At 54.4% G+C, this 57,671-nt stretch carries 48 protein-coding genes, 1 tRNA gene and 2 pseudogenes (2 of these 51 running past the window's edge); 30 read left to right on the top strand and 21 right to left on the bottom strand.

Going from position 1 to position 57,671, the window contains the following annotated elements:
* The 26 genes from ACQ4W0_RS02125 to ACQ4W0_RS02000 all read left to right on the top strand — a co-directional run.
* Positions 1-440 carry the 3' portion of a THUMP domain-containing class I SAM-dependent RNA methyltransferase gene (locus ACQ4W0_RS02125; RefSeq protein WP_436575276.1) on the top strand. Its footprint begins 766 nt before the window's first position, so only the last 440 of its 1,206 coding nucleotides appear in the window; its start codon lies off the left edge, out of view; its stop codon occupies positions 438-440.
* A 74-nt stretch (positions 441-514) separates the two neighbouring features.
* The gene (locus ACQ4W0_RS02120) at positions 515-1,795 is read left to right on the top strand and encodes a multidrug effflux MFS transporter (protein WP_436575275.1); all 1,281 of its coding nucleotides are present in this window, start codon (positions 515-517) and stop codon (positions 1,793-1,795) included.
* A 201-nt stretch (positions 1,796-1,996) separates the two neighbouring features.
* Positions 1,997-4,150 carry an HDOD domain-containing protein gene (locus tag ACQ4W0_RS02115; RefSeq protein WP_436575274.1) on the top strand — a complete coding sequence of 718 codons (2,154 nt, stop codon included), beginning with the start codon at positions 1,997-1,999 and terminating at the stop codon, positions 4,148-4,150.
* Between the two features lie 5 nt (positions 4,151-4,155).
* Positions 4,156-6,360, top strand: coding sequence for an EAL domain-containing response regulator (locus tag ACQ4W0_RS02110; RefSeq protein ID WP_436575273.1), 2,205 nt, complete (start codon positions 4,156-4,158; stop codon positions 6,358-6,360).
* A gap of 3 nt (positions 6,361-6,363) precedes the next feature.
* Entirely contained in the window at positions 6,364-7,938 is a 1,575-nt protein-coding gene (locus ACQ4W0_RS02105) for an SEL1-like repeat protein (protein WP_436575272.1), read from the top strand.
* Between the two features lie 181 nt (positions 7,939-8,119).
* A complete protein-coding gene (locus ACQ4W0_RS02100) occupies positions 8,120-8,824 on the top strand; it encodes a DUF4197 domain-containing protein (protein WP_436575271.1) in 705 nt (234 codons plus the stop codon).
* Between the two features lie 425 nt (positions 8,825-9,249).
* A complete protein-coding gene (locus ACQ4W0_RS02095) occupies positions 9,250-12,144 on the top strand; it encodes a YjbH domain-containing protein (RefSeq protein ID WP_436575270.1) in 2,895 nt (964 codons plus the stop codon).
* A 56-nt stretch (positions 12,145-12,200) separates the two neighbouring features.
* Positions 12,201-14,081, top strand: a complete 1,881-nt coding sequence (locus ACQ4W0_RS02090) for an SLBB domain-containing protein (protein WP_436575269.1) — start codon at positions 12,201-12,203, stop codon at positions 14,079-14,081.
* 84 nt (positions 14,082-14,165) lie between these two features.
* Positions 14,166-15,395, top strand: a complete 1,230-nt coding sequence (locus tag ACQ4W0_RS02085) for a GumC family protein (RefSeq protein ID WP_436575268.1) — start codon at positions 14,166-14,168, stop codon at positions 15,393-15,395.
* 41 nt (positions 15,396-15,436) lie between these two features.
* Positions 15,437-16,207: a glucose-1-phosphate cytidylyltransferase gene (rfbF, locus tag ACQ4W0_RS02080; RefSeq protein ID WP_436575267.1), complete on the top strand. Its 771-nt coding sequence runs from the start codon at positions 15,437-15,439 to the stop codon at positions 16,205-16,207.
* Positions 16,207-17,274 (top strand): CDP-glucose 4,6-dehydratase, encoded by a 1,068-nt coding sequence (rfbG, locus tag ACQ4W0_RS02075; protein WP_436575266.1) that lies wholly within the window; start codon positions 16,207-16,209, stop codon positions 17,272-17,274. Before rfbF ends, rfbG begins: the two co-directional genes overlap by 1 nt.
* A 30-nt stretch (positions 17,275-17,304) precedes the next feature.
* Positions 17,305-18,630, top strand: coding sequence for a lipopolysaccharide biosynthesis protein RfbH (gene rfbH, locus ACQ4W0_RS02070; protein ID WP_436575265.1), 1,326 nt, complete (start codon positions 17,305-17,307; stop codon positions 18,628-18,630).
* A gap of 45 nt (positions 18,631-18,675) precedes the next feature.
* A complete protein-coding gene (locus tag ACQ4W0_RS02065) occupies positions 18,676-19,728 on the top strand; it encodes an NAD-dependent epimerase/dehydratase family protein (RefSeq protein WP_436575264.1) in 1,053 nt (350 codons plus the stop codon).
* Between the two features lie 11 nt (positions 19,729-19,739).
* Positions 19,740-20,549 (top strand): transketolase, encoded by an 810-nt coding sequence (locus ACQ4W0_RS02060; protein ID WP_436575263.1) that lies wholly within the window; start codon positions 19,740-19,742, stop codon positions 20,547-20,549.
* Positions 20,546-21,463, top strand: a complete 918-nt coding sequence (locus ACQ4W0_RS02055; protein WP_436575262.1) for a transketolase family protein — start codon at positions 20,546-20,548, stop codon at positions 21,461-21,463. The genes ACQ4W0_RS02060 and ACQ4W0_RS02055 overlap by 4 nt, the downstream gene beginning before the upstream one ends.
* 151 nt (positions 21,464-21,614) lie before the next feature.
* Positions 21,615-22,856, top strand: a complete 1,242-nt coding sequence (locus ACQ4W0_RS02050) for a polysaccharide biosynthesis protein (RefSeq protein WP_436575261.1) — start codon at positions 21,615-21,617, stop codon at positions 22,854-22,856.
* Positions 22,857-22,864: 8 nt separating this feature from the next.
* On the top strand, positions 22,865-23,719 hold the full coding sequence (locus tag ACQ4W0_RS02045) for a glycosyltransferase (protein ID WP_436575260.1): 855 nt from the start codon (positions 22,865-22,867) through the stop codon (positions 23,717-23,719).
* On the top strand, positions 23,716-24,366 hold the full coding sequence (locus tag ACQ4W0_RS02040; protein WP_436575259.1) for an acyltransferase: 651 nt from the start codon (positions 23,716-23,718) through the stop codon (positions 24,364-24,366). Before ACQ4W0_RS02045 ends, ACQ4W0_RS02040 begins: the two co-directional genes overlap by 4 nt.
* A gap of 11 nt (positions 24,367-24,377) precedes the next feature.
* Entirely contained in the window at positions 24,378-25,511 is a 1,134-nt protein-coding gene (locus tag ACQ4W0_RS02035; RefSeq protein WP_436575258.1) for an NAD-dependent epimerase/dehydratase family protein, read from the top strand.
* Positions 25,508-26,392, top strand: a complete 885-nt coding sequence (locus ACQ4W0_RS02030) for a glycosyltransferase family 2 protein (RefSeq protein ID WP_436575257.1) — start codon at positions 25,508-25,510, stop codon at positions 26,390-26,392. The genes ACQ4W0_RS02035 and ACQ4W0_RS02030 overlap by 4 nt, the downstream gene beginning before the upstream one ends.
* Before the next feature lie 218 nt (positions 26,393-26,610).
* On the top strand, positions 26,611-27,891 hold the full coding sequence (locus tag ACQ4W0_RS02025; RefSeq protein WP_436575256.1) for an O-antigen polymerase: 1,281 nt from the start codon (positions 26,611-26,613) through the stop codon (positions 27,889-27,891).
* A 119-nt stretch (positions 27,892-28,010) separates the two neighbouring features.
* Positions 28,011-29,507, top strand: a complete 1,497-nt coding sequence (locus ACQ4W0_RS02020; RefSeq protein WP_436575255.1) for an MBOAT family O-acyltransferase — start codon at positions 28,011-28,013, stop codon at positions 29,505-29,507.
* On the top strand, positions 29,507-30,460 hold the full coding sequence (locus ACQ4W0_RS02015; protein WP_436575254.1) for a hypothetical protein: 954 nt from the start codon (positions 29,507-29,509) through the stop codon (positions 30,458-30,460). Before ACQ4W0_RS02020 ends, ACQ4W0_RS02015 begins: the two co-directional genes overlap by 1 nt.
* Complete coding sequence (locus ACQ4W0_RS02010) at positions 30,450-31,487, top strand: WaaS/CpsH family glycosyltransferase (protein ID WP_436575253.1); 1,038 nt, start codon at positions 30,450-30,452, stop codon at positions 31,485-31,487. The genes ACQ4W0_RS02015 and ACQ4W0_RS02010 overlap by 11 nt, the downstream gene beginning before the upstream one ends.
* 74 nt (positions 31,488-31,561) lie before the next feature.
* Positions 31,562-32,623 carry a glycosyltransferase family 4 protein gene (locus ACQ4W0_RS02005; protein ID WP_436575252.1) on the top strand — a complete coding sequence of 354 codons (1,062 nt, stop codon included), beginning with the start codon at positions 31,562-31,564 and terminating at the stop codon, positions 32,621-32,623.
* 296 nt (positions 32,624-32,919) lie between these two features.
* A complete protein-coding gene (locus tag ACQ4W0_RS02000; RefSeq protein ID WP_436575251.1) occupies positions 32,920-33,282 on the top strand; it encodes an acyltransferase in 363 nt (120 codons plus the stop codon).
* A 31-nt stretch (positions 33,283-33,313) separates the two neighbouring features.
* Here ACQ4W0_RS02000 and ACQ4W0_RS01995 read toward each other — a convergent pair.
* A pseudogene (locus tag ACQ4W0_RS01995) lies at positions 33,314-33,592 on the bottom strand (integrase core domain-containing protein); the annotation flags it as partial.
* 81 nt (positions 33,593-33,673) lie between these two features.
* On the opposite strand from ACQ4W0_RS01995, the pseudogene ACQ4W0_RS01990 reads away from it, so the two are divergent.
* Positions 33,674-34,651, top strand: a pseudogene (locus ACQ4W0_RS01990) (IS481 family transposase).
* Positions 34,652-34,663: 12 nt separating this feature from the next.
* Here the strand turns inward: ACQ4W0_RS01990 and ACQ4W0_RS01985 are convergent.
* From ACQ4W0_RS01985 to ACQ4W0_RS01900, 18 genes are all read right to left on the bottom strand, one after another.
* Positions 34,664-36,406, bottom strand: a complete 1,743-nt coding sequence (locus tag ACQ4W0_RS01985; RefSeq protein WP_436575250.1) for a hypothetical protein — start codon at positions 36,404-36,406, stop codon at positions 34,664-34,666.
* Positions 36,407-36,423: 17 nt separating this feature from the next.
* Positions 36,424-37,455 carry a class II aldolase/adducin family protein gene (locus ACQ4W0_RS01980; RefSeq protein WP_436575249.1) on the bottom strand — a complete coding sequence of 344 codons (1,032 nt, stop codon included), beginning with the start codon at positions 37,453-37,455 and terminating at the stop codon, positions 36,424-36,426.
* A complete protein-coding gene (locus ACQ4W0_RS01975; protein ID WP_436575248.1) occupies positions 37,452-38,204 on the bottom strand; it encodes an HAD family hydrolase in 753 nt (250 codons plus the stop codon). The genes ACQ4W0_RS01980 and ACQ4W0_RS01975 overlap by 4 nt, the downstream gene beginning before the upstream one ends.
* Positions 38,198-40,246: a uridine kinase gene (locus ACQ4W0_RS01970; RefSeq protein ID WP_436575247.1), complete on the bottom strand. Its 2,049-nt coding sequence runs from the start codon at positions 40,244-40,246 to the stop codon at positions 38,198-38,200. Before ACQ4W0_RS01970 ends, ACQ4W0_RS01975 begins: the two co-directional genes overlap by 7 nt.
* A complete protein-coding gene (locus ACQ4W0_RS01965; protein ID WP_436575246.1) occupies positions 40,243-40,845 on the bottom strand; it encodes a phosphatidylinositol-specific phospholipase C/glycerophosphodiester phosphodiesterase family protein in 603 nt (200 codons plus the stop codon). Before ACQ4W0_RS01965 ends, ACQ4W0_RS01970 begins: the two co-directional genes overlap by 4 nt.
* Positions 40,845-41,537 (bottom strand): glycosyltransferase family 2 protein, encoded by a 693-nt coding sequence (locus ACQ4W0_RS01960; RefSeq protein WP_436575245.1) that lies wholly within the window; start codon positions 41,535-41,537, stop codon positions 40,845-40,847. The genes ACQ4W0_RS01965 and ACQ4W0_RS01960 overlap by 1 nt, the downstream gene beginning before the upstream one ends.
* Before the next feature lie 11 nt (positions 41,538-41,548).
* Positions 41,549-41,947 (bottom strand): GtrA family protein, encoded by a 399-nt coding sequence (locus ACQ4W0_RS01955; protein ID WP_436575244.1) that lies wholly within the window; start codon positions 41,945-41,947, stop codon positions 41,549-41,551.
* On the bottom strand, positions 41,944-43,614 hold the full coding sequence (locus ACQ4W0_RS01950; protein ID WP_436575243.1) for an NTP transferase domain-containing protein: 1,671 nt from the start codon (positions 43,612-43,614) through the stop codon (positions 41,944-41,946). The genes ACQ4W0_RS01955 and ACQ4W0_RS01950 overlap by 4 nt, the downstream gene beginning before the upstream one ends.
* Before the next feature lie 421 nt (positions 43,615-44,035).
* Positions 44,036-44,908, bottom strand: a complete 873-nt coding sequence (gene rfbD / locus ACQ4W0_RS01945) for a dTDP-4-dehydrorhamnose reductase (protein WP_436575242.1) — start codon at positions 44,906-44,908, stop codon at positions 44,036-44,038.
* Between the two features lie 41 nt (positions 44,909-44,949).
* Entirely contained in the window at positions 44,950-45,495 is a 546-nt protein-coding gene (gene rfbC / locus ACQ4W0_RS01940; protein ID WP_436575241.1) for a dTDP-4-dehydrorhamnose 3,5-epimerase, read from the bottom strand.
* A 25-nt stretch (positions 45,496-45,520) separates the two neighbouring features.
* A complete protein-coding gene (rfbA, locus tag ACQ4W0_RS01935) occupies positions 45,521-46,414 on the bottom strand; it encodes a glucose-1-phosphate thymidylyltransferase RfbA (RefSeq protein WP_436575240.1) in 894 nt (297 codons plus the stop codon).
* Positions 46,414-47,490, bottom strand: a complete 1,077-nt coding sequence (gene rfbB, locus ACQ4W0_RS01930) for a dTDP-glucose 4,6-dehydratase (protein ID WP_436575239.1) — start codon at positions 47,488-47,490, stop codon at positions 46,414-46,416. The genes rfbA and rfbB overlap by 1 nt, the downstream gene beginning before the upstream one ends.
* A 50-nt stretch (positions 47,491-47,540) precedes the next feature.
* Entirely contained in the window at positions 47,541-48,185 is a 645-nt protein-coding gene (tmk, locus tag ACQ4W0_RS01925; RefSeq protein WP_436575238.1) for a dTMP kinase, read from the bottom strand.
* Positions 48,186-48,791: a sugar transferase gene (locus ACQ4W0_RS01920; protein ID WP_436575237.1), complete on the bottom strand. Its 606-nt coding sequence runs from the start codon at positions 48,789-48,791 to the stop codon at positions 48,186-48,188.
* A 58-nt stretch (positions 48,792-48,849) separates the two neighbouring features.
* Positions 48,850-49,779 (bottom strand): NAD-dependent epimerase/dehydratase family protein, encoded by a 930-nt coding sequence (locus ACQ4W0_RS01915; RefSeq protein ID WP_436575236.1) that lies wholly within the window; start codon positions 49,777-49,779, stop codon positions 48,850-48,852.
* Between the two features lie 320 nt (positions 49,780-50,099).
* Entirely contained in the window at positions 50,100-51,518 is a 1,419-nt protein-coding gene (locus ACQ4W0_RS01910) for a mannose-1-phosphate guanylyltransferase/mannose-6-phosphate isomerase (RefSeq protein WP_436575235.1), read from the bottom strand.
* A gap of 270 nt (positions 51,519-51,788) precedes the next feature.
* Entirely contained in the window at positions 51,789-52,145 is a 357-nt protein-coding gene (locus ACQ4W0_RS01905) for a diacylglycerol kinase (RefSeq protein ID WP_436575234.1), read from the bottom strand.
* Positions 52,146-52,446: 301 nt separating this feature from the next.
* Positions 52,447-52,692: a hypothetical protein gene (locus ACQ4W0_RS01900; protein ID WP_436575233.1), complete on the bottom strand. Its 246-nt coding sequence runs from the start codon at positions 52,690-52,692 to the stop codon at positions 52,447-52,449.
* Positions 52,693-52,991: 299 nt separating this feature from the next.
* On the opposite strand from ACQ4W0_RS01900, the gene ACQ4W0_RS01895 reads away from it, so the two are divergent.
* The 3 genes from ACQ4W0_RS01895 (at position 52,992) to galE (ending at position 54,996) form a co-directional block, all read left to right on the top strand.
* Positions 52,992-53,065, top strand: a tRNA-Gly gene (locus ACQ4W0_RS01895).
* Between the two features lie 92 nt (positions 53,066-53,157).
* Positions 53,158-53,838 (top strand): tRNA (guanosine(46)-N7)-methyltransferase TrmB, encoded by a 681-nt coding sequence (trmB, locus tag ACQ4W0_RS01890; RefSeq protein ID WP_436575232.1) that lies wholly within the window; start codon positions 53,158-53,160, stop codon positions 53,836-53,838.
* A gap of 138 nt (positions 53,839-53,976) precedes the next feature.
* Positions 53,977-54,996 (top strand): UDP-glucose 4-epimerase GalE, encoded by a 1,020-nt coding sequence (gene galE, locus ACQ4W0_RS01885; RefSeq protein WP_436575231.1) that lies wholly within the window; start codon positions 53,977-53,979, stop codon positions 54,994-54,996.
* A 194-nt stretch (positions 54,997-55,190) separates the two neighbouring features.
* Here galE and ACQ4W0_RS01880 read toward each other — a convergent pair whose 3' ends face one another.
* On the bottom strand, positions 55,191-56,477 hold the full coding sequence (locus tag ACQ4W0_RS01880; protein WP_436575230.1) for a Glu/Leu/Phe/Val family dehydrogenase: 1,287 nt from the start codon (positions 56,475-56,477) through the stop codon (positions 55,191-55,193).
* Positions 56,478-56,767: 290 nt separating this feature from the next.
* A protein-coding gene (locus tag ACQ4W0_RS01875; protein ID WP_436575229.1) for a LysR family transcriptional regulator crosses the window boundary here: on the bottom strand, positions 56,768-57,671 show its 3' portion. Its footprint extends 74 nt past the window's final position; only the last 904 of its 978 coding nucleotides appear in the window; its start codon lies off the right edge, out of view; its stop codon occupies positions 56,768-56,770.

The following is a 57,671-nucleotide window of genomic DNA, read 5'->3' as shown; positions in this document are numbered from 1 at the left end:
CGACTATTTTCGGCAGCGACATCTCGGGCGACATGGTGGCCATGACGCGTCATAACCTGCGTTGCGCCGGCGTGCGCTTCGACGTACCCTTGAAACAGATCGAGGCACAGGAAGTCAAGCCGCCAAGCGACGTGCCGGGCATCATGCTGACCAATCCGCCGTACGGCGAGCGTATCGGCGTGCGCGGCGACAGCACCATCCCGGAAGATGAATTGTCGACGTCCTTCTATTCGGCCATGGGCACGACCCTGAAGCAGCGCTTCGCCGGCTGGACCGTGTTTCTCTTCACGGCCGACCTGGGCCTGCCCAAGCTGTTGCGCCTGAAAGAAGCGCGCAAGACGCCATTCTTCAACGGCGCGCTGGAATGCCGTTTGTTCCGCTTTGATATGGTCGCAGGCTACAACCGCCGCGAAGAAGCCAAACCAAAGCCACAGCAGTAAGCGTTCACCGCAAGACACCCGCAGTAACCCCGCGCGCGGACCAATGCTGGTCCGCGCGCCACTTTGGATCCGCCATGTTTCCCACCCCTCCGGCCAACGTGCCGCCCGACCCGGTTACGCCCGTTCCGCCTCCCACCCCGAGCCACATGGCGCCGCTGAGCCGCGGTGCGCTGGCCATGATGCTGGCCGGGCTGTCGATGCTGGGTCCCCTGTCGATCGATACGTATCTGCCTGCCTTTGGCGCGATCCAGGGTTCGCTGCAGGCCTCGCCGCTGGAAGTGCAGCAGTCGCTGACGTTTTACATGCTGGCCTTTGCCGGCATGGTGTTGTGGCATGGCGCGATTTCGGACACGTTTGGCCGGCGCAACGTCATCCTCGTGTCGCTGCTGATGTTTGCCATCGGCTCGCTGGGCTGCGCTTCGGCGCACACGGTGCACTATCTGTGGTTCTTCCGCATCATGCAGGGCGTCTCGGCCGGCGCCGGCGTGGTGATCAGCCGCGCCATCATTCGCGACCTGTATGCCGATGCGGCGGCGGCCCGTTTGCTGTCGCTGGTGACGATGATCTTTTCCATCGCCCCGGCCGTGGCACCGATTCTTGGTGGCTGGATCGTCATCTGGTTCGACTGGCGCTCGATTTTCCTGTTCCTCGCCTTTTACACGGTGATCCTGCTGGCCTTCTGCTACTGGCGCCTGCCTGAAACCTTGCCGATGGAAAAACGCCAGCCCTTCAATCCCCGTTTCCTGGCGTCGAGCTATGGCCAGATCCTGCGCTCGCCCCTGTTCCACATCAAGGCCGGCATCGTCGCCCTCAATTTCGCGGGCCTGTTCCTGTTCATCACGGCTGCGCCGGAAATGCTGCCCAAGCAACTGCACCTGGGACCATCGCAGTTCGCCTGGCTGTTCATCCCGTGCGTGAGCGGGATCTTCATGGGGGCCCTGGCGGCCAACCGCATCGCCGGCAAGGTGACGTTCGCGCGCCAGATCGGCATCGGCTTTGCCTTCCTGCTGTGCGCTGCCAGCGTCAATGTCGTGTATCACCTGTTCCTGCCACCGTCGCTGCCCTGGTCGGTGCTGCCCCTGTTTTTCTACACCTTCGGCATGTCGCTGGTGGGACCGGGCGCGACTCTGCTGGCGCTCGATCTGTTCCCGCATATCCGCGGCACTGTCGCCTCGTGCCAGTCGTTCGCCAGCACCTTGCTCGGTGCCGTGGTGGCCGGCGTAATCTCGCCGCTGCTGTCCGGTTCCGTGCTGTGGCTGGCGTCGGGCCAGCTGGCGTTTACGGGCCTGGCGCTGGTTCTGTGGCTGATATCGCGGCGCTTTCGCCACCGTTTGCTGGGTTCCTTCAGGGCATAAGTTTCCATGACAGAACGCTGGGTTTATTTCAACTTAATTTTCTATATTGCAAGTAATATCCGGCGCTTATGATAAGATGACTTTTTTCCCGGCATCCTCTCAGGCGACATTTTTTGGGTTACAGGAGTAGAGGATTCCTCTGACGTGGCCGCGCTTCGCTGCTGAGCGCTCATCCTTTTCGAACCGGCAATGCCTGATACGATGCATCAATCTGATCACGATATTCGCAATCGCCTGCTGATTGCCCGCCTGCCGGCCATGCCGCAGATTCTCATCAAACTGATCGCCCACCTGCAGGCTGACGATGCCGGCATGCCGGAGCTGGCCGCCCTGATCGCCAAGGATGCGGGCATGACCAGCAAGATCCTCGGCGTGGCCAACAGCTCTGCCTACCATCGCCAGGGCAAGGTCGTCAGCCTGGAACAGTCGCTCGTGTCGCTGGGCACGGACATGATCAAAACCCTGGTCATCAGCGAATCCGTGTTCCAGACCTTCAACAGCTTTCCCCATTCCGGCAGCACCGACCTGCGCGCCTTCTGGAAAAGTTCGCTCTCGGCCGCCGTCATGGCGCGCGCGCTGGCCAAGGCCATGGCCTATCCGCACGTCGAGGAAGCGTACCTGGCGGGATTGCTGCACAACGTGGGCCGCCTGGCCTTGCTGGCCACGGCGCCGAAGGAATACGCGTTCAATTTCACGGCGCGCGACGATGCCGCCCTGTGCGCGGTGGAGCAGCGCACCTTGCAGATCACGCATGCCGAAGCGGGCGCCTGGCTGATCGAGCGCTGGCATCTCGATTCCTTCCTGGCCGACAGCGTGCTGTATCACCACGAACCGCTGGCGCGCCTGGAGGCCAGTCATCCTTTGATCCGCATCGTGCGCCTGGCGCACTTGCTGTGCTGCCATGCCGACGATGCGGAATCGATCGCGCAGGCGGCGCAGCTATGCGCGCTGGAGGTGGAGGTACTGGAAAACCTGGCCGGCAGCGTCGCGCGCCAGGTGGAGCAGGCCGCGCAGCACCTGGGCATCGACCTGGCCGGCGCGGATGATATCGTCACCCCGCCCGCATATGCGCCGCCATCCATCGATCCGGTGCAGCAGCGCCTGTCCGACGAAGTGCGCAACATGGTGCTGGTATCCGAAGTGGGCCAGACCTTTGCCCGGCAGCAGGGCGAGAGCAGCCTGCTCGAAGCCATCACGCGCTCGGCGCGCATCCTGTTCGACTTTGAAACCGCCGTCATCCTGCTGCAAAACCCCACCGGTCATGCGTTGACCGGCGTGGCGGCGGGAGAACATCAGCAGCGCCTGGCCGGCTTCTCGATCCCGCTGGCCAAGGGCGGACCCTTGGCCGCCTCGGCGCTGGAGTGCCAGCTGGCGTTCCTGAAACGCGACATGCCGGCGCTGGGCATCGTCGAGGAGCAGCTGTTCCGCATCCTCGGCACGGACAGCCTGGTCTGCGTGCCTTTGGCGTCGGGCCAGCGCAGCCTTGGGGTGCTGATCGGCGGCGTGGCGGCGTGGCAGATTGCCGCTTGCCAGAAGCGCGAGGGTTTCCTGCGCGCGTATGCCAACCAGGCCGCCACGGCGCTGGAAACGGCCATCAGTGCGCGCGGCCTGGCTCGGCGCCAGCTCGATCACGTGGCCGAGGAATACCGTGCCGCGTCGCGCCGCGTCGTGCATGAAGTGAATAATCCGCTGTCCATCATCAAGAACTACCTGAGCGTACTTGATCACAAGCTGGAGAAACAGGAGCCGGTCAGCGGCGAGATGGCTATCCTGAACGAAGAAATCGATCGGGTCGGGCAGTTGATCGGCGGCCTGGCCGATTTGCAGCCCGTGGACGCGGGCGGCGTCACCGATTGCGCGCGCGTGGTCGATGATGTGCTGCGATTGTTCCGCGCCACCGACTTCCTGCCGCCGAAGATCGAGGTCGTCACGCGCATGCAGGACGCGCCATGCGAGGTGGAGGCCGATGCCGACATGCTCAAGCAAATCCTGCTCAACCTGCTGAAAAACGCCGTCGAAGCGCTGCCCGATGGCGGGCGCATCGAAGTGGCGAACCGGGGCCACGTCAACCGCGACCGCCGCTTGTATCTGGAATTGTGCGTCAGCGATAATGGCGCCGGCCTGGCGCCGGAGGTGCTGGCCAATTTGTTTTCTCCCGTGCGCAGCAACAAGGACGGGGCGCATCACGGCCTGGGCTTGTCCATCGTGCATGACCTGGTTACCCGCCTGCATGGGGTGATTGGCTGCCGCAGCAGCAAGTCCGGTACGTCGTTTGAAATTTTACTGCCCATTCCCGTGCCGACGAGCGCTGCAGCCGTGCTGCCCGCACCCGGCAATATCGCCTTGTCTTCGTAACGTCCATGAACTCCTCCGCCATTCCATTTGACCTGGAAAACAGCCCGCGCATCCTGCTCGTCGATGACGAGCCCCGCCTGCTCGCCTCCCTCCACGAATTGCTGAAGGACCGCGGCTACCAGCTGTACACGGCCACCTGTGGCAGCGAGGCGCTGGCGCAGTTGTCAAAACTGCGCTTCGACCTGATCCTGCTCGATTTGCGCTTGCCCGACATGAGCGGCCATGAAATCATGGACCACATCAACCGGCGCGGCATCGAGGGCGACGTGATCGTCATGAGCGGCGACGTCGGCATCGAGGCGGCCATCGGCGCCCTGAAACGTGGCGCCTACGATTATTTGCGCAAGCCCTACAGCCGCGAGGAGCTGCTCAAGACGGTGGAGAACGCGCTGCAAAAGCGCAAGCTGGCGCTGGAGAACGAGCGCATCGCGCTGCAGCTGGAAAACTCGGAAAAGATGTACCGCTACCTGGTCGACAGCTCGCCCGACATCATCTACACCTTGAACCACGAAGGCCGCATCACCTTCATCAACGACCGGGTGCACCAGTTGCTGGGCTTCAGCCGCGAAGAGCTGATCGGCAGTCATTACTCGATCCTCGTGCACGATGAAGACCAGGAGCGTGCGCGCTATGCCTTCAATGAGCGCCGCCTCGACGAGCGCGCTTCGCGCAATGTGGAACTGCGCCTGAAGTGCCATAGCGGCAGCGGCAGCGACCGTACCTTCAACAACACGCTGATGACGATTCCGCTCAATTCGATCAGCATGCACGGCCTCGATCACGACACCAGGAAGCAGGAATACTTCGGCACCTATGGCGTGGCGCGCGACATCACCGACCGCAAGCGCGCCGAGGAAGTCATCTCCTACCAGGCCTATCACGACATCCTGACGGACCTGCCGAACCGCATGCTGTTCAAGGATCGCCTGGGGCTGGCCGTGATCCAGGCGCGACGCAAGCTGACGGAACTGGCCGTGATGTTCATCGATCTCGATCGCTTCAAACTGGTCAACGACACGCTGGGCCACGTCAAGGGTGATGAGTTGCTGCAGCAGGTGGCGCTGCGTCTGAAGGATTGCTTGCGCCGCGGCGATACGCTGGCGCGCCAGGGCGGCGATGAATTCACCATCGTGCTGCCGGAACTGCGCGACCGCCAGGATGCACGCCTGATCGCCGACAAATTCCTCGAATGCCTGCACCAGCCCTTCGACCTCGATGGCAACCAGGTGCATATTTCGGCCTCCATCGGCATCGCCATCTATCCGGGCGACGGCGAGACCATCGACGAGTTGCTGCGCCATGCCGACATCGCCATGTACCAGGTCAAGGCGCTGGGCAAGAACGGCCACAGTTTTTATCACGAGTCCATGCTCGATGTATCGCACCAGAAGATCGCGCTCGAGCAGAGCCTGCGCAAGGCGCTGGAGCTGAACCAGCTGGAGATGTATTACCAGCCGCAGGTGGATGTGATGACGGGGCGCATCGTTGGCGCCGAAGGTCTGATGCGCTGGAACCACCCGCATCGGGGCTTGCTGACGGCCGGCGAATTCCTGCCGTTTGCCGAGGAAAACGGCTTGATGCTGCCGATCTCGGACTGGATGCTGGGCGCCCTGTGCCGCGACCTGGTGCAGTGGGACGCGGCCGGCGGCGAAGCCGTGCGCCTGTCGCTGAATCTGTCACCGCAATACCTGGACCGGGGCGACTTTTTCGAGAAGATGCGCGGCGCGCTGACGCGCTACGGCATCGCGCCGGAAAAGATCGAAGTGGAAATCACGGAAAACATCTGCATCCGCAATCCGCAATATGCGATCGAACAGTTGAACAAGCTGTGCCAGCTGGGCGTGTCGGTCGCCATCGACGATTTCGGCACCGGCTATTCCTCGCTGTCGTATCTGCACCGCTTCCCCATCCACACCATCAAGATCGACCAGTCCTTCGTCAAGGAAATCCACGACGAGCACGGACACTATCCCGTCATCCTGGCCATCATCTCGATCGCGCGCGGACTGGGCCTGCACCTGATTGCCGAAGGCGTGGAGACGGAAGGCCAGGCGCGCTATCTGCAGGACAAGGGCTGCACCACGATGCAGGGCTATCTGTACCACCGGCCCATTTCGCTGGGCAGCTTCATCGGCGTGCTGCAGGAGCAGAATCGCCTGATCGCCGATGCCGCACCGGGCGCACCGCAGCCGCTGGCCATCGAGGCCTGATCCATGCCGCTTGCCGATCCCCGCTACACGGCTGCTCATTACACGGCTGATTACCTGCGCCTGAAAGGACTGGCCGAGAAGGGCAATGCGAATGCCCAGCACAGCCTGGGCTTCATGTATTTCAATGGCCAGGGTATCGAGCAAAGCTATGCGCTGGCATTGCACTGGTATGGCCTGGCTGCCGCGCAGGGACTCGAACACGCGCAATACAACCTGGGAGTCATGTGCCAGAAGGGGCAGGGCGTGGCACAGGATTTTGTGCAAGCCGCGCACTGGTACCAGCAGGCGGCCGAGCAAGGTTACGCGGCGGCGCAGTACAACCTGGGCTGGCTGTATGCCAAGGGCCAGGGACTCGCGCAGGATAGCGGGCTAGCCATGTTGTGGTTCAGCCGGGCGGCGGAGCAGGGCGACGCGGGGGCGCAAAACAATCTGGGCATGATGTATGACAATGGCAAGGGCGTGCCGCAGGATTTCGTGCAAGCTATCGCCTGGTACCGCAAGGCGGCCGAACAGGGCTATGCGCGTGCCCAGTTCAACCTGGGCCTGCGCTACGACAATGGCCAGGGCGTGCGGCAGGACCGCCAACAGGCGACTGCCTGGCTGCGCAAGGCGGCCGAGCAGGGCTATGCGCCGGCCCAGTTCAACCTGGCGCTGCGCTATGAAAACGGCGACGTGCTGCCGCAGGACAGCGGGCAGGCGATCACCTGGTACCGGCGCGCCGCCGAGCAGGGCCACGCCAGTTCGCAGTTCAATCTGGGTCTGATCTATGACAATGGCCAGGGCGTGCCCTGCGATAAGCAGGCGGCACTCGACTGGTATGTCAGGGCGGCAGGGCAGGGGCACGCGGCGGCCCAGCACAACCTGGGTCTGCACCATGAACATGGCGCGCAGGACTATACCCGGGCGCAGTTGTTCTATCGCCAGGCGGCCGGGCAGGGCTTTCCCGCAGCGCAGTATCAGCTGGGACTCCTGCATGAGCATGGACAGGGCACGCCAGTCGATGCACAGGAAGCCATCTTCTGGTTCCGCAAGGCAGCCGACCAGGGGCATGTGCGGGCGCAGTTCGACCTGGGCCTGCGCTACGAACATGGCCAGGGCGTGCCGCACGATCTGTCGCTGGCGCTGGAGTGGTACCGCCGCGCCGCCGAGCAGGATTACGCGCCGGCGCAGTACATGCAGGGCGTCTTGCACGACCGTGATGACGGCCCGGCGCCCGACAGCCAGCTGGCATGCGCCTGTTATTGCCGTGCCGCCGCGCAGGGCCACAGCCTGGCCCAGTTTGCGTTGGGCCTGCGGCATGACAATGGCCAGGATGTGCCGCAGGATTATGCTGCCGCCTGGGACTGGTATGCGCTGGCCGCGCGCCAGGGCCATGCGCGGGCGCAAATGAATCTGGGCTTGATGGCGGCCAGCGGCCAGGGTGGCCCGCTCGATTTGCAGCAGGCGTATATCTGGCTGTCGATGGCCGTCGCGGCCGGCGTGGCCGGCGCGGAAAAATCCTTGCGCCAGACAGCGGCGCGCATGCGCGAGACAGATCTGGCGCGGGTGCGCGAACATCTGGCGGCGATAGCAGGCTAAGCCATGCCGTCGGCGTTAGCGTGTGCGAATACAACAGCAACTGCTGTATAGTCCCTTCCCTTCGCCATCTGTGGCGCCCCTTGTTTCCCCCTGACGCAAAAAATTGCAGCAGTATTTGCGGTTTTGATGTGCTAAGGTTCCAGAAGAAGGTGGTCTGTATATTCTTTAGAAAAGGAAAACCATGCGCCTGAACCCTTTCCCTGGCCGTCCGGCCGCCATCCTGTGTGCGCTGGCATTGCTGTCGTCTGGCGTCAGCGCCGCCAGTCCCCTCGATGCCCTCAGCAACCAGGATGCCAGCAATGGCTTGAAAGCTGCACTGGAGGCCGGTTCCGCTGCCGCCGTAGCGAAATTGGGAGTCGAGAATGGCTTCCTGAACAACGACAAGGTCAAAATCAAGCTGCCAGGCATCCTGGAGCAAGCCAAGCCTTTGTTGAAAATGACGGGGCGCGGCCAGCAATTGGACGATCTGGTGGTGGCGATGAACCGTGCCGCCGAGTCTGCCGTGCCCATGGCCAAGCCTTTGCTGCTCGATGCGGTGAAGTCGATGAGCGTGACCGATGCGAAAAATATCCTGTCCGGTGGCGACACGTCGGTGACAGATTTTTTCCGCCAGAAAACATCCGCGCCGCTGGCCGTCAAATTCCTGCCCATCGTGAAATCCGTGACCGACCGTTCCGGCCTGGCCAGCAAATACAACAGCACCATGAGCCAAATCGGCAAGACGGGACTGGTGCCGCAGCAGCAATCGACGGTGGAAGCTTACGTTACCGACCGGGCGATTGATGGCCTGTACCTGATGATAGGCGAGGAAGAGAAAGCCATCCGCAGTAATCCGCTCGCTTACGGCAGCAAGATTATCGGTAAAGTGTTTGGCAGTTTGAAGTGACGGTTGCAGCGTGCTGCGGCGCCGCAGAAGGCGTTTGCGCCGAACTGACAGGTGTGGCGCAAGGGAAACAAGTTAAGCATTTGCTACAAGAAAACAATGTTAAAATTCAGTGACATACATTCCTGAGGCATGATTAAGCAACGATCAATTGCCCGGAAGTACCGAGTTTTAGTGGCGAACTGATGCGCGGCATTGCGAGATGCCCGTGGGTTGGCCTTTTTTCGTTTTATTCACGTTCCCCCAAGCTCATTGATTTTCTGAAGACATAGTCAGGAATTCCAGGTGCAGGATATTTTAGGTAGCCGGATTTGTTAAGCGTACTCAGAAAATCAATTAAATATACTTGGTGTGGCTGCTTGGTGCTTGGCGCGCCTTCGGCGATTGCCGCGACTCCGAATCATGGCGGTCAATCCGGGTATATCAATATGCCCAGTGCCGTGGTGGAAACAGACGGTACCTTCAGCGTCGGCTATAGCTACGACAGTCCCTATGGCCAGTTGTGGGCCACGGCGAATATTCTGCCTTTCCTGCAAATGACGGGACGTTATGTGTCGATCACGGGCATTCCTGGTTTTACCAGTGTGCCCGGTGAGTATGGCAGTGGCTATGGCCGCTACAAGGATAAAGTCGTCGACGGCAAATTGCGCCTGTGGACGGAAACGGAGTGGATTCCATCTGTCGCCGTCGGCATGACGGATTTGTTCGGTACCGAGCTGTTCAAGGGGCAATATGTGGTTGCCACCAAGACTTTTGGCGCCAGCAAGAATATCGAAGCGAGCCTGGGCTATGCCCATAAACGCCCGGATGGCGCATTTGCTGGCGCGCGCTGGACCCCGACGGCACTGCCGCGCTGGTCGGTGGTGGCTGAGTACGATACCACCAATTATCTGCGTGACTTCCGTGCCAGCGAAACGAATGCCGGCAAGCGCCGCAAGGGCGCCTCTGTGGGCCTGGAATACCGTTGGGGCTGGCTTGCCCTGCAAGCGGCACGCAATCGCGACCAGTTCAGCGTGAACGCCTATGTCAGCATTCCGTTTGGCGAGCGCGAGTTCGTTCCCAAGGTGTATGAACCAGCGTACTTCGTGGACGACAAGAACCCGCCGCCGTTGCCGAGCAAGGAAGAATGGCACCGTGACGCCGTGTATGGCGCCGACCTGGTCAATGCGCTGGTGAAGCAGGACTACAAGAATATCCGTGTCGAGCAAGAGGGCAATGTCCTCAGCCTGAGCCTGACCAACAGCCGTATTTCGAACATGGGCCGTGCCGTTGGCCGTGCCGCGCGCACTGCCGTCGCCTTCACGCCAAAGGGCGTGACGACCCTGCGCATCACGTACACCAAGCTGGACCAGCCAATCGCCACCTACGAATTCTTTGATTTGCCAAAACTGAACGACTATTTGGTAGGCAAGATCGATCGCAAGGCTTTCCTCGACGTCGTGCTGCTGCGCTATCCGGAGAAAAGCGATGTCATCCGGGATGATCAGCAAAGCTGGCTGAAAGAATTCCTCGACAAACCGGCGCCCGTCGTGGCCGCTGCACCTGCACCTGCACCTGCACCTGCAGCCGCACCGGTACCTGCCACCGCATCGGCTCCCGCCATTGCGCCAACTGCGCCTGTCGTGTCCGCGCCTGCTCCCGCCAAGGCTGCCGATGTCCTCAAGGACGATGGCAAGCTGGCCGTCGGTGTCGGCGTCGATGGCGATGTGGTGCAAATCAAATCGCTGGACCGGGAAGCGAACCGCTTCAAGGTCGCGCCCAAGGTGGGCTTCTTCTTCAATGATCCGAGCGGCGCCTTCCGCTATTCGATCTCGGCGGTAGCCAACTATGATCGCCGCCTGGGTGACGGCCTGTACCTGAATACTGCCGCCAGCCTGCAATTGCTGGAAACGGTATCGGGCGTCAAGCAGCCATCGAACAGCAACTTACCGCACGTGCGTACCGATATTGCGGAGTATTTGCGCGGCGGACGTTTCTCGCTGAGCCGCGTCTTGCTGAATAAATATGACAATCCTGCCGAACGCGTGTACACCCGCCTGTCGGCTGGCCTGTATGAAGACATGTTTCGCGGCGTTGGCGGCCAGGTGCTGTATCTGCCGAAGGACAGCCGCTGGGCGGCCGACGTGGCCGTCGATGCCTTGCAGCAGCGTGGCTACAAGGGCTTGCTCGATACACTCGACTACAAGACGGTGACGGCGATCGGCTCGCTGCACTACCGCTTGCCGCACGACATTACCGTCACGGCCCGCGCCGGCCGTTTCCTGGCGAAAGATACGGGCGTACGCGTGGAGTTCAAGCGCCGCTTCCAGTCCGGCATCGAAGTCGGTGCGTGGTATACACATACGAACGGCAACGATATCACCAGCCCTGGCACGCCATCGAAGCCGTACCAGGACCGTGGCGTCTTCCTGTCCGTACCGTTGAACAGTATGTTGCCGATGGACACGCAATCGACGGCCGGTTTCGCCATCGCTCCATGGACGCGCGACGTGGGGCAGATGGTGGCCTCGCCGGGCGACCTGTACGACATGTTCGAGCGTCCGCGCGCCGACATGCAAAGCTACGATGGCTTGGGTAACTTTGCCGAGCGCCAGGACGAACAGCACCTGCCTGCCGTCAATCCGCCAGACCGGCCGTTTGTCAGCCCATGGCCCGCCATGCGCGCGCGCCTGGAGCAATCCGCATCTGCTACGCCTAGCGCCCCTGAATGGCTCAAGGCGACGGCGGTGGTTGGGGGCGTGGTGCTGGCCTCCGCGTTGGCCGACAAACCCGTCGACCGTTTCGTCAAGAAGCACGAGGATTCCAAGGTCTACCGTAATTGGGGCAAGCTGGGCAAGGCCATGCCATACGCGGCAGTGGGAGCGGCGGCGGCTGCCTTCGCCCTGGGCGATGAGCGCATGCAAAATACGGGACTCATCTCCCTCCAATCGATTGCCGCGGCAACGGGCGTGGCGGTGGCTGGTAAATATGCGTTTGGTCGCGCCCGCCCAGAGGAAGACCTCGGAGCGTGGAGCCGTGTCGGCAGCGGCAGTTCCCGTTCGAATTCATCCTTCCCTTCCGCGCATGCCGCCATCGGCTTTGCTGCCGTGACGCCATTTGCCAAGGAATACGATGCGCCCTGGCTGTACAGCGTGGCTGCCGTGGGTTCCGCCGGCCGCGTATTTGGCCGCAAGCACTGGGTATCCGACACGGTCGCGGGCGGCATCGTCGGCTACGCCATGGGCAGCTGGCTGTGGCACGCGCAGCGCGACCAGAGCAAATCGGGCTTGTCGATCAATCCCGGACCGAAAGAAATCAGCGTGACCTGGCAGGGCAAGTATTAAGCGCGCATGGCGCTCCCTTTACTCATACAACATTATTCATCCAGACAAAGACCAGCATGAAAAAGCAACTTCGTACTTCCTCGCCGTTCGTGAAACACATGATTTTCTCGGCCTGCCTGATGGGAATGGGTTCCGCCGTTGCACAAGACCTTGGGGCAAGTGACTCTCCCAAAATGCAATCGATGGAGACGGGTAGCGGCCTGCCGGCCATACGCAGTGGTCGCAGTGAACAGCGGCAGGCACAGAACCCGCCCGCCAGCCGTCCGGCCAAACGCGCCGTTGCTGAAGCCGGTGCATTTGAGGTCTATGCGGAAGGCGTGACCGGACAAAAATTGAACATGTTCGGCAAGGACCTGTTCAGCGACGTACCATCCACCTTCGCGCCCTTCGATGGCGCGCAAGTGAACCAGGATTATGTCATCGGCACGGGTGACGAGTTGCAGGTGCGCGGCTGGGGCATGGTCGATATCGACGTCAGCGCCACGGTCGACCGCAGTGGTGCGATCTTCATTCCCCGCGTCGGCTCTGTCAAGGTCAGCGGCGTGCAGTACAAGGATTTGCAGGGCTACCTGAAGAAAGCCGTCGGCAAGATTTACACCAATTTCGAACTGACGGCAAGCATCGCCCAGACACGCGCCGTTCAAGTGTATGTGGTCGGCCACGCCGTGCGTCCCGGCACCTATACCCTGAGCGCCATGAGCACGCTGTTGAACGCCCTGTTCACCTCGGGCGGCCCGGACGCCACGGGTAGCATGCGCAACATCCAATTGAAGCGTGGCGCACAAACCGTCAGCACCTTCGACTTGTACGACATGCTGGCCAAAGGCGACAAGAGCCGCGATGTGACGCTGCGGGACGGCGACGTCATCTACATTCCGGAAGTCGGTCCCCTGGTGGCCTTGACGGGCAATGTGAAGCAGCCCGCCATTTTCGAATTGAAAGGCAATGCCAGCCTGGCCGATGTATTGAGCTGGGCCGGCGGCTTCGATTCTGCGGCGGAAACCAAGCAAGTGATCGTTGAAAAGAACGTCGACAATCAATACAAGACGGTGGTGGAACTGATCGCCGACAAAACCATCACCAGCACCCAGCTGGCGAGTATCCCGGTGAAACCGACCGATGTGCTGCGCGTGTTTGCGCCAGGCGCCGTGCCGGTGCAGGCACAAATCCAGAACGAATACGTGCGCGTGGCCGGCGAAGCCAGACAAAGCGGCATCTTTCTGCTGAAGAAAGGCGAGACCTTGCGCGAGTTGGTCGCCCGCGTGGGGGGGGCGAATGACAACGGTTATCTGTACGCCACCCAGTTGAATCGCGAATCGGTACGGCGTGCCCAGCAAGCCAAGTTGAATGAAGTGGCTGACCGTTTTGAACGCGACTTGGAGTCGAATGCTACCCAGCGTATGGCTGCCTCTGGCGACAAGGAAAATGCGGCAAAAACCGCCGCCGAGGTGGAGCAGCAGCGCCGCATCGTACAGAAACTGCGCACCATCAAGGCCGAGGGCCGCATCGTGCTCGATTTGCCGGGCGTCGACACGCAAATCAAGAACTTACCCGACTTGCCCTTGCAGGATGGCGATACCATTCTGATCCCGCGCCGCCCAGGCACGGTAGATGTGCTTGGCTCGGTATTCCAACAAAACGCCTTTGTCTACCGCCCGCAGCGCACGGTGAGCGATTATGTCCAGCAAGCCGGTGGTCTGACCATCACTGCGGATAAATCCGAGATGTACGTGATACGCGCGGACGGTACGGCGCAGAGTGGACAAAGTACAGGTTGGTTTAGCGGCATCGGCGGCACGGCTTTGAATCCGGGTGATACCGTGGTGGTGCCGGAGAAAATCGATCGCAGCACGTTCATGCAAAGCTTGAAGGAGTGGACGTCGATATTTTATCAATTTGGACTTGGTGCAGCTGGGTTGAAAGTGTTGAAAAATTAAAGGTATTTTTATTTTATTGACTAGATTAAGTATTCGATAGTATATAGAAATATTAATTTCATGCCAAAAATAGAGTAAATAAAAATGCAAGAAAAAATGAGTGTTACTTCGCAAGTGCCTATTAATAATGGAAATTCATTGGATAATAATGATGATCCAATTAATTTGCTTTATCCATTAATTGTTTTGGCGAAAAACAAGAAGCGCATAATTTTCATTCCGATTTTAGCCGCGTTACTAGCGGCTGGAATTACCTTGTTGATGCCGAATAAATATACAGCCACGGTCCAGATTTTGCCTCCGCAATCCCAGTCTGGCGCTAGTGCTATGCTTGGGCAACTAGGGGTGTTGAGTGGGATGGCTGGCGGTGCTTTGGGGGTGAAGAATCCGGCTGATGTTTATCTAGGTATGTTATCTAGTCGCACACTGCAAGACCGCCTGATTGAACGCTTCAAGTTGCGGGAAATATATGAAACCAAGACCGCAACGGATACTAGAAAGGCATTGACTGCGGCCAGCAAAATTGCCACGTCGAAGACAGGCTTGATTGTTCTTGAGTATGAGGATAAAAATCCGAAGTTCGCAGCTGACTTGACAAATGCATATGTCGAGGAATTGCAAAAAATGACGCAGATTTTTGCGGTGACTGAAGCTTCTCAACGGCGTTTGTTTTTTGAAAAACAGCTACAGCAGGCAAAGCAGTCGTTGGCGGATGCGGAGATCGCATTAAAGCAGGTTCAGGAAAAGACAGGATTGATTCAGTTAGATGGTCAGGCGGAGGCTATCATTCGTTCCGCTGCCGATTTCAAGGCTCAAATTGCTGCTAAGGAAGTTCAATTGGGTGCGATGAGAACATTCGCGACGCCAAACAATCCAAATTATCAAAAATTGGAAAAAGAGCTAACTGGTTTGCATGTTCAACTGGCAAAAATTGAAACAGGCATGAATCGTGGTAAAGGTGATATTTCGGTCTCCACCAGCAATGTTCCAGAAGTCGGTCTCGAATATGTCAGGCGGGTGCGCGATGTGAAATACTCTGAGGCGATATTTGAGATGTTGGCGAAGCAGTTTGAATTGGCGAAAATTGATGAAGCCAAGGAAGGATCTATTCTTCAGGTGATGGATTATGCCGTCGTGCCGGATAAAAAATCTTCTCCAGGACGTATGGTTATTGTTTTGAGTGTGTTTTTCCTTTCCGCTTTTTTTATGGTTGTCTTGGCATTTGTACGTGAAATTTTTATTTCAAACGACGTGGATCCGGAAAAAAATATCCAAATTAAGGCGTTGCGTGATGCATTAAAATGGAAATCTTGAAAATAATCTATTATTGATTAATATATTTGGAATGGAATAAAATGAAGGCAGTAATTTTAGCTGGTGGTCTGGGTACAAGGATAAGTGAGGAAACTTCCACCAAACCCAAACCCATGGTAGAAGTCGGTGGAAAGCCCATCCTATGGCATATAATGAAGACATATTCGGCCCATGGTGTGAATGAATTCATCATTTGCTGCGGCTATAAAGGTTACGTAATCAAGGAATACTTTGCAAATTATTTCCTGCATACCTCGGACGTGACGTTCGACATGCAGGATAATAAAATGGAGGTACATGCCCGCAATGCCGAGCCTTGGAAAGTCACCTTGGTCGATACAGGTGACGAGACACTGACCGGCGGTCGCTTGAAGCGCGTCAAGCAATACTTGGAAGGTGAAGAAGCGTTCTGTTTCACCTACGGCGACGGCGTCAGCGATGTCAATATCACCGAATCGATCGCCTTCCACAAAGCGCATGGCAAGCTGGCGACGCTGACCGCGACCCAGCCGCCGGGCCGTTTCGGTGCGCTGATCTTGGACGGTCAGAAGATCAATAGTTTCCAGGAAAAGCCACAAGGCGATGGCGCCTGGATCAATGGCGGCTATTTTGTATTGTCGCCAAAGGTCATCGATTACATCGCGGATGACAGCACCACCTGGGAAAAGCAGCCGCTGGAACGCCTGGCCGCCGAAGGTCAGCTGGACGCGTTTTTCCATCGCGGTTTCTGGCAGCCGATGGATACCTTGCGCGACAAGGTGCAGCTGGAAGAAATGTGGCAGTCGGGTAACGCGCCTTGGAAGGCATATTGATGAAAGCGGCGTTCTGGCAAGGAAAACGTGTTTTCCTGACCGGCCATACCGGTTTCAAAGGCGGCTGGCTGAGCCTGTGGCTGCAGCAACTGGGCGCCGACGTGACCGGCTATGCGCTGGAAGCGCCCACCACCCCCAGCCTGTTTGAAGTGGCGGGCGTGGCGCGCGGCATGGTTTCGATCATCGGCAACGTGCGCGATGGTGAAGCGCTCAAGCGCGCCATGGCACAAGCGCGACCTGAGATCGTGATCCACATGGCGGCCCAGCCGCTGGTGCGTTATTCCTACGTGAATCCGGTGGAAACCTATGCCACCAACGTGATGGGTGTGGTCAACCTGTTGGAAGCCGTGCGCGCCACGCCTGGCGTGCGCTCGGTGGTGAACGTGACCAGCGACAAATGCTATGAAAACCGTGAATGGCCATGGGGCTATCGTGAAACTGAGGCAATGGGTGGTTACGACCCCTATAGCAACAGCAAGGGCTGCGCCGAACTGGTGACGGCCGGCTACCGCAGTTCCTTCTTTAATGCCGAAAAATATGCGGAACATGGCATTGCATTAGGTAGTGGCCGTGCCGGCAATGTAATCGGCGGAGGCGACTGGGCCATGGATAGACTGATTCCCGACATGCTGCGCGCCATTGGCACCGGCCAGCCGGTGATGATACGCAATCCCCATTCGATCCGGCCGTGGCAGCATGTGCTCGAACCGCTGAGCGGCTATCTGACGCTGGCTGAGAAGTTGTATACCGAAGGCCCGGCGCACGCCGAAGGCTGGAATTTCGGTCCACACGACACCGATGCCAAACCCGTGGAATGGATCATCGAGCGCATGACGCAAGAATGGGGCGCGGGCGCGTCCTGGTCGCTGGATGGTCAGGATCATCCACACGAAGCGACCTATCTGAAGCTCGATTGCTCCAAGGCACGCGGCCAGCTGGGCTGGCATCCGCGTTGGGACATCGGCCAGACCATCGCCAAAATTGTTGAGTGGCATAAAGCCTGCGACCAGGGTGCCGACATGCGTGCATTCACGTTGGCGCAAATCGCCACCTATCAAAATACCTAATAAATTACCTAACAAATTGAAGGCTGTATCATGAGCGAACAACTGACCCAACAACAAATCCGCGAGCAGATCGCCGCCCTGGTGGCCCAATATGGCGCCCTGGCCAGCGTGCCAAAACCATTCGAGCCTGGCGTGACCGTGATTCCACCGGCCGGTAAAGTGGTCGGCGCCCCTGAAATGGGCCTGATGGTCGAAGCGTCGCTGGACGCCTGGTTGACGACGGGTCGTTTTAATGACGAATTTGAAAAACGCCTGGCCAAGTTCATCGGCGTCGAATTCCTGATCACGGTAAACTCCGGTTCGTCCGCCAACCTGGTGGCTTTTTCGGCCCTGACGTCGCCAAAACTGGGTGCGCGAGCAATTCAACCTGGCGACGAAGTCATCGGCGTGGCAGCGGGCTTCCCGACCACCGTCAACCCTATCCTGCAGTTTGGCGCTGTGCCCGTCTTCGTCGACGTGGAGCTGGGCACCTACAATATCGACGCCAGCAAGATCGAAGCGGCCATTACCGACAAGACCAAGGCCATCATGCTGGCCCACACCCTGGGTAATCCGTTTAACCTGGAAGTCATCGTCGCACTGTGCAAAAAATACAATTTGTGGCTGGTGGAAGATTGCTGTGACGCCCTGGGCGCCACGTACAACGGCCAGATGTGCGGCACCTTCGGCGACATCGGCACCATGAGTTTCTACCCTGCGCATCACATCACCATGGGCGAGGGCGGCGCAGTGTTTACCAACAATCCGGAACTGAAAGCCATCGCCGAATCGTTCCGCGACTGGGGCCGTGACTGCTATTGCGCACCAGGCAAGGACAATACCTGCGGCCAGCGTTTCTGCTGCAAGCTGGGCACGCTGCCGGAAGGCTACGACCACAAGTACACCTACAGCCACCTAGGCTACAACCTGAAGATCACCGACATGCAAGCGGCATGCGGCTTGGCGCAGATGGACCGCGCGGCTGGCTTTGTACAGGCGCGCAAGGACAACTTCGCCTACATGAAAGATGGCCTGAAAAGCTGCGAGGAATTCCTGATCCTGCCGGAAGCGACGCCGAACTCGGATCCATCCTGGTTCGGTTTCCCGATCACCCTGCGACCGGAAGCGAATGTCGATCGTGTCAGCCTGCTGACGTTCCTGGATCAAAACAAGATCGGTACGCGTCTGCTGTTCGCCGGAAACCTGACACGCCAACCGTACATGATCGGGCGCAACTATCGCGTATCGGGCGAGCTGACCAATACCGACCGCATCATGCACGATACCTTGTGGATTGGCGTTTTCCCTGGTCTGACCCGCGAAATGATGGACTTCTCGATCAGCAAGATCGAAGAGTTCTTCGGTGTCAATTTCTAACTGACACTAGGAATGTCTCAAGCATACTCTGCAAGTGGCACGCACGTGCCCGGTGTCGCCGCAGACGATCTGGAGCTGATTGCCTGCCATACCGCTCCGGCGGTGTGGAAGGCCTTGGCCGGGCAGCGTATTTTCATCACCGGTGGCACCGGCTTTATTGGCTGCTGGTTGCTGGAAACGCTGCTTTGGGCAGACCAGCAATTCGAACTCGATCTGCACTTACATGTGTTGACGCGCCGTCCTGAGGCTTTTATTACCAAGGCGCCACATCTGGCGCAGCACCGGGCAGTACGACTGGTGCAAGGTGACGTGACCGATCTGGCGCATATCCATGACGCCATCGATATTGTGCTGCATGCGGCGACCGATGTGGCCAACGCAGGCAGCGACCCGCGCCAAGTGTTTGAGGATATTGTTGACGGTACCAAGGAAACCCTGGAGCTGGCGAGCCGCTGCGGCGCGCGACGCTATCTGCTGACCAGTTCAGGCGCCGTCTACGGCCGCCAGCCGGACGAGATGACGCATATTCCGGAACACTATGCCGGTGCGCCCGATACCTTGCAGCCTGGCACTGCCTATGGCCAGGGCAAGCGGGTCGCCGAGTGGCTGGTGCAATGCGCCGGAGCCCAGCACGGCATGGAAACTCGTATCGCTCGCGTCTTTGCACTGCTGGGCCCCTATCTGCCACTGGACGCGCACTTTGCTGCTGGAAACTTCATTCGCGATGCCATGGCGGGGCAGGAAATCAAGGTTGGCGGTGATGGTACGGCGCACCGCTCCTATCTGTACGCTGCCGATATGGTGATCTGGTTATTAACGATACTGGTCAATGGCACTTCCGGCCAGGCCTACAATCTCGGTTCGGATAAGGCACTGTCGATACGACAACTGGCCGCAGCCGTGTCGCGTGTCTTGCTGAATGAAGAGCGTTATTCGGTTAGTGCCGCGCCCGTACCAGGCGCGCCGGTTCAGCGCTACATTCCGGATGTCGACAAGGCACGCAATGAGCTGCACCTGATTGTTCATACCGATTTACCGTCGGCCATTCGTAAAACTGCAGACTGGACAATGACGCGCTCCTTGTCCAGTCGTGCTTAATCCGGAAATTCATGATGTCTGAATTTAACTCCTCCAAACTTCGCGCCACGGTGCTGCAGATGGCGTATGCCGGCTCGACCGTGCATATCGGCTGTGCCTTCTCGCTGATCGAGATCATGGCAGTACTGTATCGCAATCATTTACGTTACCCGGGTAACGACCCGCAGGCCACGCAGCGCGATTACATGGTGCTCAGCAAGGGCCATGGCGTAATGGCGCAATATGCCTGTCTGTATGAAAAAGGCTGGTTGCCGAAAAGCGACCTCGACAATTATTTTAGCGACGGTTCACGCCTGAAAGGCTTGTCGGACGCCCATGTCCCCGGTTGCGAAGTCACATCGGGGTCGCTGGGCCATGGCCTGTCGGTTGGTACCGGCATGGCACTCGCCGCCAAGCTTGCCAAAACCGATCAATACTGCTATGCGGTGGTCGGCGATGGTGAGATGAATGAAGGGCCGATGTGGGAAGCGATGCTGTTTGCCAAGCACTGGGCGCTCGACAATCTGATCGTGATTGTCGATGAAAATGGCTTCCAGGCCATGGGTAAAACGGCGGAGGTAATGCAGCTCGGTAGCCTGCAAGCCAAATTCGAAGCGTTTGGTTTTGATGCGATCACGCTTGACGGCCATGATGAAGCAGCGCTCGATCGCGCTTTTACCCAGTTGAGAGCCAGCAAGAATGGCGCGCCGAAAGCGATTATCGCCAAGACCGTCAAAGGCAAAGGCATTTCTTTCATGGAAAATCAAAATATCTGGCATTACACCCGCCTCACTGAAGACACATTTGGCGCAGCAATGGCCGAGTTGGAGCAAGTTAAATGAGATCTGCATTTTCAAAAGCCATTGTCGATGCCGCCACGGCCGATCCGAAGGTCCTGCTGCTGACAGGCGATCATGGCTATGCGCTGTTCGATGAGTTCCGTCAGCGTTGCCCGGCACAATTCATCAATGCCGGCATCGCCGAGCAAAACATGGTTGGCGTGGCTGCTGGCTTGGCGAAGGCGGGCTTCAAACCCATCGTCTATGGACTGAGCGCCTTTGTACCGGTTCGCGTGCTCGAGCAGATCAAGATGGATGTCTGCTATGAAAACCTGCCAGTGGTATTCATTGGCGATGGCGCCGGTGTGGTCTACAGCAGTTTGGGCAGCAGCCATCAGTCGACTGAAGATATCGCCGTGTTGCGGCCCCTGCCGAATATTACTATCCTCTCGCCGTCGGACGCGCATGAAATGACCTACGCGCTGAACCATGCGTTGCAGTTCAAGGAACCGGTCTATATACGCATCGGCAAATCAGATGTCGGCGGAGTGCATCAGGCTGTGCCTGCAGCTCCGATCGGCGATCTGCTGTCTGTCAGCACAGGCAGCAATACCGCTACCGCCTTTGTCGCCACCGGCTCAATGGTCAATACGGCGGTCAGCCTGGCGCAACAACTGGGCGATTGCACGGTCTGGAGCATGCCGACCATCAAACCCTTCAACACCGCGCAGTTACTGGACATTGCCGCCGGCGTGGACAATCTGGTGGTACTGGAAGAGCACAGTGTTTACGGCGGCATCGGCGGGTTGGTCGCCGAGGTGGTTGCGTCCGTTCCTGGCAACAAAGCCCGTGTCGTGCGTTGCGGCGTGCAGGACCGCTTTTCCGAGAAATGCGGCAGTTATGCCTATTTGATGCGTGAACATGAACTGGACGAGACATCGCTGCTGGCAGAACTGAAAAAGACCTTGCAGTCCTAAATTAATTAAGTAACTGGCGAGGCCGTTGGTATTCGTGTGAATATGTAACGGTCTCGCGGCGCTTGATGCAACAGCGCGTGAGTTGGAAGACGCAGGTCTGGCCGCTCCAATCAATGAGTGAGGAATACCGGATACTGTTGCTGGCATAACCATGTTAAAAAAAATAATTTCTATTGCTAAAAAGAAAAATTTTTTAGAAACGTTGATGGTGATCGGGTTAAGACTGGTTTCGATCGGCGTTGGCTTCGCATTCATAAAAATTTACACGAATAATCTCACGACCGACCAGCTGGGAAAATATTTTTATCTTATTACGCTGTCATATGTGATGAATGCCCTGGTGTTCGTGCCTGTCGATTATTATCTTCAGGCGCGTCTGGCGCTGTCAGGAAAAGATATTCCACTCAAGGCGCTGTTGAAGCTGAACCGGACCGTCTGTTCCAGCGCATTGCTTCTGTGCCTTGCTTTTAGCGTGCCATTATTGTATCTCGGGAAAATACAGATATGGGATCTGGCCGGGATTTATGCTACCGCTGTATTTCTTTATCTGTGTAATTTTTCGCGCGGATTGTTGAATAATCGCGGGCATAAAATTTTTGTGGTTAATATGCTAGTGTTCGAAAGTGCGCTAAAAATAGGATTATTTGTGTTGGCAGTGGCGTATACCTCGGCAAGCGCTGATTTGTTGCTGTATTCCTCGGTGGCTGCCTTTGCTCTGGAAATGTTGCTGATCGCCTTTTATTTTTCCAGGAAACTGTCTTACAACTGGAGCGATGAAGGCATAGAGCCTTACCGTACTGTATTCCGGAAATCATATGCTTTGTCGATTGGTGCTGTTTGTAACCTGGCGCAATTGCAGTTCTACCGCCTGATGTATGTATGGGCAGGTGCTCCCGCGACGGCCGCAATCTATACCGTCGTCACGAATCTGGGTGGAGCGGGAATGACTGCGATTTCATCAGTGTACTCGCAGATTTTCTTGCCGAAGATTTATGCGAGTAAAGGTAAATACACGCTGACGTATATCAGGAATGCATTATTGCTGGCAGCGTTTGTAGCTGTGGGTGCTGCGATTTTTGGCCAGTATGCGTTGATGTTATTGACAAAAAACGATTATGCGCAATACGCACAGGCAATCAGTTATGGTGTATTGGTTGAAGCGGGCAACATGGTGATCGGTGCGGCGACGGTGTTCTTGATGCTGAGGAATGCTTCAAAAATAATGATATTTTATAATATTGCGGCGGCTGTCGTTTCGGTGGCAGGCGGTTTTGTGGTCATGACCTATTGGCCCGAAAATGTATTTCTGATCGGCGTACCGATAGCTTTGTCGCAGATATTTATCGCTGCTTTCCTGGTGCTGCATGTCGCAAAATTTGATAATAAAGAATAGAGAGTAAGATGAGTTTTTCGGAAAAGCTGACCTTTGTCGTATTTACTTTCAATGAAGCTGCGAGGATAGAGCGCGTAATACGGAATTTCTCTGCATGGGGACGTGTCTTGATCGTTGATAACCACAGCACGGATGCCACTCAGGAAATTGCTACGCGACTCGGTGCCGAAGTCTTCCTGAATAAAAACAATGGTTGGGTCGAGGATGAGGAAACCGTTGCGCGCCTGAAGGGCAGAGTTGAAACGCCATGGATATACTGGGCATTTGCAGACGAGCTTGTGGATTATGATACTTTGGCTGCCATAGTCAATGCAGTCGAAGTGGGAAAATACGATATTGTAAATGTAATTCGTAAAAATTATTACTATGGCCATTTTTGCTATGAGGCATATGCGGATCGCATGAATCGGGTGTTTAAAAAAGACGCACTTGATTTTTCTGGAAATACTATTCATAACTTTGGGAAAGTGCTGGTCGAAGAAGGGCGTATATTAAGTCTGGAATCAAAAAAATATTACGTCAGGCACTTCATTTCAAATACTGCTAAACAGTATTTGGGAACGATTGATCGTTATACAGATATTCAAGCGGTTACCAATAGGCCATGTGGTTTGATGAATCTGACTGCAAGGATAGCAAAAGGTTTTTTGGTTCAGTATATTTTTAACGGAGCGTATAAGGCAGGGAAGGCAGGATTTTTTCTTGTTATGCAGATGTTGTATTATCAGTGCATACTGGCTATGAAAACATATGAATTTAGAAATTCTTTGAATGGTGATAGAATTGAGGAATTGAATAATGTGGAACGTGATGCAGTGCTGCTGAGCTTGGAAAAAAATATTTACGAAGGAGGCAGGCATTGAATGTACTGAAGCGGAAATATCTCACATTCAAAAAGATGGATTTTTTTGATTTTTATAATTTGGCGCATGTCACATGCTCGAAAATAAAAACACGATGGATTTACGGGATGACCTTTGGCAGGATCGGCAAGGGAGCCTGGATAAAAAAGCCGGAACAGATATTCGGTGCTTCGAGGTTGAACATCGGAGCCGGTGTCAGGATAGAACGGGGTGCGATTTTATATGCAGTGAAATATTATGCCGGCAAGGATTACACTGGCACAATTGAGATCGGAAAAAAAACCTTTGCTAACAAGCATTTCAATGCCACCTCAGCTTTCGGTATTCATATTGGTGACGAAGTCGTTTTTGGGCCGAATGTATTTCTAACGGATTTCGATCATGGATATGAAGACATTCGCATGGCCAGGCTGGAGACGGACTTGGTCTCAAAGGGGCCTATTTCGATCGGTGATCGTTGTTGGCTGGGAGCCAATGTTTTCGTCGGAAGCGGAGTCAGTTTGGGAGAGTATTGTGTCGTAGCGGCCAATAGTGTGGTGACGAAGTCTTTCCCTGCGTTTTCGGTAATCGCAGGCTCGCCTGCGAAAGTTGTCAAGCGGTATGACCCGGAACAGCGTTCCTGGGTCAAGGTAAATAATAAAATTTAAATGGATTGAACATGAATATTCTTATCACTGGTGGTGCAGGTTTTATTGGGTCCAATCTGGCGTTGCATTTGATCGGCCTAGGGCATGAGCTGACGATTCTGGATAACCTGTCGCCGCAGATTCATGGTAGCGATCCGGCAACGACATCGCCGCTGTTTCAGAGCATTCAAGGCAAGGTTCGCTTCGTGCAGGGCTCGGTGACCGATGTTGAAGCATGGGAAGCGGTACTGCCAGGCCAGCATGCCATCGTGCATCTGGCTGCGGAAACCGGTACCGGTCAGTCCATGTATGAAATCAAGCGCTATGTCGATGTCAATATCGGCGGCACCGGCCTGATGCTCGACTTGTTGGCGAATGGCAAATACTCGGTCAATAAATTGGTGGTGGCCTCGTCGCGTTCGATCTACGGCGAGGGGAAATATCATTCCTCGGCGCTGGGCGTGATTTACCCTGGCGCACGCAAGGACGAAGACATGCAGGCAGGCCGCTTTGAGCCGCTGTGCCCGCAAACCGGCGAGCCGCTGACGCTGATGGCCACCGACGAAGAGTCGAAGATTCATCCATCGTCGGTGTATGGCATCACCAAACAAAACCAGGAACAGATGGTCATGACCGTCTGTAAGTCGCTGGGGATCGGCGCCACGGCATTGCGTTATCAAAATGTGTACGGCCCGGGCCAGTCGTTGAGCAATCCTTATACCGGCATCCTGTCCATCTTTTCTACCCGTATCAAGAATGGCAATGGCATCAATATCTTTGAAGATGGCCTGGAAAGCCGCGATTTCGTGTTTATCGACGACATCGTTGCCGCAACCACCGCTGCCTTGCTCAAGGATGAGGCCAACGACCAAGTATTCGGCATCGGCTCCGGCGTCGCGACCGATGTGCTGACCGTGGCTAACGCCTTGGTCGCTTATTACGGTATCGATGTGCCGATCAAGGTGACTGGTGCCTTCCGCATCGGCGACATTCGTCACAACTACGCCGACCTGACCAAGGCCGGCCAACTGCTGGGCTTCAAGCCGGCGGTCGATTTCAATGAAGGCATTGGCCGCTTTGCCGCCTGGGTGAATCAGCAGGAAGTGCAAGTGGACTCCTACGAGACCAGTATCGCCGAAATGAAAAAACGGGGTCTGTACAAATGACAATGCAAAAAATCGGACTGGTCACGGTGCTGTTCAACAGCGCCGATGTGCTGCCGGGATTTTTTGAAAGTTTGTCGATACAAAAATTCCGCAATTACACCTTGTACATCATTGATAACAGTCTGGACGATGTTTCAATGAATGTAGCACGTGATCTTACTGAACAATATCAGATGACGAATGTCGTGCTGATCAAGAACAAAGAGAACGTCGGGGTGGCCGCCGCCAATAATCAGGGAATTCAGCTCTCGCTGGAGTCGGACTGCGACTACGTGTTGTTATTGAATAACGACATTGAGTTCAAGGATGAGAATTTATTGGGCAGCATGCTGGAACTGGCGGAACGTCGCCAGGAAAAACTGATGGTGCCCAAGATCTATTTCCATGATTCAGGCAAAATCTGGTGTGCGGGAGGCAAGATCAATATATTGAAGGGCACCACCACGCATCGCGGCGAGGGTGAGGTTGATCACGGGCAGTTCGATCAGGACATCCATATAAATTACGCGCCGACCTGTTTCATGCTGATTCACAAATTAGTATTCGCCAAAATTGGCGTCATGGACGAAAAATATTTTGTCTACTATGATGATACCGATTTTGTCTGGCGTGCGAATTTTGCCGGTTTCAAGATTTATTACTGGGCCAAAGGTCAAGTCTGGCATAAAGTAAGTAGCAGTACAGGTGGGGCATTATCCGCTTTCTCTGTCTATTATTGCGAAAGAAATCGTCTTTATTTCATCAGAAAGAATTTTTCGCTGTTCTTTAAAATTTATGCCTTGAGTTTTTATTTCCTGACGCGGCCTTTGAAATTCAAACTTTTCTCGAAGAAACTACGCCCGCACCTGTTCTCCGGAATCACAGACGGCATGAAAATGTAAGGCTGTATGCAGCCATCATCCGTTTGTCACGGAACTGAAGATGGTTGCGTCAAAATGAGCATGTTCTTTAGATAAACGCTGGAGTCCCGTTGGTCAGTCTGGCGGATTCCAGGCGTAGCCATTCCAGACACTGATACGTAGTTGTCCGATAGCGTATTTTTGTAGCCGGATTTTATGTGCGTTCTACAATAATAATTAATTTACAAGATTGAATTTGTATGAACATAATCAGCGTTCTGATTTTTATTAGTTCTTCACTGCTGTTGGTCGGAACGTATGTTATCTGGTTTAGCCGATATAATATTCCGACTCATTTTATCCTTGGAACAGTTTTTGTCGGTTATTTGGTGCCGCTGTTTTTTACCGATATGTTGTCAGAATTCTCGCCGGAAATAGTGAGCTTGTATGCTTATATATTGACGGTCGGTGCATTTTTTTATGTCGCAGGATTGTTGTATGGTTTTAATTATATAGTACTGGACAAGTTAATCAAGAAGCCGGTTTTTATGTTGGCGCCACTGGATCAATTTTTACGGTACCGCTACAGAGCCTTGATCTTCATTACGGTGATTGCGCTGGTTGCCATGGCGTTGAGCTGGATGTATATCGGCACCGTGCCGATGTTCGCCGCCGACCCTTTTACTGCCAAGTTCTTTCGCGGTCCGTATCGCGATGCCTATATGCGAGTCGCTGTTCCTTATCGCCTTTCTCAGAGCATCCTGATCACGGTGTTCCCGATCATGGTGGCAGTCTGGTTCCTGACTCGTCGTAAAATTCTGATGTTGTTGATTCTTTTAATCATGATATTTTTTTCCCTGGCACTGACTCGCGGCCTGGTATTCATGGGTATATTTACATTGATCGCATTATTTTCGACCAAAAAACGGATTTACCTTTTCTGGTTCATTCTCTCTTACATCATGGTCTTCAGTATCGGCAGTGCCATTTATTTTCTGGCAGGACTGCTGTTTGGCTCCGATGCTTATAGTGCGACAAATACAGCAAGTGCGGGCGTCTGGGTAATTATTGCCGCCGGCTCGCCGGATATTCCCGATCAACTTAACTTGCTGACTGCTTTTGAGAAGCACGGAGTCTATACCCTGGGGCGGACATTCGTTGGTGGATTGGTTCCGGGGCAATACTACTGGAACCCATCAGCCTGGGTGTTATATATATTAAACGACAGTGGTGATATTTCCGATCTCGCTTCAGGTGGCTTTCGTATTCCAGTTGCCATGTGGGGATATTTTTCATTTGGCTGGCCAGGCGTCGTGATTGTATCGGCTATCTCTGGAGTGATCATGGGGGCATCGACCCGATATATCAAACAATTTATTTCTTATAAAAAGGTATTAACGTCGATCCTGGCATTGAGTTTTTATACGATCATCCTGGGATTTTTCGCCGGATTTTATGTCATGAGCATGTACGCGTTGCCGGCCGCACTTCTTCTGATCGGACTGTTGTACAAGTTTCAGTTTGGTTCGAGATCCAGGTGATGTGTATTATTTTTCAGGCAAGGTGCGCGGTTCACCCTGATTGATGGGTAGGGTCATAGGATTTTTCTGAAAATTTTTGATATTAATATTTCGCATTTTTGAAATGAAAATTATAAGTCATGTTATTCAATAGTGTTGAGTTCATTTTTTTGTTTTTTCCGATTGTTTTTCTGGCCTATGTGTATCTGAGCAAGCGGCAACCTGGGTGGGCTATCGCCTGGCTGTCGCTGGCCTCCTTGTTTTTCTATTCGTGGTGGGACATTAGCAACCTTCCAATTTTGTTGATATCGATCGCCTTCAATTTCTACATAGGTAAATCGATCAATGAGCGCCGCGGCGCGAGCAAGCGACAGGCGCTGAATATTCTTCGCCTCGGTATCGTGTTGAATCTGCTGGCGTTGGGATACTATAAATATGCGCATTTCCTGGCCAACGAAGGCTTCCGCCTGTTCGACGTCGCGTTGTCCGTGCCGCATATTGAGCTGCCAATCGGCATCTCTTTTTTCACCTTTACCCAAATAGCATTCCTGGTGGATACCTATCGCGGAGAAGTCGATGAATGCAATTCGGTTCATTACTCGCTGTTTGTCGGCTACTTTCCGCACCTGATCGCCGGACCGATCTTGCATCATAAAGAAATGATGCCGCAGTTCAAAAACGTCGTCATCCCTTCGGTTTTTTCTGATGATTTCAGAAACGGGATGAGCATATTTTTGATCGGACTGGCAAAAAAGCTGCTGATTGCCGACTCGTTGGGCAATTATGCCAATTACTTTTTCAATGGTGTCGCCAGCGGCGGTACGCCAACCTTTTTCGACTCGGCCACCGGCGTTCTGGCATATACCTTCCAGCTGTATTTTGATTTTTCCGGTTATTCCGACATGGCGGTTGGTATCAGCTTGATGCTCGGCATCCGGTTGCCGATCAACTTCAATTCGCCCTACAAGGCGAAAAATGTCATCGATTTCTGGCGCCGCTGGCACATTACCCTGTCTCGCTTTTTGCGAGACTATCTGTATATTGCGCTCGGTGGCAATCGCAACGGCGCCACGCGGCGCTACCTGAATCTGTTTATCACTATGCTGCTCGGCGGTTTGTGGCACGGTGCCGGCTGGACCTTCTTGTTGTGGGGCGCCTTGCATGGAATTTTTCTGGCAATTAATCATTTCTGGCGCCATCTGACCGGGCGCTTCGCCATGCTCGGGAAAGCTTCCTCGGCCATCTCATGGATCTATGTTCCGCTGACGTTCATCAGTGTGGTGCTGGCCTGGATCGCTTTTCGAGCCGCCTCGCTTGCTGATTTTTATTCCGTGTTGCGCGGTGTCTGCGGACTGAACGGCTTTACCTTGCCGTCGCAGATCGTGGCCATTATCCCAAAGGCATCGAGCTGGATCGAGGGGCGTGGCGTGGTGCCATTGCTGGCCGATGGGACGGTGATGGGCTTCGTTGAACTGATCATCCTGCTGTTGATTGTCAGCTGCGTAACCTGGTGCTTCAAGAACTCAAACGACATGTCGACCAACAGGCGCTTGCTGGTTGCCGTCATGCTGGCCCCTTTGCTGATCCAGAAAATATTTTTTGGTGGTGACGTCGAATTCCTTTATTTTCAATTTTGATGAAAAAATTCACAGCTTCTTCTTATTTATTTCTGCTGGTGCTGGCGTTTGCGCTGTATTTCGCCTTGTACGCCCTTATCGACAAACCGCTCACTACCGGTGAAATCGAGCGGCTGTATGACCAGAAAGTATCGCTGACCAAGAAAGGCGACGGCCGGCGCATTTTCATTTTTGCCGGAAGTAACGGGCGATTCAGCCACAGTTGCGCCGTCATTTCCGGTGATACGAACGCTTACTGCGGCAATCTGTCGGTTGCCGCGGGCATCGGTCTGGATTTCCTGCTGGCGTCGTATGAACCGAATTTCCGCGCGGGCGACATAATTTATATGCCAATGGAATTTCAGCAATATGAAGTCTCCAAAGACATGATGTACGCCGGACCTGAAAATTCCTTGTTATTCAAGAAGCATTTTCCATTGCTATGGAAGATTGGTGCAGAAAGGACTTTGCGCGCGGCATTTTTCGCTAATGAAAATTATTTCATTCAAGGTACGGTAGAAATGCTGCTGCAAAAGAAAGGTATTCAGCGGCGCTTCACCGAGGCTTCCGTGAATGCATCTGGCGATCAACAGGGCCATACGCCGCAACTTGCCGAAGGATATGCAGGTTTCATCCGTTCCTTTCATGAGGTGATTCCGGATCTGTCGCAGACGGCCAAAAATGCTTATGCAGTAGAGGTATTGAAAGGATTTCTGCAGCGCGCCAAGGCAAAAGGCGTGCTGGTTATCGGCGGACTGCCGACGACGTTTTCAGGAACGCCGATCCCTCCAGGCACGCTTGCCTTCCTGAAGAACGTCTATGAGGGCGCGGGACAGGAATTTTTGGTGCTGGATAATGACAGCCAATATGAAAAATCTTGTTTTTACGATAAACCTTATCATCTCAATACGGTATGTCAGTCGCTGCACTCGCACAAGGTCGCGGCGTTATTAGGAAATGTTGATGGAAAATGATGTAAAGAAAAATGCTCGGGCACTGTTGATTGCGCCGAATTTTTTTGGCTATGCACAGGAGATCAAGGCGCGTCTTGAACAGCGCGGTGTCCCGACACTGTGGTTCAATGATCTTCCCGCCGGCGATACAATGACCAAAATATTGGTCAGAATTTCTCCTCAGTTACAGCAAGGCAAGGCAGAACGTTATTTCGACGACATGATCGAGCAGGCCCGTGACCAGGGCATCACGCAAGTACTGGTGATCAAGGGGCAGTCGATGTCATGCGAGATTATCCGCCGCCTGCGCGCAGCACTGCCGCAAGCACGTTTCACGCTGTATTTCTGGGATAGCTACCAGAACATGTCCTCCGAAAGCCGGGACAAGGTGGCATTATTCGATCGTACGTTCACGTTCGATCCGGTGGATGCGGAACAGGATCCGCGCCTAGAATATCGGGCCCTGTTTTATCTTGACGAATATACGCATTTGCCTGATGTGGAAAAAGACATCGATTTGTTCTTTTTCGGAACGGTTCACTCCGATCGCTACCAGGTCTTGTGCCAGTTCGAGAAGTCACTGCCGCCGCATATCAAGATCAAGAAAATTTTATACTTCTCCTCGCGCCTGGTGTACTGGGCGCGGCGCTTGCTGCAGCCGGCATTCTGGATGTCAAAAAAATCCGACTTCATTTTCAAGCCCGTGCCAAAGGCAGAATTGAAATTGCTGCTGGCGCGTAGCCGGGTGGTGCTCGATATCGAGCGGCCGGTGCAGGCAGGCTTGACAATGCGCACACTGGAGGCGGTCGGTGCCAGGAAAAAGATCATCACGACCAATCCATTCGCGCGCAAGACGGATATCTATACGCCGGAAAATGTGCTGGTGATCGACCGTAAAAATATCGTGATCCCTGAAGATTTCTTTTTGAGTGACTTTTCCGAGCTGACGAACGACGTCAATCAAAAATATAGCCTGGATGGCTGGTTGAACGATGTATTTTTTTCCAATATGGCCGTGCAGGGTTCGCCATCGCCGCTAGCCGGCTGACTTGATGTCCGCCGCTGCCGGGCAGCGACAACAGGCCGTGATCGATTTTTACCTATTTTGAAAATACAGCCCACATGATTTTTGTAAATGCACGCTTTCTGACGCAGTCTGTTACCGGTGTTCAGCGTTACGCCATAGAAATAAGCCGGGTGCTGAAAAAACTGAATCCGGATATCCAGTTTGTGGCACCACACAATGTGATTCATCAGGACCTGGCCGATGAGCTGCAGGTGAAAATCATCGGGAAAAATACCGGGCATTTATGGGAGCAGTTTGATCTGCCAATGTTCCTCAGGAAGCGGGGCAAGCCGCTGCTGATCTCGCTCGGGACGACCGCGCCGATTTTCTACCATCGCAAGGTCGTGACGGTGCACGATCTGGCGTTTTTGCATTTTCCAGAGGTTGTTTCGTGGAAATTTCGCACCTTTTACAAATTTGTCATTCCGAGAATTCTCAATAGCTCCTTGCATCTGACCACCGTCAGCGAATTCAGCAAAAATGATTTTTGTTCGTCGTATGGCATTCCGCGCGACCGGATTTCCGTGGTCAGCAATGCCTCATCTTTCTCCTTGGGTAAAAGAATCGCGGTGGAGGCCAAGGAAAAGGTCATTATTGCGGTTGGCTCGATACAGCCCAACAAGAATATCGAGGCGCTGGTATCGGCCTTTTCCCTGTTCAAGGAGCGCAAGCCTTCCGACTATGTGTTGAAGCTGGTTGGTGGCCTGGACAAGCGCGTATTCCAGGATACCAAACTGTTGGCCATGATCCGCAGCCGCTCGGACATCGAACTGACGGGATACCTGAGCGATGCCGATCTGCTCGCGCTGTACAGTTCGTCGACCTGCTTCGTTTTCCCGTCGCTGTTCGAGGGCTTTGGCATTCCACCGCTCGAAGCCATGGCGTGCGGCTGCCCGGTGATTGCCTCTACCGCTGCCAGCATACCGGAAGTGTGCGGGGAAGCGGCGCTGTACATTGATCCACGCAATATCGAGGATATGGCGCAGAAGATCGACCGCCTGGTGGGCGAGCAGGCACTTCAGGAATCGCTGATCGAGAAGGGATATGAGAATATCAAGCGATTTGACTGGGATGAATGTGGTGCCGCATTCTGGAGTATTGCAAAAAAATATGCATGATCGCTGGATGAAATTAGGATGTCTGCCATGATTAAAAAAACGATAATATTTCTGGCCGTACCCCGGGGTGAAAAAGTCAATAAAATAAGCGGTTTCTGGTCGTATCTGCTGACCAGGTTATATTATGTGAAAATACTCGGGGTAGTAGGCTGCGGAAGTATTATCTATTCGCCATTGTTGCTGGTGAATTTAAGGCATGTCAAAATGGAAAATTCTGCTGTCATAAAAACGGCGCCCGGCTTGAAATGGTCGTGACTGAAGGTGCGCCGGCCCCTTGCCTGTATATTGGAAATAATGTGAATATCGAACAGAATGTGCACATTGTTTGCGGTGGCAGCATCTGGATTGGCGATAATGTCTCGCTCACTACCAATGTGGCGATCGTGGATGTGAATCATCCTTATGAAGACATCGCGGATACCTCCAAGATCGCCGACAGAATCGAGTGTGTCGGCAATTATGTCGAGATAGGCGAAGGAACGTGCATAGGCCTCGGTTCCATCATCATGCCGAATGTCAGAATCGGCCGCCGGGTAATGATCGGCAGCCATTCGCTGGTCAATTGCGATATTCCTGATTACTCGGTTGCGGTCGGCAATCCTGCCAGAGTCATCAAACGATATGATTTTGATCTGAAGGAGTGGGTCAAAGTTGCGTAAGCGCTCCATAAACCACAGCCTCGTGGAGTGGCTATATGTCAAGACCCGTCTGGTTGTAAACACGCTTTACAAATAAATCCGGCTTCTTAGCCTGCCATTCTTTGAGCGCCTGGATGGGAGTTTGATGGTTTAAGGCGCGCTGCGGAATGTTGTGGTCGTAGAGTTTCAAATAGCTTTGCAGCGTTGATGCGAGTTCTGCCGCAGACCCGAATCGCGTCTGGCCGACGATCTCGCTGATGCGCCCGTTGAGGCGCTCGACCATGCCGTTCGTTTGTGGATGGCGTGGCGGAATCAGCCGATGCTCAATGCCTGTTTAGTCTTGACGAGTTGATCGGCGGTTTGCCACCGAGATCGTCCCACCGGTTGCAGCACATCGCATAAACTTTAGTCCATGAGCTCACGCATTCATCCCCAAGCCCGCACCACCCCGAAAATCCGCCAGGAAATCTAGGACTCCTGCCTGTCCGACCGCGAGGCCGCCAAGGTCTTCAATATCACCCGTGCCACGGCTGCCAAGTGGCTCAAGCGAGACGATGTGCAAGACCGTTCGCACCGGGCCCATACGCTGCATACCACGCTGAGCGCGACGCAGGAGGCCATCGTGCTGTCACTGCGCCAGTCGCTCTATCTGCCGCTCGACGACCTGCTGTACATTGCCCGGCAATACATCAATCCCGACGTCTCGCGCTCGGGCATTACCCGTTTGCTCAAACGCGAAGGTATGGCCCGCCTGGAAGACGTCTTTCCCAAGGCCGAGGGAGAAACGATCTCGGCCAAGAATACCTTCAAGGACTACGAATCCGGCTTTGTTCACGTCGATATCAAATACTTGCCGCAGATGCCAGACGAAACCTCGCGTCGCTATCTGTTCGTGGCCATTGACCGCGCCACACGCTGGGTGTTCCTGCACATCTACGGTGACATGAGCGATAAAAGCAGCGTCGACTTCCTGCGCCGGCTCAAGCTGGCCTCGCCAATCAGGATCATCAAACTGCTGACCGACAACGGCTCGCAATTCACCGACCGCTTCACAACAAAGGACAGGAAGCCCAGTGGCCCTCACGCCTTCGATAAAGTCTGCGCCGCTATGGGCATCGAACACCGTCTGGCACCGCCCCGGCATCCGCAAACGAATGGTATGGTCGAACGATTCAACGGCCGTATCAGCGAACTATTGCAGCAGACCAGATTCGACAGTCGGGCTGATCTGGAGACGACCTTGCTCAACTATTTAAAGCTTTACAACCACCACATTCCACAACGGGCTATCGGTGCCAAAACACCCATCCAGGCGCTCAAAGAATGGCAGAAAAAGAAACCGGAACTATTCGTTAAGCGCGTTTATGATCAAACGGGACTGGACACTTAATCGAGCAATGAGTTATCGAGCGGTCAATGGGGCATCATGCACCGGCAGCCTGATGCGGCAATAGTTTTGCTCAATGGTTGGTCCCGCTCCATTGAAATACTTTATGCGTTCTGCCATGCTTGGGCTGCCCGGGGTATCCGTTATATTTTTTGCTGTAGTTGCAAAGAGATTTACTATAGGTCCGCATATCATGATAAACACTGTTGCAGCAAGAAAATATCGTCCTTTTTTTAAGTTGCGGTCGACAAAACCAATGGCATACAGAGAAAAACCCAGCATCCCGATCAATATTCCGGGGATCATGAAGCGGCTCAGTTCCCATTTATATCCATTGACCAATAAGGTAAAATCGATCAGGAATCCTATCAGGAACGTGTATATGCCGAATATACTCAGAGTCGCATGGGATGGCGTGATAGGGTAATGTTGCGTATTTGATGGGATACCTGCTTTACGCCATATCAAGAAGATTGCGATCAAACCGGCGATGGGAAAAAATAGTATCCTTAACGATGTAAAAAATAATTGTTCTATGATCCACAACAGCGGCATCAAGTTTAATTTTGGATGTTCAAGATAAATTTTGGCTTCCTTGAGATAGCCATTTTGTCCGGATTTCCAGTCGCCACCCCAGCCAAAATGGAAGGGCACGCCCGGTACCAGATGTATGCCTGGTAATTTTGTTTCTCCACTATTGCTTGTGCTCATCAGCCCTGGTACGTCGCCGAGTGTCTGCATTGATTTTGGTGTCAGCATGCCGCCTTGGGGAACTGCGACCAGAGCGGCTACTATCAGGCAGGCAGACCAGAATACACAATTTTTCAGCAGCGGGCGAATTTTGAGCGAAAAGAGCAACAGCAATGGAAGTAATGCAAGGAGATAAAGCATGTTTTGCGGCGCTGTAAAAAAATTGGCGCAACAGATTAAAATGGCCAATGGCAGCAATGAAAGCAATTTTCCGTTTCTGAACCGCGATTCAGTATGCAACAGCAGTAGCATGACGACCGAAAAGATGCCGAACAGTGTATCTGTGTATCCAGTGATGGCAAATGGGCTACCCGAATCGATCGTCAGTACATGCGTCAACGACAAGGCAGAATTGCCGAACATTACCATTACTGTCGCGCACAGGGCCAGGCGCCAGCGGCTTTCATAAAGGCTGATGAAACCATATAAGAATACCGATAAAAACATCAGCGACGAACAAAGCCAGAAATACAGGAAAACATAGGGTTTGCTGCCCGACAGGCTGCCGGCCATATAGGTGAGCATCGATTGTCCGGTATTCTGGCCTATCACCGGAACAACGCCGCATGCGCTGATAAAATTCGCAATCCATGCATATCTGATCGAATGCAGACTTCCCATGAATGAAAAAGGGTTGTCAACCGATTGGCCGCCTGGCATCCAGTACACTAAAAAAATTGGTGAAAAAATCAATAATCCGAAGATTACCCCTAGTGCGCCTTTTTTTGAAAAAAATTCTGTGATGAGTATCAGCAGCAGCCGATGAAAATAAAGGCATAAGCCACAAGCTGTCGCGATGGTACACCATACTGCCCAGTCCGCATGGCCGAGAAGACTGGAAAAGGTTCTGATTAAAACGATGTAAAATGCAAGTCCGGTGAAATAAGCCGCACCAATTCTCAAAGAAAAAGGAGCACCATGCAATGATTGCATGGACTTCGTCAGTAAAATATAACCGGTTCCTGTCGCCAAAAAAAGGAGCATCAGGAATGAAAAAAAAGTCGACATAAGTGCGGCCAGTCAGATTATAAGAATTTAGAAAGGGTCATGCGATATTGTTCCGCATCCCAGTTGAGCAGTTCCGCAATTTTTGCATTATCCAGTCTCGATGCCGAAGTCCCGCTTGGCTGGCGTACAAGCACGTCATAGTAGCAACGTAACTGTGCCTGTTTGGCAATGCTGAAATCGTTTTTCGTAAAACCGCCCACACCTTCAATGAAGACCAGTTCGGGCATGTCGCTAATGCCCGATAATTTGGCTTTTAGCGTAGCCACGTCCGGATAAGTGCGAGCCACTGCCCCCAGAAAAACCACATGATCAGGATAAAGTGCCCATTCTGTGGAGACTCTCGCAAACAGTTCCACATCGGTTGCTAGCGCGTGAAGTTCCGGATCGGTGAGCGGCTGGTAGATGGTACCGTCATCGAGAATGATCGGAAGCACTGACTCGTGGGTAACATTTTGTTTTGGTCGGGTCTGTAATGCTGTGGTTAAGGCCACGATAGTCGCATCTACTTCGGCAATATTGTCGCCACCAATCACCACGCCATGGCTTTCCAGAAAAACGACATTCGCGCCGGGTGTCGCTGAAAGTGCGAAGCTGACAGCTTCAGCCAGTTCGGCCCCTGGTTTTTTATAAGGAACCGCAGCCCATTGCACGGTTGTACCGAGCAGCATCGCAAAATCGTCCTGCCAGTTGCGGCGCACCAGTCGTGCCAAGACTTCGATAGCGTGCACATGTACTACCACGCGTTGCGGCATCAATGCGTGCAGCAGCGTTTCGATAGATGGCCGCAGTGGCGAGGCCGTGGTGACAACCGGCGTTACGCTGAAATTTCCTTGCTCCACAGCATGACGCAGCATCGGCAGGTCGACTGGCACAAATATATCTTTTTCCGCAGCGTGTGCGAGCCAGGTGCCGGATGCCTTGATCCACAGCGTATCGTCTTCTTTCCATGAAACATTACCTCCGGCCCCCTGTACCAGCATCCCGTTGTCGCCGATCAAGGCGCAATATGAAATCATTGAGGTGCGAAGGGTATCGTTTGCCAACGTCATGACTTTGCTCCCAAACCGGCTATCAGGTTGCGTAATTGACTGAACTCATTGAAACTGGCATCGGGGGCATTCTCTGCCACACCGAGTGGCGTTCCGTCATGCACCTTTTGCAAAGTGACCGCATTGATTTGCTCGCGGGCACCGCGAATATCATTGACCGGATTGTCGCCGATCATCCAGATGCAATCGCCTTTGGGACGCATTTTTTCAAGCGCAATCTGGAATGGCGCCGCATGTGGCTTGTCAAATCCGGCTTCTTCGCTGGTGACGATGTAGTCGAAATAATGATCGAGACCAAAATACACCACTTTGCGAAATTGAATTTGCGCCGTCAGGTCGGTCACGATCGCTGTCGGTATACCGAGCAGACGCAGGTCGTCCAGCAACTCCTTGACTTCATCGAATAGGAGGGCATTGCTGAGGAATGTGCGCCAGTAGGTTTGCTCGAAGTCGAGCGCCAGCAATACTTGTGAGCCCAGCCCCATGATTTCCAGCATGCGCTGTAAATATAGCAGGCGACTGTGCGACGAGGCGGTATGGCCGAGACGCGTCTTGACCTGGTCGCGCGCCGTCTTGAACGCCTTGTCGAATTCTTCACCCTTGATCGAGAAGGTATTGATCGCCTTGTCGCGTACCGCATTTTGGGCTGCGGCATGCGCCGGGTCGTACGGGTACAGCGTATTGTCGGTATCGAACAAGATTGCATCGGGCAATCGGTCGAAGCGCTGCGGGGAGTAGATTTTTACCATATAAACCGTTTCGTTAGTGCTTGATTAATGTGTGAAAGCGTAATCAGTTGCATCAAGCCCATGACTCCATCTTTCCAATCTGCCTGCATGTCGAGGAACTCGAAAATACGTGGACAAATCATGCGCGCCGCCATTTCCACATCCTGGGCCGAGGTCTCGCCTTCGATTGACAGTTCAACTTCATAGCCGTCCGCGCTGACTATCATGTCGACATGCAAGCCACAGATGCCAACCAGCACTCTTGTCAATGACAATTCATTGAGACCGTGTCGTGAGCGTGCCACCAGCTTGAAACGCAGGGGATGCTTGCCGTTGCGATCTTCCAGCATGCGCGGGTGAATCGGTTTCAGGGACAGCACCAGATCGGCATGGCCGGCTTGGGGCCGGATGAAACGGGCCGAATCAGGCTCGCGTCGTTCGAACGATGCCAATACCCTTTCTGGAGTGTGGCCGCGCTGATGTACGTCGCGTTGGAATTTGAAATGTCGCCGCAAGTCTTCATCGATATCGAGATAGACGCTCAGGTTGTAGCATTCGCGCAAAATCGGCATGTACAGCGCGTGCAAACCGCTGGCAATGATGAAATCGTTACTTTCCGTATTGAACGGGCGACTCATCCGCCCGGTTTGATGATTATAGTGGCGCGACTGAATCGATTTTCCATCGGTCAATGCGACCAGATCGTTGGCGAAGCCTTCGAGGTCGTTGGCCATCGGATTCAGATGTGTCATTACTTGCCACATCGGTTTTTGCCGGTCCCACAAGTGGTAATCGTCGCCTGACAGCGTGGTCACCGAATGGCCGCCGAACAAGCCCTTGATTGCGTCGGAGAAGGTATCCTTGCCCGCGCCCGAGTCGCCGGCCACGCCGATCACAAAGGGTTTGCGGCTGAGGCGGAAATAATCGTTGCTGCTGACCGTTTCACGCCAGATACGTACCAGCAACACGATGCCCGTCGCCACCATGGTGGTATGCAGCAACGACACCGCCCGCCCGGCCAATGGTGGAGCGATATTGATTCCTGTCGCAGCGAGATAGGCAAGCATAGGCGTGTCATGCGTCAGCAACAGGCTGCTCATTACATATAGCAAGGAAAAAATAGCTGTCAGTGCAATGCCGACCTTGTCGCTGGTGGCCTGATAAGCCACCAGCAGGGGAATGGCCCAGACGAACCAGCCGGGAGCCGCCGGTGTCATCAGGACGACCAGCAGGAAGGCCATGCCGAGCATGGCATTGAACAGTTGGAAGTTGAGACGCCGCACACGCCAGGCCGCATACAGCATCAGCAAGTAAGCACATGGGACCAGATAAATCAGGGTATGTCCGTCCAGATTCAGCGCCAGGCGGTAGATTTTGCCGATTTCCGGATTATTGAACAGCATGTCTACGCCGGCACTGGAAAACATGAATGGCAACAGTAAAAGTAGCGCACCGATTGCCAAGCCCTTCAGAAATTGTGGCAGGTATTGGCGCAAGGCGCGGTTATGCAGCATCAGTATCAAGAAAAACGGCAAGGCGAGAGCCATGCTGAGCTTTGCCGATATCGCAGCGATACAGGCGACGCCAGACCATCCCATGCGCGACTGGCGAGCCAGGTACAAGGACAGGGTCAGCAGCAGTACAGGGATCAGATCATTGAAGCCGAACATATAACTGGCAATGATGACGATCGGCGATAGCCAATAGGTTGCCAGTAATAATTTATCGCTGGCCTTGACGATACGTTGCAGTAGGAAAAACAGCGCCAGATCGGTACTGGCCAGTGTCAGGCCGTAAGCGATCAACAGCGGTAAGCCTAATACCTTGAACAAGAGCGACAATGGGAGAAAGATCAACCACATCACGTAGCCATAAGGGAAGGCGGCCGGCACGCCGCCTTGGCTGAGCCATAATCCCCAAGGGTCGATGGTAAACTGGCTGGTACTGACGTCAAGGAACGGAACATACCAGTTGACAACCGGAGCGGGCAGGACCACTCCGATCAGCAAAACGCGAATGAGCAAGCCGAGCAGGAAAAGTGGATTCAGAAAGAGTTTTTTCATGAATGACTTGTCAATTCCCATAAGTCAGGCCGTTTGGTGCAAACGGCATCAGCGACGATGCCGCGCTCTTCGAGCAGGTGGATCAGTTGTGGAATTTCAGTCTCGGCATTGCGGCCTTGCAATTCCGGCGACACTAGGCATAACTTGAAGCCTGCGGCTTTCAAGCGCAAGCTATCGTCGCCGCTGAGTGGAAATCGGGTGAAGCAATCGACCCAGACCCAATCGACTTTACCGGCCAATGTCAGCGCCGACTCGATCGATTCGAATTCGGAAACCCGCACTGCGCAACGGTGCTCACCGGCCTTGGCCCACTTGATGAGGAAAGGAAACGATTGATCGAGAAAGAAGAAGTCGTCTATGCCGTGCTGATCCATCAGGGCGATCAGGCGCGCTTCCAGACCCTCTTCCTTGACATTCAAAATTAATGTGCCATGACGGTAAGAGCGGATCCATTCATCAAATATTTCGCCATCGGCGAAGGCGTCATGATGGATGATCATTTGCTCGCCGCAGCTGCGGATATCGACCTCGATCCCGTATTGCACGGGCGTTTCAAGGAGTTGTTGGACTGTATTTCTACGGTGCGAAATAAGTTTCATTATTTTAAATTCTTTCTTAATTGCAGGCTGAAGTCCACAGTGCGGCGGATGAATTTACGTTTTGCTGCCCAGTTGACGTTCCAGTGCGAAACACCATGTGCCCGCTCGCCGAAGCGTACGGCAAAGCGGTGGATCGGCAGACCTTGGTGACGCGCTTGGTAGTAGGCATACAGATCAAGCGAAAAATCAGCGGGCGGTTCAGACCATGTTTCGAAAAAAATGCGTGAAAACATGGTCGGCTGCGCATTGATATCCCATAAAGGTTTCCGCAACAACACTGTTTCAAACACGCTCATGCCGAGCGTGAAAGCGACATCGGCCAGTGGGCGGCCATAGCGCCGGCCTTTGACAAACACATTTTTTCCATGACGATCAAACAGGGCAAGGCCGCGTAACGCGTCTTGCGGATCGGTTTGCATATCGGCATGGGTCCAGCCGAGAATGTCGCCTTGCGCGGCCTTCAGGCCGGCCAGGATACCGAAGCCATACCCCTGGTTGCGCTCCACCCGCACGCTGCGGCAACCGGGATAGCGCGGCAAAAGCTGGAGCAGCACTTGCTGCGTGGTATCGGTCGAACCATTATCGACCAGGATCACCTCGACCTCGCTGCTGGCAATGTCCTTGCAGCGCTCTAGCAGCAAGGGCAGGTTAGCGGCTTCGTTGTAGCAAGGGATCACAAGGGAAAATTTCAAGATAATTCCGATCAGGTCGCAGATTTGAATACAAACAGTTTCATGCCCACAAAATTCAAAAAGGCAGAGACCCCGGTGGCCAGCAAGAACGCGATATGCATGGCGGATGTGACCATTGCCGCATCTGTCAGCAAGTGGAGTACTGTGGCGTTGATGACGACATTGGCCCCCAAGGTCAGTGCATACAACAACATGAAACGCCATGCACTGCCCGACGCGTGAGACTGCCGGTTGAAAGTCCAGGCCCGGTTGGCGAAATAAGCGAACGCCGTACCGATTAAAAAGCTGGTGGCTTTGGCCATGGACAAAGGCAACACACCGCTCCACAGCAATCCACGGTATGCCAGAAAATCGATCACGACAGTCAGAGAGCCGACTATCAGAAAGACCGCGAGTTCACGCCGTATCATGCGCTCGCGCCAGGCAATACGGGGACGACCTCCTGGTAACGCTGTTCCAGTGCGGCCAATTTGTCAACGGCAACGCGGCCATCGAGTTCCAGACTATACGGATGGCCGTTCCATTTATGGAAGCACGATTGCCAGTATTCAAATGTGCGCAAATCGTTCGGTGTTCCCCATGACAACAGATTGTCGACTTCGAATATATGGCAGCGCAGGCCCATTTCGATTGCGTCGTTGATGCAAGAGTCGATATAAAATTCACCGTTGATGCGTCCGTCGCGGTCCCTCAGATGCGCCAGTACGTTCCGAAAATCGGCCGCCCGGCGGAAAGTGAAAGTGCCGAGCACAATAGGATCCGTGGCGGGAGACTGCAGAGGGGTTTTGACGGAAATGGTCTTGATACGGCCGTTTTTCTCATCGATCCAGCCGAACATCTGCGGATGCCGTACCGCGTTCGCCCAGCCTCGGGCCGCCCATACGATGACGTCCACGTCCGGATTGTTCGCCAGTTCGTGAAATGCGCCAGGGTCGTACAATTCGCCATTGTCACAAGCGGCGAAGGTGATCGGTCCCAGTGCTTGCGGCAGCGCGCGCTCAAGTGCATCGAGGCCGATCAGGGCCGTACAGGCTTGTCCTTCGGTAACGCCGGGGATCGTCTCGATCAAGGTGTCGGTATAGGTGCGTTTGAGTTCCTCGGCAATGTCTTCATAACCCGGCATGTCGCTGCGCAGCACGAACACATGATGTAGCGCCGCAGGCAAGTCATTGGTTGCCTGGGTCACCATCGGTTTGCCCGATACCGGTATCAGCGGCTTGGTGACGGCATAACCTTCATTGACAAAACGCTGGCCCAGGCCGGCCATTGGAATGACCAATGAACCTTCCGCAGCAAGCGCCGGGGCTGGCGGAAGTGCCAGGCGCCGGAACGCCGTGGACCAGCCGCTGTATTCCGTCACATCATCTGGCGTACCCCACTGCATGAAGTGCTGCAGCGGATACACCGCGACCCCGGCACCAGCTGCCAACAGCGGTTTGTAAGCGAGACTGACATAATATTCTCCGCCGATATTCAGGTTCTGTTCCATCGTTGCGGCGAAAGCATCGAGCAAGATTTTTCCGGAAGCGAAATAATACGTGCCGCTTGAGGCGAACTCTTCCATGCGGTTATCTGTGTATGGCTGTTTTTCCTGAATATCCTGTACCCAGCCGCCAGTTTCGCGCATGTAGGCGTAATTAGTGCTGCCTAATGTATGGGGATGAAAGCCTTTATAGGCGGGCAAGGCGCCGGCGCATGCGCTTTGCTTGACGAAGTCCTTGAAGTGTGGCCAGTTCCAATAACAGGTGAAGTCGCAATAATTAACGATCACCGGACGCTCGGGATCGATCAGGTGTTCAACCTGGCGTACTGCGTGGATAGGACCGAGTTTATGTGGCGCAATGCCGACGATGCGCCCGCCAGGACAGTACTCGCGCAGAATTTCTTCCATGCGATAGTCAGGATTGGACAGATGGTCCTGGTTGCATATGAAAATGAAATCCTGCTCGCCGGGAAACATGTCAATAACATGCGCAATAATGGGTTTGTCGTCGATTTCAATCAATGGTTTTGGCACACTGTATCCAGCTCTGCGAAAGCGTTCGCCAAACCCTGACATTGGAATAATGATTTGCAAGAAGGTACCCGTTTTAATGTGGTTTTTGAGGTTTCTTCACCATTCATGGGCAAAAAAACTTAGACAAAGTAAAAAATTTTGGCTATTGCAGTTGATAGTGAAAAAATAATGACTTTTTTGAAGGCATTGTCGGCGCCTAACTCTTGCGCCTGAGCATTGAGTATCATGCTGTTTCAATTCTAATTATGTTGCGTGATAATCAGGTTTTCCAATAATCGTTTGTAACTGTTTAGTTCCTATGAGAGCGACACAAAAAGCATATATTTTTGCTTAAAAATTGAGCAGACTCTCATTAAGTTGCCTCTTTTTCAAGCGGAATTTCGCTATTTACAGCGCCTGTTCATAGGGGCTGAACAGTTATCCAATAATCGTTTTTCATGCACCAATTGGGAGTGCGCCTACCGCTATCTTATTGTCGGCATCAATCCTGGCATAATTTTAGAGCATTTTCCCACTCGGGCAAGGCGCAGAACATATCGATCAGGCGCTGCGACGACAGCACCGAATTGGCAGGCCGTTTCGCCGGCACTGGATAGTCTTGCGCCAGGATCGGTTTCAGACGCGGCTTTTTCGCGATTGATGGATGCGCCATGATTTCTTCGGTGAATCCGAACCACGTGGTTTTTCCCTGCGCCGTCAGATGGTACAGCCCTGAACGCGCATTCCACCATGCAGCCCGATCCGCTGCCGCCAGGCTTTGCGCCACGATATGCGCCGTGGTGTCGGCGATGGTGCGGCTCCAGGTCGGCGCGCCATATTGATCCGAGACGATACCGAGTTCTTCGCGTTCCTGGGCCAGGCGGCGCATGGTCAGCAGGAAGTTCTTGCCATGCGTGCTGTAGACCCAGCTGGTACGCAGGATCAGGTGTGCGACGCCGCTGGCGGCGATGGCCTGCTCGCCTGCCAGCTTGCTGCTGCCATACACATTTACCGGGCAGGTCGGATCGGTCTCGACATAGGCGCCGTCCTTGGTGCCATCGAAAACATAGTCGGTGCTGTAATGGATCAGCACCGCACCCAGCTTTTTGGCTTCTTCGGCCATCACGCCCGGTGCTTCGCCATTGATGCGCATGGCAAGCTCCGGCTCGCTCTCGGCCTTGTCGACGGCGGTATAGGCGGCCGGATTGACGATCAGCGTCGGTTTCACGCGGCGGATCACGTCGCGTACCTGGTCCAGGTCGGCAAGATCCATCTGGTTGCGGTTGACGGCGATGATGTCGCCCAAGCCTTGCAAGCTGCGTTCCAGCTCGTAACCGACCTGGCCGGTCTTTCCTGTGATTAAAATACGGCTCATGGAGTAGTCTTGTTCAAATTTGGCAGGTTGGTCGGTAACGCTCAGGCGAACACGTCGGCGTTCGCCAGCAAGGCGGCTGCCTTGTCTTTGCCGGACAGCAGTGGCTCGCCGTCGATTGGCCAGTCGATGCCGATCGTCGGATCGTTCCACAGAATGCTGCGTTCGAATTCCGGCGCCCAGTAGTCGGTGGTTTTGTACAGGAATTCAGCGCTGTCACTGGTCACCATGAAGCCATGGGCGTAACCTTCCGGTATCCACAACTGGCGTTTGTTGGCTGCGGAAAGCACCACGCCAACCCACTGGCCAAACGTTGGCGAGCTTTTACGGATATCGACGGCGACGTCGAATACGTCGCCGGCAGTCACGCGTACGAGTTTGCCTTGCGCTTGCTGGATCTGGTAGTGCAGGCCACGCAGGACGCCCTTGGCCGACTTGGAGTGATTGTCTTGCACGAAGTCACGCGTGATGCCGGTCAGTTCAGCAAAACGCTTCTGGTTGAAGCTTTCGTAAAAAAAGCCGCGATCATCGCCGAAGACAGTCGGTTCGATTATCAGGACGCCAGGTAATGCTGTAGTTTGAATTTGCATGGTATGGATAAGTACCGTCGAGGTCTTAATATATTTTTTCTTTGAGGAGGCGCAGCAGATATTGGCCGTACGCGTTTTTTTTCAGAGGTTGGGCCAGTTGTTCCAATTTCTGCGCGTCGATGTAGCCCTTGCGATACGCAATTTCTTCCGGGCAAGCAACTTTCAGCCCCTGGCGGTTTTCAATGGTGGCAATGAACTGGCCAGCCTCCAGCAAGGATTCGTGCGTGCCGGTATCGAGCCAAGCCATGCCGCGGCCCATCAGTTCGACGTTCAGTTCGCCGCGCTCGAGATAAATGCGGTTGACATCCGTGATTTCCAGTTCTCCGCGGGAAGATGGCGCGATGCCGGCAGCGATATCGCAGACTTGGCTATCGTAGAAATATAGGCCGGTCACAGCATAGTTTGATTTGGGATTGAGCGGTTTTTCTTCGATGCTGATGGCGCGTCGTTCCGTATCAAAATTCACCACGCCATAACGCTCGGGATCGTGGACGTGATAAGCGAACACGGTGGAGCCGCTGGTACGCGCTGACGCTTCGTTGAGCTGTGCTTCGAAGTCATGGCCGTAGTAGATATTGTCGCCCAAGATCAATGCCGATGGTGCATCGCCGACAAACTCCTTGCCAATGATGAACGCCTGCGCCAGGCCGTCCGGAGACGGCTGCACGGCATAGGTCAGGCTGATACCCCATTGGCTGCCGTCGCCCAGCAACTCCTGGAAGCGTGGCGTATCTTGTGGCGTGGAAATGATCAGGATGTCTCGTATGCCAGCCAGCATCAGGGTAGTCAGCGGATAGTAAATCATCGGCTTGTCATACACAGGCAGCAGCTGCTTCGATACGGCCATTGTCACTGGGTACAGACGCGTACCGGAACCACCGGCCAGAATGATGCCTTTGCGTTCGAGTTGCTCGACCATTACACACCTTCCTTGCTGTCGCGGGACGCATAATTTTTTTCCAGCCAGTTCTGGTAATCGCCGGACTGCACATTGCGAACCCATTCCTGGTTGTTCAGATACCAGTGGACGGTCTTGGCAATACCGGACTCGAATGTCTCGACTGGCTTCCAGCCCAGTTCGCGCTCGATTTTGCGGGCATCGATGGCATAGCGACGGTCATGGCCAGGACGATCCTGTACATAGACGATCTGGTCGCGGTAGCTGCCTGCAGTTTTCGGTGTTAATTTGTCCAGAATGTCGCACAGCGTATGGACCACTTCGAGATTGGCTTTTTCGTTCCAGCCGCCAACGTTATACACTTCGCCGACGCGGCCAGCTTCCAGTACGCGGCGAATTGCCGTGCAGTGGTCGCCCACATACAGCCAGTCGCGGATCTGCTGGCCGTCGCCATAGATCGGTAGCGCTTTGCCATCGCGCGCATTGCTGATGATCAGCGGAATAAGCTTTTCAGGGAAATGGAAGCCGCCGTAATTGTTGGAACAATTCGTGGTCAGGGTTGGGAAACCATACGTGTGGTGATACGAACGGACGAGATGGTCGGACGCTGCTTTCGAGGCCGAGTAAGGACTGTTTGGCGCATATGGCGTGGTTTCGGAGAATGGCGCATCGTCTGCGCCCAGGGTGCCATAGACTTCGTCGGTCGACACGTGCAGGAAGCGGAAGCTCTCGCGCCCGGCGCCCGACAGGGTATTCCAATAGGCGCGGGCAGCTTCCAGCAGGCTGAAGGTACCGTTGACATTAGTCGTCACAAATGCGCCTGGATTGTGAATCGAACGATCTACATGGCTTTCCGCCGCAAAATGAACAACCGCGCGAGGCTTGTGTTGCTCAAATAATTGCGACAGTAGTGCCGTGTCGTTAATATCGCCTTGGACGAAAATGTGGCGTGGATCGTCGCTGATGGACGCCAAATTGTTCAGATTTCCGGCATACGTCAGTTTGTCAAAATTGACGACAGTTTCACTGCTCTGCGCCAACCAATCCAGTACGAAATTTGAGCCGATAAAGCCAGCACCACCTGTAACGAAAATCATTTTCTGCATCCTTATTAATAAAATTATTCCAATGGCCGGAGTCCGACGATCTAGGTTTTTTCCATCAGCAGCCTCTTGACCAGCGGTGACAGCGCGTCTCTTACCGCGTCCATGCTCTGGTTACTATTGATGATCGCGTAGCGCTCCGCATGCTGTGCCGCGCGCGTAAGATAGCCATCGCGTACGCGGGTAAAGAAATCCACAGATTGACGCTCAAATTTGTCCGCCACGCGGCTGTCAGCCAGGCGTTGTGCGGCAACTACAGGGTCGCAGTCGAAGATGATGGTCAGCGTCGGCTGCAAGTCCGCATGGACCCAGCTTTCCAGCTCGACCAGCTTTTCCAGAGGGAAGCCACGGCCATATCCTTGATACGCAAAAGTTGAATCGGTGAAGCGGTCGCATAGCACCCAGTGGCCGTTTCTCAGCGCTGGCTGAATGACGGTCAGGACATTTTCCTGGCGTGCAGCAAAAGCCAGCAAGGCTTCCGTGGCTGGCTGCATTTCATCGTTCAGGATAATGTCGCGCAGTTTTTCGCCGAGTGGCGTGCCGCCCGGCTCGCGGCTCGACACGACAGAAATACCATTCTGCGTAAGCTGTTCCAGCAGCCAGGAAATATGGCTGGACTTGCCGGCGCCGTCAATTCCTTCGAAAGAAATGAATTTTCCTGACTTGCCGTTATCGTATGAACTTTTCATTTAATAGACATTTTTCTTCAAAATAACTTGCGTAAAAGTGGTCAGTAGAATGTGAATGTCTTTTTTTAAGTTTCGTGTACGGATGTAGTTCAGATCCAGTTCGATGGTTTCCAACTTGGTCAGCGTGTCACGGCCCGAAATTTTTGACGAGCAAGTAATGCCTGGTTTGACCGAAATGTACTCTTCCTTGAATTGCTCATATTTCTGCAAAATGTCTGGAATCTCGGGGCGTGGACCGACCAGTGACATGTCACCCATGACGACATTGAAGAAATTCGGCAGCTCATCGATGCTGTATTTTCTGATGATATGCCCGGTTTTGGTGACGCGTGGATCATATTCATAGTGAAAATGAAAATCAAGCGTGGTATTGGCGGAATAGTCATACAGCTCTGGAAAGCGTTCGCGCGCGTCGACGAACATGCCACGCAATTTGAAGATCTTGAATGGCTTGCCGTGCAGGCCGATGCGTGTCTGGAAAAAGAAAGGAGAGCCTTTTGATTCAAATCGGATAATGATTGCCGTGATCAAGATGATGGGCAGGGAAATAATGAAAAGTACTGTACCGCCAATAATGTCTAACAGACGCTTAAAAAATTTATACATGGGTCCTATTGCTTTATATTAGTGTGATCTTATTCTGCTTGAATCTTGTTGTCGATAATCAAATTGACATTGTCGAGTATTCATTCAGCCAATTGATAGTGTTGTTCAATCCTGTTTTCAACGATACCGTGGGTTTCCAGTTTAGTGTTATTTCAGCATTCGTGCAGTCCAGAATGATCCTGGGAACATCGACTCCGCGCTCGGGCAACCATACCAGTTCCGGTTTGCGATTGGTCTGTACCGCCAGGATGTCGACCAAATCCTTGAGGGAAATACCGATACCTGAACCAATGTTGCAGATACCATTTTTGGTACTGTGGGCAGCCTTGAAACATGCCGTGGCGACGTCGGAAACATAAATGTAGTCTCTTACAATATTTCCGTCGCCCCAGATCTCTATTTGCTGTTCGTTCAATATCTTATGCAGGAAGACTGAAATGACGCCCTGTTTGGAAATGGGATTTTGTCGCGGTCCATATGGATTGGAAATCCTTAACACCGTATAGTTCAATCCATATAGTTTTTCATACATGTATAAATACTTCTCGGCTGCAAGTTTGGTAATTGCATAGGAACAAATCGGAAATACCGAATCACTTTCATTATGAGTTTCGGTGTCCGAGTCGCCATAGATGGAGCCGCCACTGGACAAGTAAATAATTTTTCCGGTCTTGTGTCGTGTGCAGATATCCAGCAGATTGACGGTCGGGATCAGATTTGACGCAATATCGAATTCCGGATCGTCATTCGACGTCTTCGGAGTCGTTGTTGATAAAGAGTAAACTACCACATCAAAATTTCTTGCTACGATGCTTTCAAGAAGCGCCTTATTTTTTATATCACCGGCTACGAACGTGAAACCCGCAAGTTCCGGGCGAAATATTTCACGCTGCCTGTCAAAAATAGTAACTTCCCAATTTTCTTTAAGGAATTTATCAACAATATGTGATCCAATAAATCCTGATCCGCCGATAATAAGTACTTTCATGTAAATTCCTAAATTTTATGCAAGAAAATATTTTATTATTCATTTTCGGGGGTGCCGCAAATGAGTTTATTTATCTGATCTATTTTGTAAATGAAAATTAGTTAAATTTTAGAAAATATTTTCATGAATGGGTACTAATGATAATCTCTGATTTTATATGATCTGAATGATGTATCTAGAAAATTGGTAAAATATTGTTATTTTTCTCATTCTAAAAAAATAAAAACAATAATAATATGACGTCTTGCCTGCCTTGCTGGGTAACTCCGAAGCGCATGCTCCAATGTTAAATTGGTAGCAGCCTTGCGCTCCTTCATTCGTTAGACTCGTCCGTAACAATCTTCGAACCGCACGATATCGTCTTCTCCAAGATAACTGCCTGACTGGATTTCAATCAGTTCCAGCGGAACCTTACCTGGGTTGGCCAGCGAATGCACGACGCCCAGGGGAATATAGGTGGACTGGTTCTCTGTCAGCAGATATTCCTTGTCGCCATTGGTGATCTTGGCCGTACCCGAGACGACGATCCAGTGCTCGGCGCGGTGGTGGTGCATTTGCAGTGACAGTTTGGCGCCCGGCTTGACTGTGATGCGCTTGACCTGGAAGCGCTCGCCATTGCCGATGGAATCGTACGATCCCCACGGTCGGAACACTTCCCGGTGCATGGTGGCTTCAGCACGGTCCTTGGCAATCAATTGCGCCACCAGGGTCTTGGTATGTTGCGCCTGATCCGCATCCATGACCAATACGGCGTCGGCCGTTTCCACGATTACGGTATTGCGCATGCCGATGGCGGTCACCAGGCGGTTATTGCCGTGCACTAGGCAATCATTGCAATCCTGCATCAACACATCGCCTTGGGCGCTATTGTTGTTGGCGTCTTTTTTTGCCACTTCGAAGACGGCGGCCCATGAGCCGATATCGTTCCAGCCGGCGTCGAGCGCGATGGTGGCCGCATGGCTGGTGCGCTCCATGACAGCGTAATCGACGGCGATATCGGGACTGACGGCATAGGCATCGTGGTCCAGGCGGATGAAATCGAGGTCGATTTTTGCCTTGGCCAGCGCTTCCCGGCACGCCGCGACGACAGCAGGCTGAAAGCGTTCAAGTTCTTCCAAGTAACGGCTGGCGCGGAACACAAACATTCCACTGTTCCAGAAATAATCGCCGCTGGCAATGTATTGTTCAGCCAGCGCCAAGGCCGGCTTCTCGACGAATTCGACAATACGCTGGACCTGGCCAGCTGCGCCGCCCTCGGCGCGGATATAGCCGTAGCCTGTCTCCGGTCCGGTCGGGGTAATGCCGAAGGTGAGCAAGTTGCCTTGTTCTGCAGCATCGCGTGCCAGGTTAATGGCGCGGTGGAACTTTGGGGTATCCAGGATGACATGGTCGGAAGGCAATACGAGCAGGACGGGATCGTCGCCGTTTTCCATGGCTTGCAGCGCCGCTGTGGCAATGGCCGGCGCCGTATTGCGGCGCATCGGTTCGAGCACCATGCGGGCGTTGTTCAGGCCTATCTCACGCAACTGTTCCGCGACAATGAAACGGGACGATTCATTACACACCAGCAAAGCCGGCGCCAAGGCATCAATACCAGCCAGCCGTTGCAGCGTCTGTTGCAACATGCTGGTCTTGCCGGACAAACGCAAGAATTGTTTCGGGTAGCCTTCGCGCGAAAGGGGCCACAAGCGTGTACCGGAACCACCACAAAGAATCACTGGTACAAGGGGAGTATTCATTTACGCATCAATTCAAAATTAAAACAGCTTCGCCAAATGGGAACTGAGTCGTTAATCGCTCGCAAAAAGCGATTATTGTTTTACGCAATTGTCATGCATGCGCAAAGCGTGCAAAAAAGCAGTATTGGTAAAGATAAAATATTTCAAAAAGGTGTTATTTTAATGAATTATAGGAATCTATGTGTTTCTTCTCACCGTCTTGAATGTTGCTGTGGACAGCGAGTGCCTTGGCGACCCATGCATTGTAATTTGCTTGGCAGCTTTAGCTACTCAACTGGAAAGCGTTTCCAGCAAAAAAGCAACAAAAATGCAGACGGCACTCATGCTGAGAATGAGTACAGCCCCTGCCGCACAGTCCTTGGTGATCTTGATGCTGGGGTGCAGGCCAGGATGCAGGTGGTCAATCAAGTGTTCAAGCGCCGTATTGAACAGTTCAGCTGCCAGCACCAAGCCACAGTTGAGTAGCAGCAGTGCCCACCAGATCATTGCCGGCTTGCTCCAGGCGAGCACGATCACGACCATGAGGGCGGCAAGACATTGCAAGCGAAAGCTCGATTCCAGACGAAGGGCGACGGCAATGCCGCTCAAGGCAAATCCCATACGCTTGAAAAAGGGCTGGTTCTTCATGGTGAACGAGGCGATTGAATAGGGTATCTCACGAACATGGCAGCTGGGTTTCTTAATGGATAAATGAATACCACAGGTATGCCCGCGCAATATTGCATCGTCCGTTAAAACAAAAAAGCTGACGTCAGCCTCTTCGTTATTTTCTAAAAAGTAAAAAAGCCCATTTTCAAATGAAAAGGGCTTTTATTGCAATAGTTGACATATTTGACTATGTCAACTATTGCAGCACCAGGCCTTCACCTTTTGGCTCGACATCAAGCTGCGGGATGGACCTACCTGTCGCTGCCTGGGCAGCCAGGTATTAATGGTGGGTTGGGGTCGTGTGCGCGGTGGTCGAATCCGAGCTTGCTGCACCGGCCACAACGGCAACTGCTGCGCCGATTGCGATCAAGGTGCTGACGCTCAGGCCGGCAACGGTGGTGCCGGCAGCGGCGCCAGCAGCAGCGGTGCCAGTTGCTGGTGCTGCTGCTGGTGCAGGCGCCGATTGAGCCATGGCTTGTGCGGAAGCGAAGCACAGGATTGCCGAAGCGATCAGAATTTTCTTCATGGGATATCCTTTTAGGTTGAACAGCGGGAATGCTAAACTGTCACACGATTGTAGCAACATTTCTCTGGCCAGTCTGCGCTGCACAGTCCATGCCGACAATAATTTTTTTTATTTTAGCTGCATACCAGGCCATTCACCGTGTCTCGCTGCCCGAAATGTTGTTCTGTATCAACAGAAACGGCACCGTACTTATGCGGCAGTCTATGTTTTTCGTCAAATATCGCGAGAATTTCTGATGAATTCGAAAGCGATCTACAAGTTTGCCAAGTCCTTGCCATCCCGCGTAAAATGCAGGCTTCGCGGGTGTAGCTCAATGGTAGAGCAGAAGCTTCCCAAGCTTACGACGAGGGTTCGATTCCCTTCACCCGCTCCATTTTTCGCTGGCGCCTGGTTTTATGTGGCGCGGCCACTTATTTCTCCATTTCCATGTCTTCTGATACCCCAGCAAACGGCCCGGCGCGGCCGATGATGTACGATCCGACCGAACACCGCATCCGCAGCTTCGTGACCCGCGCGGGACGGCTGTCTGTCGCGCAGGCGCGCGCGCTTGAGACACTGGGGCCGCAGTTTCTCTTGCCTTTCGCCAAGGAACCGATGAACTTCGAGCAGGTGTTCGGCCGCAAGGCGCCGGTCATCCTGGAAATCGGTTTTGGCATGGGGGCGACGACTGCGCATATCGCCAAGGCCATGCCGGAGAAGGATTTTATCGGCGTCGAAGTGCATACGCCGGGTGTCGGCAGTCTGTTGAAACTGATCGGCGAAGAGTCGCTGACGAATCTGCGCTTGTTGCAGCACGATGCCGTGGAAGTGCTGACGCACATGATTCCTGCCAATTCGCTGGCCGGTATCCACGTGTTTTTCCCCGATCCATGGCACAAGGCGCGCCACAACAAGCGCCGTTTGCTCCAGTCGCCGTTCGTCAAGCAATTGACCGATCGCCTGGCGCCGGGGGGCTATCTGCATTGCGCCACCGATTGGGAGGATTACGCGGTGCAAATGCTGGACGTGCTGGGCGCCGAGCCGCAGTTGCATAATAGCGCCGATGCTTATGCGCCGCAGCCAGCGTACCGTCCGTTGACCAAGTTTGAAAACCGTGGCTTGAAGCTGGGCCATGGGGTGTGGGATCTGGTGTTCATCAAGAAATAAGCTGGTGCTTTGCTCACCTGTGCCGTTTGCACGAGAACAAGCCTGCCGCGGCGACGCCGCAGGCTTTTTTATGCGCCCGCTAGCTAGGCAAGGCCGGGGAATTACGGTAGTCTTATCTTTTTTGCATTGATTGAGCTTATGTCCAAAAAAATACTCGTGACGGGCGCATCCGGTTTCATCGGCTCGCATACATGCGTCGAATTGCTGGCGGCAGGCTTTGATGTGGTCGCGGTGGATAATCTGTGCAATAGCGCGCGCGAAGCGATGGCGCGCGTGGAGCGCATTTCCGGAAAAAGCGTGCCTTTCTACGAGGCTGACGTGCGCGACCGTGTGGCCATGGCCGCCGTCTTGCGCGATCACGCCATCGATGCGGTGATCCATTTCGCGGGCTTGAAAGCCGTGGGCGAATCCGTGGCCCAGCCTCTGATGTACATGGACAATAATGTGACGGGCACCGTGGCGCTGCTGGAAGTGCTGGCGGCGGCAAATGTGAAGCGTTTTGTGTTCAGCTCGTCGGCTACCGTGTATGGCGACCCGGAAGCCTTGCCGATCCTGGAAACGTCGCGCCTGTCCGTGACCAACCCCTACGGCCGCTCCAAGCTGATGGTCGAGCAGATCCTGGCCGATCTTGTGCATGCTGATGCTCAATGGCAAGTCGGTGTGTTGCGCTATTTCAACCCAGTCGGTGCGCATGCCAGCGGCCTGATCGGTGAAGATCCGGCTGGCATCCCGAACAACCTGATGCCCTTCATTGCCCAGGTGGCTGTCGGCCGCCGCGAGCGCCTGGCCGTCTTTGGCAGTGATTACGCTACGCCGGATGGCACGGGCGTGCGCGATTACATCCACGTGGTCGATCTGGCGCTGGGTCATGTGGCGGCGTTGAACCGTCTGTTTTCCACCGAAGGGGGCTTTACCGTCAACCTGGGCACGGGCCACGGCTACAGTGTGCTCGATACCGTGCGTGCCTTCGAAGCGGCCAGCGGCCGCACCGTGCCATACGACATTGTGCCACGCCGCCCCGGCGACATCGCCAGCTGCTACGCCTCGGCCGACAAGGCGAAGGAATTATTGGGTTGGCAAGCGCAGAAAAACATCGACGACATGTGCCGTGACCACTGGCGCTGGCAGCACCAGAACCCGCAAGGCTACGCGGCGTAAAAAAGTCCGCCAGATATAAAAATTCCCGCTCACACGTTAGTGTGGCGGGATTTTTTTAGAGCGCCATTAAACCAATGGCGTGAAAGGTAGCAATGGCGCCTGAAAAATGTCGGGGGCTAGGCGCAAAGCCGAAGACAGTACGCTAGTACGGCGAGGCGAAGCAACAACACCCCAGGCATTTTCTCAGGCAGCCATTATGGGTACAGGCCGCGCACTTCGCGAGCTTGCAGCACGCGCGTGCACGCCAGGATGAAGGTGGCGGTACGCATCGACACTTTCTTCTCTTGCGACACTTGCCATACCGCGTCGAACGCTTCGCGCATGATGCGGGTCAGGCGGCTGTTGATTTCTTCTTCGGTCCAGAAGAAGCTCGAGAAGTTCTGTGCCCACTCGAAGTAGCTGACGGTCACGCCACCGGCGTTGGCCAGCACGTCCGGCACGATCAGCACGCCGCGGTCGGTCAGGATGTCGTCCGCTGCCGGCAGGGTCGGGCCGTTGGCGCCTTCCAGGATGATCTTGGCGCGGATGACTTGTGCGCGTTCGGCCGTGATCTGCTGTTCCAGAGCGGCCGGGATCAGGATGTCGCAATCGATGCCCCAGAAATCTTCGCGTGGCACGAATGCCTCGGCGCCCGGGAAGCCTTCGACGCTGCCCACTTCGGCCACGTGTGCCAGCAATTGCGGGATGTCTAAGCCACCGGCATGCACCACGGTGGTCTTGTGGTCTTGTACTGCGACGATTTTCGAGCCGGCTTCAGCGAACATGCGTGCAGCGACGCCGCCCACGTTGCCGAAACCTTGCACGATGACTTTCGCGCCTTCGAGCGACATGCCGACCTTGGCGGCCGCATCGCAACCGACGACGAACACGCCGCGGCCCGTCGCATCGCGGCGACCCAGGCTGCCGCCCAGCGAGATCGGTTTGCCCGTCACCACGCCGGTCGACATATTGCCGCCGATCATGGCGTAGCTGTCCATCATCCACGCCATGACTTGTTCATTCGTGTTGACGTCCGGTGCCGGGATATCCTTGTTCGGTCCGATGATCATGCTGATCTCGCTCGTGTAGCGGCGTGTCAGGCGCTGCAGTTCGTTGCGCGACAGAGTCTTCGGATCGACACGGATACCGCCCTTGGCACCGCCGTATGGCACGTTGACGGCTGCATTCTTGACCGTCATCCAGGCCGACAGGGCCATCACTTCCGACAAGGTCACGTCCTGGTGGAAGCGCACGCCGCCCTTGCCCGGGCCGCGCGACAGATTGTGCTGCACGCGGTAGCCTTCGTAGTGGGCAATGGTGCCGTCATCGCGTTCGATAGGCACGTCGACCGTCAGGATGCGCTTTGGACGCTTCAGCGTTTCCACCCAGCGCGACAGGTTGCCCAGGTACGGCGTAACGCGGTCGATCTGCTCGAGGTAGACGCCCCATGGGCCCAGGTCTTCAGGATTGAGGTAGGAAGGAAGTGCGTGCTTGCTGGTCATGCTTGATAAGCTCCTGGACAAAACGGTGGTGTAATGCCGAAAAATCTACTGCGCGTCGTGCTTTGCGGCCGGCGATGCTCGCTGTACCTTCGTACAGCTGCGCTTCTCGGTCACAAATCACTGCCGCTCGCTACGATTTTTCCTGGCATTCAAAAATGCTGTGGTAGGCGCACCCAATTGAGTTGCGCGCAGCGGAACCGCATCGTAGGCGATAGCCTCATGCCCCGGCCAATGCTTTGTGCGCATCCGGTTATGCATTTATTGCATAGTTATGTTGCCAGGATTGACAGTCAGGATGGGACGGTCTCGATGGCGCGTTTGCGGCGCTTGCCGGCGCGCGCCTTGCCATCCTGCGCCTGCAGCAGGTATTGCCACAGGCTTTCGACGATCGGCTTGCCGGGACGCAGCCCCGATGGGCGTTCCCGATACAGGCGGATTTCCAGCTCGATTTCCCAGCCTGGCGCCCCGCCGTCGGCGCGCGCCAGGTGCTTGTACTTGACGTCGCGCATGACGGCCGATTCCGGCAGGAAGGCGATGCCGCGCCCCTCCAGTGCCATCATCTTCAAGCCTTCGGCCATGTCCGTTTCGTAGCAGGTTTCCAGGAACAGGGGCGCCTTGGCGTCCGCCACGAGCAATTCCACCATGCGCCCCAGGTAGGCATTGCTGGTGTAGGAGAGGAAGGGCAGCGGTTCCTTGGCGCTGCCGGGCAGAACGAAATCCGGCACCTTGTCCTGGCCGCAGCGCGCATACGCGCGCAGCGTTTCGCGGCCCATCACCAGCATGTCGTAGCGGCCCGGGTCCAGCTGCACCGGCTGGCGCGGATGGTGGTAGCACAGCAGCAGGTCGCAGCCGCCATCGACCAGCTGCAGCACGGCGTCGTGCACGTTCAGGGCCATCAAACGGCTGTTGATCGGCGCAAACCCCTCTTCCAGCGCCGTCAGCCATTTTGGCATGAAGGTCAGCGACAGGGTGTGCGGCACGGCGAAGTCGACGCTCGTTTGCGTGGCCGTCCGTTTGCCGCGCAACAGGGCGCGCACGCCGTTGATCTGCCCCAGCATTTCCAGCGCCTGCTCGTAGAACACGGCGCCAGCCGGCGTCAAGCGCGTGGGGTAGGAGGTGCGGTCGACCAGGTCGATGCCGAGCCAGTTTTCCAGCGACTGGATGCGCCGCGAAAAGGCCGGCTGGGTGACGTGG

This window comes from Janthinobacterium breve, from assembly GCF_051380895.1.
Taxonomy (GTDB): Bacteria; Pseudomonadota; Gammaproteobacteria; order Burkholderiales; family Burkholderiaceae_D; genus Janthinobacterium.
This window is presented reverse-complemented; position numbering and strand designations above follow the sequence as displayed.

Bases quoted from the DNA above. Each gene is read 5' to 3' on its own strand.
- ACQ4W0_RS01975 (WP_436575248.1), bottom strand. From the start codon at position 38,204: ATGGTAAAAATCTACTCCCCGCAGCGCTTCGACCGATTGCCCGATGCA.
- ACQ4W0_RS02025 (WP_436575256.1), top strand. From the start codon at position 26,611: ATGAACATAATCAGCGTTCTGATTTTTATTAGTTCTTCACTGCTGTTG.
- ACQ4W0_RS01980 (WP_436575249.1), bottom strand. From the start codon at position 37,455: ATGACGTTGGCAAACGATACCCTTCGCACCTCAATGATTTCATATTGC.
- rfbC (WP_436575241.1), bottom strand. From the start codon at position 45,495: ATGCAAATTCAAACTACAGCATTACCTGGCGTCCTGATAATCGAACCG.
- ACQ4W0_RS02010 (WP_436575253.1), top strand. From the start codon at position 30,450: ATGGAAAATGATGTAAAGAAAAATGCTCGGGCACTGTTGATTGCGCCG.
- ACQ4W0_RS02035 (WP_436575258.1), top strand. From the start codon at position 24,378: ATGAATATTCTTATCACTGGTGGTGCAGGTTTTATTGGGTCCAATCTG.
- rfbA (WP_436575240.1), bottom strand. From the start codon at position 46,414: ATGGTCGAGCAACTCGAACGCAAAGGCATCATTCTGGCCGGTGGTTCC.
- ACQ4W0_RS02030 (WP_436575257.1), top strand. From the start codon at position 25,508: ATGACAATGCAAAAAATCGGACTGGTCACGGTGCTGTTCAACAGCGCC.
- ACQ4W0_RS01880 (WP_436575230.1), bottom strand. From the start codon at position 56,477: ATGACCAGCAAGCACGCACTTCCTTCCTACCTCAATCCTGAAGACCTG.
- ACQ4W0_RS02090 (WP_436575269.1), top strand. From the start codon at position 12,201: ATGAAAAAGCAACTTCGTACTTCCTCGCCGTTCGTGAAACACATGATT.
- ACQ4W0_RS01900 (WP_436575233.1), bottom strand. From the start codon at position 52,692: ATGAAGAAAATTCTGATCGCTTCGGCAATCCTGTGCTTCGCTTCCGCA.
- rfbG (WP_436575266.1), top strand. From the start codon at position 16,207: ATGAAAGCGGCGTTCTGGCAAGGAAAACGTGTTTTCCTGACCGGCCAT.
- ACQ4W0_RS01965 (WP_436575246.1), bottom strand. From the start codon at position 40,845: ATGAAACTTATTTCGCACCGTAGAAATACAGTCCAACAACTCCTTGAA.
- ACQ4W0_RS01920 (WP_436575237.1), bottom strand. From the start codon at position 48,791: ATGTATAAATTTTTTAAGCGTCTGTTAGACATTATTGGCGGTACAGTA.
- rfbD (WP_436575242.1), bottom strand. From the start codon at position 44,908: ATGAGCCGTATTTTAATCACAGGAAAGACCGGCCAGGTCGGTTACGAG.
- ACQ4W0_RS02060 (WP_436575263.1), top strand. From the start codon at position 19,740: ATGATGTCTGAATTTAACTCCTCCAAACTTCGCGCCACGGTGCTGCAG.
- ACQ4W0_RS02100 (WP_436575271.1), top strand. From the start codon at position 8,120: ATGCGCCTGAACCCTTTCCCTGGCCGTCCGGCCGCCATCCTGTGTGCG.
- ACQ4W0_RS01970 (WP_436575247.1), bottom strand. From the start codon at position 40,246: ATGAAAAAACTCTTTCTGAATCCACTTTTCCTGCTCGGCTTGCTCATT.
- ACQ4W0_RS02110 (WP_436575273.1), top strand. From the start codon at position 4,156: ATGAACTCCTCCGCCATTCCATTTGACCTGGAAAACAGCCCGCGCATC.
- ACQ4W0_RS02020 (WP_436575255.1), top strand. From the start codon at position 28,011: ATGTTATTCAATAGTGTTGAGTTCATTTTTTTGTTTTTTCCGATTGTT.
- ACQ4W0_RS02005 (WP_436575252.1), top strand. From the start codon at position 31,562: ATGATTTTTGTAAATGCACGCTTTCTGACGCAGTCTGTTACCGGTGTT.
- rfbH (WP_436575265.1), top strand. From the start codon at position 17,305: ATGAGCGAACAACTGACCCAACAACAAATCCGCGAGCAGATCGCCGCC.
- tmk (WP_436575238.1), bottom strand. From the start codon at position 48,185: ATGAAAAGTTCATACGATAACGGCAAGTCAGGAAAATTCATTTCTTTC.
- ACQ4W0_RS02085 (WP_436575268.1), top strand. From the start codon at position 14,166: ATGCAAGAAAAAATGAGTGTTACTTCGCAAGTGCCTATTAATAATGGA.
- ACQ4W0_RS01905 (WP_436575234.1), bottom strand. From the start codon at position 52,145: ATGAAGAACCAGCCCTTTTTCAAGCGTATGGGATTTGCCTTGAGCGGC.
- ACQ4W0_RS01955 (WP_436575244.1), bottom strand. From the start codon at position 41,947: ATGATACGGCGTGAACTCGCGGTCTTTCTGATAGTCGGCTCTCTGACT.
- ACQ4W0_RS01910 (WP_436575235.1), bottom strand. From the start codon at position 51,518: ATGAATACTCCCCTTGTACCAGTGATTCTTTGTGGTGGTTCCGGTACA.
- rfbF (WP_436575267.1), top strand. From the start codon at position 15,437: ATGAAGGCAGTAATTTTAGCTGGTGGTCTGGGTACAAGGATAAGTGAG.
- ACQ4W0_RS01915 (WP_436575236.1), bottom strand. From the start codon at position 49,779: ATGAAAGTACTTATTATCGGCGGATCAGGATTTATTGGATCACATATT.
- ACQ4W0_RS01985 (WP_436575250.1), bottom strand. From the start codon at position 36,406: ATGTCGACTTTTTTTTCATTCCTGATGCTCCTTTTTTTGGCGACAGGA.
- ACQ4W0_RS02050 (WP_436575261.1), top strand. From the start codon at position 21,615: ATGTTAAAAAAAATAATTTCTATTGCTAAAAAGAAAAATTTTTTAGAA.
- rfbB (WP_436575239.1), bottom strand. From the start codon at position 47,490: ATGATTTTCGTTACAGGTGGTGCTGGCTTTATCGGCTCAAATTTCGTA.
- ACQ4W0_RS02105 (WP_436575272.1), top strand. From the start codon at position 6,364: ATGCCGCTTGCCGATCCCCGCTACACGGCTGCTCATTACACGGCTGAT.
- ACQ4W0_RS02120 (WP_436575275.1), top strand. From the start codon at position 515: ATGTTTCCCACCCCTCCGGCCAACGTGCCGCCCGACCCGGTTACGCCC.
- galE (WP_436575231.1), top strand. From the start codon at position 53,977: ATGTCCAAAAAAATACTCGTGACGGGCGCATCCGGTTTCATCGGCTCG.
- trmB (WP_436575232.1), top strand. From the start codon at position 53,158: ATGATGTACGATCCGACCGAACACCGCATCCGCAGCTTCGTGACCCGC.
- ACQ4W0_RS02055 (WP_436575262.1), top strand. From the start codon at position 20,546: ATGAGATCTGCATTTTCAAAAGCCATTGTCGATGCCGCCACGGCCGAT.
- ACQ4W0_RS02095 (WP_436575270.1), top strand. From the start codon at position 9,250: ATGCCCAGTGCCGTGGTGGAAACAGACGGTACCTTCAGCGTCGGCTAT.
- ACQ4W0_RS02115 (WP_436575274.1), top strand. From the start codon at position 1,997: ATGCATCAATCTGATCACGATATTCGCAATCGCCTGCTGATTGCCCGC.
- ACQ4W0_RS02015 (WP_436575254.1), top strand. From the start codon at position 29,507: ATGAAAAAATTCACAGCTTCTTCTTATTTATTTCTGCTGGTGCTGGCG.
- ACQ4W0_RS02045 (WP_436575260.1), top strand. From the start codon at position 22,865: ATGAGTTTTTCGGAAAAGCTGACCTTTGTCGTATTTACTTTCAATGAA.